At 41.9% G+C, this 57,671-nt stretch carries 50 protein-coding genes and 5 tRNA genes (2 of these 55 cut by a window edge); 14 read left to right on the forward strand and 41 right to left on the reverse strand.

Translation table 11 applies throughout. The annotated features are described in order from the left end of the window. The 5 genes from HYD28_14810 to HYD28_14830 all read right to left on the reverse strand — a co-directional run. Nucleotides 1–434: the start of an aspartate kinase gene (locus HYD28_14810; protein ID QLE10118.1), read on the reverse strand. The gene continues 784 nt to the left of window position 1, outside the view; 434 of the gene's 1,218 nt are visible here — the first part of the coding sequence; the start codon lies at nucleotides 432–434; its stop codon lies beyond the left edge, outside the window. A gap of 6 nt (nucleotides 435–440) precedes the next feature. Beyond that, nucleotides 441–3,041 (reverse strand): alanine--tRNA ligase, encoded by a 2,601-nt coding sequence (gene alaS, locus HYD28_14815; protein QLE10119.1) that lies wholly within the window; start codon nucleotides 3,039–3,041, stop codon nucleotides 441–443. 17 nt (nucleotides 3,042–3,058) lie between these two features. Further along, complete coding sequence (locus HYD28_14820; protein QLE10120.1) at nucleotides 3,059–3,511, reverse strand: regulatory protein RecX; 453 nt, start codon at nucleotides 3,509–3,511, stop codon at nucleotides 3,059–3,061. Continuing rightward, a complete protein-coding gene (locus HYD28_14825; GenBank protein QLE10121.1) occupies nucleotides 3,511–4,305 on the reverse strand; it encodes a hypothetical protein in 795 nt (264 codons plus the stop codon). The genes HYD28_14820 and HYD28_14825 overlap by 1 nt, the downstream gene beginning before the upstream one ends. 78 nt (nucleotides 4,306–4,383) lie before the next feature. Then, on the reverse strand, nucleotides 4,384–5,010 hold the full coding sequence (locus HYD28_14830) for a GTP cyclohydrolase II (GenBank protein QLE10122.1): 627 nt from the start codon (nucleotides 5,008–5,010) through the stop codon (nucleotides 4,384–4,386). Between the two features lie 544 nt (nucleotides 5,011–5,554). On the opposite strand from HYD28_14830, the gene HYD28_14835 reads away from it, so the two are divergent. Further along, complete coding sequence (locus HYD28_14835) at nucleotides 5,555–6,628, forward strand: energy transducer TonB (protein ID QLE10123.1); 1,074 nt, start codon at nucleotides 5,555–5,557, stop codon at nucleotides 6,626–6,628. Between the two features lie 190 nt (nucleotides 6,629–6,818). Here the strand turns inward: HYD28_14835 and HYD28_14840 are convergent, their stop codons facing one another. Together HYD28_14840 and HYD28_14845 are read right to left on the reverse strand one after the other, a co-directional pair. Beyond that, a complete protein-coding gene (locus HYD28_14840) occupies nucleotides 6,819–7,268 on the reverse strand; it encodes a low molecular weight phosphotyrosine protein phosphatase (GenBank protein ID QLE10124.1) in 450 nt (149 codons plus the stop codon). A gap of 9 nt (nucleotides 7,269–7,277) precedes the next feature. Then, entirely contained in the window at nucleotides 7,278–7,784 is a 507-nt protein-coding gene (locus HYD28_14845; protein ID QLE10125.1) for a DUF3087 domain-containing protein, read from the reverse strand. 117 nt (nucleotides 7,785–7,901) lie between these two features. Between HYD28_14845 and HYD28_14850 the strand changes: the two genes are divergently transcribed. The 4 genes from HYD28_14850 to HYD28_14865 all read left to right on the forward strand — a co-directional run bounded on the left by HYD28_14850 (nucleotide 7,902) and on the right by HYD28_14865 (nucleotide 11,213). Next, on the forward strand, nucleotides 7,902–8,549 hold the full coding sequence (locus HYD28_14850; GenBank protein ID QLE10126.1) for an energy transducer TonB: 648 nt from the start codon (nucleotides 7,902–7,904) through the stop codon (nucleotides 8,547–8,549). 6 nt (nucleotides 8,550–8,555) lie between these two features. After that, nucleotides 8,556–9,107 (forward strand): RNA polymerase sigma factor, encoded by a 552-nt coding sequence (locus tag HYD28_14855; GenBank protein ID QLE10127.1) that lies wholly within the window; start codon nucleotides 8,556–8,558, stop codon nucleotides 9,105–9,107. Beyond that, complete coding sequence (locus tag HYD28_14860) at nucleotides 9,097–9,696, forward strand: hypothetical protein (GenBank protein ID QLE10128.1); 600 nt, start codon at nucleotides 9,097–9,099, stop codon at nucleotides 9,694–9,696. The genes HYD28_14855 and HYD28_14860 overlap by 11 nt, the downstream gene beginning before the upstream one ends. A gap of 380 nt (nucleotides 9,697–10,076) precedes the next feature. Next, nucleotides 10,077–11,213 carry a PQQ-dependent sugar dehydrogenase gene (locus tag HYD28_14865; GenBank protein QLE10129.1) on the forward strand — a complete coding sequence of 379 codons (1,137 nt, stop codon included), beginning with the start codon at nucleotides 10,077–10,079 and terminating at the stop codon, nucleotides 11,211–11,213. A 293-nt stretch (nucleotides 11,214–11,506) separates the two neighbouring features. Here the strand turns inward: HYD28_14865 and HYD28_14870 are convergent, their stop codons facing one another. Then, entirely contained in the window at nucleotides 11,507–12,883 is a 1,377-nt protein-coding gene (locus HYD28_14870; GenBank protein QLE10130.1) for a sodium:proton antiporter, read from the reverse strand. A gap of 94 nt (nucleotides 12,884–12,977) precedes the next feature. Then, nucleotides 12,978–15,425 carry a penicillin binding protein PBP4B gene (gene pbp4b / locus HYD28_14875; GenBank protein ID QLE10131.1) on the reverse strand — a complete coding sequence of 816 codons (2,448 nt, stop codon included), beginning with the start codon at nucleotides 15,423–15,425 and terminating at the stop codon, nucleotides 12,978–12,980. A 337-nt stretch (nucleotides 15,426–15,762) separates the two neighbouring features. Between pbp4b and HYD28_14880 the strand changes: the two genes are divergently transcribed. Together HYD28_14880 and HYD28_14885 are read left to right on the forward strand one after the other, a co-directional pair. Beyond that, the gene (locus HYD28_14880) at nucleotides 15,763–16,608 is read left to right on the forward strand and encodes an SIS domain-containing protein (GenBank protein ID QLE10132.1); all 846 of its coding nucleotides are present in this window, start codon (nucleotides 15,763–15,765) and stop codon (nucleotides 16,606–16,608) included. Between the two features lie 377 nt (nucleotides 16,609–16,985). Next, nucleotides 16,986–20,006 carry a TonB-dependent receptor gene (locus tag HYD28_14885; GenBank protein QLE10133.1) on the forward strand — a complete coding sequence of 1,007 codons (3,021 nt, stop codon included), beginning with the start codon at nucleotides 16,986–16,988 and terminating at the stop codon, nucleotides 20,004–20,006. Nucleotides 20,007–20,075: 69 nt separating this feature from the next. Here the strand turns inward: HYD28_14885 and HYD28_14890 are convergent, their stop codons facing one another. The 21 genes from HYD28_14890 to xerD form a co-directional block, all read right to left on the reverse strand. Then, nucleotides 20,076–20,330 carry an energy transducer TonB gene (locus tag HYD28_14890; GenBank protein ID QLE10573.1) on the reverse strand — a complete coding sequence of 85 codons (255 nt, stop codon included), beginning with the start codon at nucleotides 20,328–20,330 and terminating at the stop codon, nucleotides 20,076–20,078. Continuing rightward, nucleotides 20,330–20,509, reverse strand: a complete 180-nt coding sequence (locus HYD28_14895) for a hypothetical protein (protein ID QLE10134.1) — start codon at nucleotides 20,507–20,509, stop codon at nucleotides 20,330–20,332. The genes HYD28_14890 and HYD28_14895 overlap by 1 nt, the downstream gene beginning before the upstream one ends. A 153-nt stretch (nucleotides 20,510–20,662) precedes the next feature. Beyond that, nucleotides 20,663–21,841, reverse strand: coding sequence for a DUF1343 domain-containing protein (locus HYD28_14900; GenBank protein ID QLE10135.1), 1,179 nt, complete (start codon nucleotides 21,839–21,841; stop codon nucleotides 20,663–20,665). After that, nucleotides 21,841–22,776: an N-acetylmuramic acid 6-phosphate etherase gene (murQ, locus tag HYD28_14905; GenBank protein QLE10136.1), complete on the reverse strand. Its 936-nt coding sequence runs from the start codon at nucleotides 22,774–22,776 to the stop codon at nucleotides 21,841–21,843. The genes HYD28_14900 and murQ overlap by 1 nt, the downstream gene beginning before the upstream one ends. Then, nucleotides 22,766–23,677 carry an ATPase gene (locus tag HYD28_14910; GenBank protein ID QLE10137.1) on the reverse strand — a complete coding sequence of 304 codons (912 nt, stop codon included), beginning with the start codon at nucleotides 23,675–23,677 and terminating at the stop codon, nucleotides 22,766–22,768. The genes murQ and HYD28_14910 overlap by 11 nt, the downstream gene beginning before the upstream one ends. Then, nucleotides 23,678–25,246, reverse strand: coding sequence for a sodium:solute symporter (locus tag HYD28_14915; GenBank protein ID QLE10138.1), 1,569 nt, complete (start codon nucleotides 25,244–25,246; stop codon nucleotides 23,678–23,680). A gap of 80 nt (nucleotides 25,247–25,326) precedes the next feature. After that, the gene (locus tag HYD28_14920) at nucleotides 25,327–26,076 is read right to left on the reverse strand and encodes a hypothetical protein (protein QLE10139.1); all 750 of its coding nucleotides are present in this window, start codon (nucleotides 26,074–26,076) and stop codon (nucleotides 25,327–25,329) included. After that, nucleotides 26,073–27,185 (reverse strand): dipeptide epimerase, encoded by a 1,113-nt coding sequence (locus HYD28_14925; protein QLE10140.1) that lies wholly within the window; start codon nucleotides 27,183–27,185, stop codon nucleotides 26,073–26,075. Before HYD28_14925 ends, HYD28_14920 begins: the two co-directional genes overlap by 4 nt. Nucleotides 27,186–27,193: 8 nt before the next feature. Next, nucleotides 27,194–28,570, reverse strand: a complete 1,377-nt coding sequence (locus tag HYD28_14930) for an SH3 domain-containing protein (GenBank protein QLE10141.1) — start codon at nucleotides 28,568–28,570, stop codon at nucleotides 27,194–27,196. A 16-nt stretch (nucleotides 28,571–28,586) separates the two neighbouring features. Continuing rightward, a complete protein-coding gene (locus tag HYD28_14935) occupies nucleotides 28,587–29,846 on the reverse strand; it encodes a hypothetical protein (protein ID QLE10142.1) in 1,260 nt (419 codons plus the stop codon). 476 nt (nucleotides 29,847–30,322) lie between these two features. After that, nucleotides 30,323–30,399, reverse strand: a tRNA-Arg gene (locus HYD28_14940). 111 nt (nucleotides 30,400–30,510) lie between these two features. Then, nucleotides 30,511–30,587, reverse strand: a tRNA-Arg gene (locus HYD28_14945). A 46-nt stretch (nucleotides 30,588–30,633) separates the two neighbouring features. Beyond that, nucleotides 30,634–30,710 (reverse strand) — tRNA-Arg (locus tag HYD28_14950). Between the two features lie 22 nt (nucleotides 30,711–30,732). Further along, nucleotides 30,733–30,809: transfer RNA gene (locus HYD28_14955), tRNA-Arg, on the reverse strand. 33 nt (nucleotides 30,810–30,842) lie between these two features. Beyond that, a tRNA-Ser gene (locus tag HYD28_14960) sits at nucleotides 30,843–30,935 on the reverse strand. Between the two features lie 112 nt (nucleotides 30,936–31,047). Next, nucleotides 31,048–31,245 carry a hypothetical protein gene (locus HYD28_14965; protein QLE10143.1) on the reverse strand — a complete coding sequence of 66 codons (198 nt, stop codon included), beginning with the start codon at nucleotides 31,243–31,245 and terminating at the stop codon, nucleotides 31,048–31,050. A 252-nt stretch (nucleotides 31,246–31,497) separates the two neighbouring features. Beyond that, entirely contained in the window at nucleotides 31,498–33,033 is a 1,536-nt protein-coding gene (gene lysS / locus HYD28_14970) for a lysine--tRNA ligase (GenBank protein QLE10144.1), read from the reverse strand. Between the two features lie 26 nt (nucleotides 33,034–33,059). Continuing rightward, nucleotides 33,060–34,158, reverse strand: a protein-coding gene (gene prfB, locus HYD28_14975; GenBank protein QLE10145.1) for a peptide chain release factor 2 whose coding sequence is annotated in 2 segments (ribosomal slippage) — nucleotides 33,060–34,082 and nucleotides 34,084–34,158 — 1,098 coding nt in all. Because the reading frame shifts where the segments join, the coding sequence is not laid out codon by codon here. Nucleotides 34,159–34,301: 143 nt separating this feature from the next. Continuing rightward, nucleotides 34,302–36,023, reverse strand: coding sequence for a single-stranded-DNA-specific exonuclease RecJ (recJ, locus tag HYD28_14980; GenBank protein QLE10146.1), 1,722 nt, complete (start codon nucleotides 36,021–36,023; stop codon nucleotides 34,302–34,304). A gap of 74 nt (nucleotides 36,024–36,097) precedes the next feature. Then, the gene (gene dsbC, locus HYD28_14985) at nucleotides 36,098–36,832 is read right to left on the reverse strand and encodes a bifunctional protein-disulfide isomerase/oxidoreductase DsbC (protein ID QLE10147.1); all 735 of its coding nucleotides are present in this window, start codon (nucleotides 36,830–36,832) and stop codon (nucleotides 36,098–36,100) included. A gap of 59 nt (nucleotides 36,833–36,891) precedes the next feature. Beyond that, complete coding sequence (xerD, locus tag HYD28_14990; GenBank protein ID QLE10148.1) at nucleotides 36,892–37,827, reverse strand: site-specific tyrosine recombinase XerD; 936 nt, start codon at nucleotides 37,825–37,827, stop codon at nucleotides 36,892–36,894. Between the two features lie 80 nt (nucleotides 37,828–37,907). Here xerD and fldB point away from each other — a divergent pair, with 80 nt between their 5' ends. After that, the gene (fldB, locus tag HYD28_14995; protein ID QLE10149.1) at nucleotides 37,908–38,429 is read left to right on the forward strand and encodes a flavodoxin FldB; all 522 of its coding nucleotides are present in this window, start codon (nucleotides 37,908–37,910) and stop codon (nucleotides 38,427–38,429) included. 47 nt (nucleotides 38,430–38,476) lie between these two features. On the opposite strand, the gene HYD28_15000 is transcribed toward fldB, so the two are convergent. Further along, nucleotides 38,477–38,905, reverse strand: coding sequence for a DUF2147 domain-containing protein (locus HYD28_15000; protein ID QLE10150.1), 429 nt, complete (start codon nucleotides 38,903–38,905; stop codon nucleotides 38,477–38,479). A 104-nt stretch (nucleotides 38,906–39,009) separates the two neighbouring features. Here HYD28_15000 and HYD28_15005 point away from each other — a divergent pair, with 104 nt between their 5' ends. Next, the gene (locus tag HYD28_15005; GenBank protein QLE10151.1) at nucleotides 39,010–39,447 is read left to right on the forward strand and encodes a hypothetical protein; all 438 of its coding nucleotides are present in this window, start codon (nucleotides 39,010–39,012) and stop codon (nucleotides 39,445–39,447) included. On the opposite strand, the gene HYD28_15010 is transcribed toward HYD28_15005, so the two are convergent. Then, the gene (locus HYD28_15010; GenBank protein ID QLE10152.1) at nucleotides 39,448–40,146 is read right to left on the reverse strand and encodes a methyltransferase; all 699 of its coding nucleotides are present in this window, start codon (nucleotides 40,144–40,146) and stop codon (nucleotides 39,448–39,450) included. It abuts the gene before it with no gap. A gap of 76 nt (nucleotides 40,147–40,222) precedes the next feature. Here HYD28_15010 and srmB point away from each other — a divergent pair, with 76 nt between their 5' ends. Together srmB and HYD28_15020 are read left to right on the forward strand one after the other, a co-directional pair. Further along, nucleotides 40,223–41,455, forward strand: a complete 1,233-nt coding sequence (gene srmB / locus HYD28_15015; GenBank protein QLE10153.1) for an ATP-dependent RNA helicase SrmB — start codon at nucleotides 40,223–40,225, stop codon at nucleotides 41,453–41,455. 215 nt (nucleotides 41,456–41,670) lie between these two features. Then, complete coding sequence (locus HYD28_15020; protein QLE10154.1) at nucleotides 41,671–42,009, forward strand: BON domain-containing protein; 339 nt, start codon at nucleotides 41,671–41,673, stop codon at nucleotides 42,007–42,009. 25 nt (nucleotides 42,010–42,034) lie between these two features. Here the strand turns inward: HYD28_15020 and HYD28_15025 are convergent, their stop codons facing one another. Next, nucleotides 42,035–42,967 (reverse strand): hypothetical protein, encoded by a 933-nt coding sequence (locus HYD28_15025; GenBank protein QLE10155.1) that lies wholly within the window; start codon nucleotides 42,965–42,967, stop codon nucleotides 42,035–42,037. Between the two features lie 50 nt (nucleotides 42,968–43,017). Further along, nucleotides 43,018–44,403: a DNA repair protein RadA gene (radA, locus tag HYD28_15030; protein ID QLE10156.1), complete on the reverse strand. Its 1,386-nt coding sequence runs from the start codon at nucleotides 44,401–44,403 to the stop codon at nucleotides 43,018–43,020. Nucleotides 44,404–44,754: 351 nt separating this feature from the next. Here radA and HYD28_15035 point away from each other — a divergent pair, with 351 nt between their 5' ends. Further along, nucleotides 44,755–47,235 carry a PilZ domain-containing protein gene (locus HYD28_15035; protein QLE10157.1) on the forward strand — a complete coding sequence of 827 codons (2,481 nt, stop codon included), beginning with the start codon at nucleotides 44,755–44,757 and terminating at the stop codon, nucleotides 47,233–47,235. Here the strand turns inward: HYD28_15035 and serB are convergent. After that, entirely contained in the window at nucleotides 47,218–48,237 is a 1,020-nt protein-coding gene (serB, locus tag HYD28_15040; protein ID QLE10158.1) for a phosphoserine phosphatase SerB, read from the reverse strand. The two genes, HYD28_15035 and serB, sit on opposite strands and share 18 nt — an antisense overlap. A gap of 125 nt (nucleotides 48,238–48,362) precedes the next feature. Here serB and HYD28_15045 point away from each other — a divergent pair, with 125 nt between their 5' ends. Beyond that, a complete protein-coding gene (locus HYD28_15045) occupies nucleotides 48,363–48,983 on the forward strand; it encodes a smp protein (protein ID QLE10159.1) in 621 nt (206 codons plus the stop codon). Here the strand turns inward: HYD28_15045 and HYD28_15050 are convergent. From HYD28_15050 to prfC, 4 genes are all read right to left on the reverse strand, one after another. Continuing rightward, nucleotides 48,950–49,723 (reverse strand): TatD family hydrolase, encoded by a 774-nt coding sequence (locus tag HYD28_15050; protein ID QLE10160.1) that lies wholly within the window; start codon nucleotides 49,721–49,723, stop codon nucleotides 48,950–48,952. The genes HYD28_15045 and HYD28_15050 overlap by 34 nt on opposite strands. Beyond that, nucleotides 49,724–50,362 carry a pyridoxamine 5'-phosphate oxidase gene (pdxH, locus tag HYD28_15055; protein ID QLE10161.1) on the reverse strand — a complete coding sequence of 213 codons (639 nt, stop codon included), beginning with the start codon at nucleotides 50,360–50,362 and terminating at the stop codon, nucleotides 49,724–49,726. Between the two features lie 464 nt (nucleotides 50,363–50,826). After that, on the reverse strand, nucleotides 50,827–52,569 hold the full coding sequence (gene argS, locus HYD28_15060; protein ID QLE10162.1) for an arginine--tRNA ligase: 1,743 nt from the start codon (nucleotides 52,567–52,569) through the stop codon (nucleotides 50,827–50,829). 61 nt (nucleotides 52,570–52,630) lie between these two features. Continuing rightward, nucleotides 52,631–54,214, reverse strand: coding sequence for a peptide chain release factor 3 (gene prfC / locus HYD28_15065; GenBank protein ID QLE10163.1), 1,584 nt, complete (start codon nucleotides 54,212–54,214; stop codon nucleotides 52,631–52,633). Between the two features lie 251 nt (nucleotides 54,215–54,465). Here prfC and HYD28_15070 point away from each other — a divergent pair, with 251 nt between their 5' ends. Next, nucleotides 54,466–57,120, forward strand: a complete 2,655-nt coding sequence (locus HYD28_15070; protein QLE10164.1) for a response regulator — start codon at nucleotides 54,466–54,468, stop codon at nucleotides 57,118–57,120. Here HYD28_15070 and rimI read toward each other — a convergent pair. Beyond that, on the reverse strand, nucleotides 57,117–57,563 hold the full coding sequence (gene rimI, locus HYD28_15075) for a ribosomal protein S18-alanine N-acetyltransferase (GenBank protein ID QLE10165.1): 447 nt from the start codon (nucleotides 57,561–57,563) through the stop codon (nucleotides 57,117–57,119). The genes HYD28_15070 and rimI overlap by 4 nt on opposite strands. Next, nucleotides 57,550–57,671: the end of a hypothetical protein gene (locus HYD28_15080; GenBank protein QLE10166.1), read on the reverse strand. Its footprint extends 181 nt past the window's final position; only the last 122 of its 303 coding nucleotides appear in the window; the start codon falls outside the window, past its right edge; it ends in the stop codon at nucleotides 57,550–57,552. Before HYD28_15080 ends, rimI begins: the two co-directional genes overlap by 14 nt.

Here is a 57,671-nt window from a genome sequence, read left to right on the forward strand (position 1 = left end):
ATATTACCTTCAATATCGCGCCCCTGAAAGCCTGCAATTATGGCAATACGGTTATGCTCAAGCTCATGCTTTAGACGAGTCGCAGCAACCTCTTCAATACGCGCTTTACCAAACATATTGTCGGTGCGAATATTAACCTGATCGGCAAGTAAGCTTACCGCTGAATGACCACGTTTAATGATAGCCATTGCCAATAAAGAGACTGAGACTTGCTCACCTGTGGTCAGCAATACATCAAGCTCACGAGCGCTAGGTCGAGAATCGATTTGTTTAGCGAGTTCAATAAGACGGTTAGTTTCTCCCGACATAGCCGAAAGCACTACCACAACTTGGTGGCCTTGTTGCTTAGTTTTTACAACAAGGTCGGCGACGGCCTCAATTCGCTCTATTGAGCCAACTGAGGTGCCACCGAATTTTTGGACGATAAGTGCCACTAGTGATTAAGAACGCTCAGTTAACCAGCCAGTTACACTTTCTAAGGCTGCAGTAAGGTTCTCTGGCTGAGTACCACCTGCTTGTGCCATATCAGGACGACCACCGCCCTTACCGCCTACTTGTGCAGCCATGTGATTTACAAGCTCACCAGCTTTCACTTTACCTGTTAGGTCTTTAGTTACACCCGCGATCAGGCTTACTTTATCGCCATTGGCTACACCAAGAGCAATTACACCTGAACCAATCTTAGTTTTCAGGTCATCAACCATGCCACGTAGTGCTTTAGATTCAGTACCAGCAACATCAGCGACCAGAAGTTTGATACCATTCACTTCAACTACAGAGTCAAGTAACGATGCCCCTGCCGCACTTGCTAGCTTGTCGTTAAGCTGGGCAATTTGCTTCTCAAGACCTTTTGACTTCTCAAGTAATGCTGTCACTTTTTCAAGTACACTGCTGCTATCACCTTTTACTAGCGCTGCAACATCATTTAGCTGTTGCTCTTGCTCACTAACATAGGCAACAGCTTCTGCACCTGTTACTGCTTCGATACGGCGAATACCTGCCGCGATACCACTTTCTGACACAATTTTGAATAAGCCGATATCACCAGCACGCTTAACGTGAGTACCACCACATAGTTCAATTGAGTAATCACCAATGGTTACTACGCGAACTTCGTCGTCGTATTTTTCACCGAATAATGCCATTGCACCTTTTGCTTTGGCATCTTCAATAGCCATTAGCTCAGTTTCAAGAGCAAAGTTACGACGGATCTCATCATTCACTGCGCGCTCGATTTGACGTAATTCGTCTTTTGTTACCGCTTCAAAGTGAGAGAAGTCAAAACGTAAACGCTCAGGGTCAACAAGTGAACCTTTTTGATTTACGTGCTCACCTAAAATTTGACGTAACGTCTCGTGCAATATGTGTGTTGCAGTGTGGTTTTTCTTGATGCTATCGCGACGTGCTGCATCAATTGTTGCCTCTGCTTTATCATTTGTACCAATGCGTCCTTGAACACGACCGTGGTGCGCAAATGCGTTACCAAGCTTAGTAGTGTTAGTGACTACGAACTCACCACCAGCGACTTTTAACACACCCGTGTCACCAACCTGGCCACCAGATTCAGCATAAAAAGGTGTACGGTCTAAGATTGCGATACCTTCTTGACCATCTTCAAGTACAGAAACTGATTGACCTTCAGAGAAAAGCTCAACCACAGTGCCAGTGTAATGCTCTGCATCGTAACCTTTAAAGTCAGTGTGTTTTTCTGACTTAAGTTGTTGGTTGTAATCAGCACCAAACTTACCAGCTTGCTGTGCTTGCTTACGCTGTACAGCCATACATTCTTGGAAGCCGTGTTCATCAATCGTCATGAAACGCTCACGCGCCACATCTGCTGTTAAGTCAGCAGGGAAACCGTAAGTGTCATAAAGCTTGAACACTAAGTCGCCAGGGATCACATCACCTTTGATGTCAGTTAGGCTTTCTTCTAAAATAGCCAGACCACGCTCAAGTGTTTTACCAAACTGCTCTTCTTCGATACGCAGTACTTTTTCAATAATTTCTTGTTGCTTAGCAAGCTCTGGGTACGCTTGACCCATTTGCTCAATTAGCGCAGCAACTAGCTTGTAGAAGAATGCACCTTTCGCGCCTAGCTTGTTACCGTGACGAACTGCACGACGAATAATACGACGTAACACATAGCCACGGCCTTCGTTTGATGGCATAACGCCATCAGATACTAAGAACGCACATGAACGAATGTGGTCAGCAACAACGCGTAGTGATTTATCATCTAAGTCTTGCGCGTTTGTTACTTTAGCCGCAGCGGCAATAAGTGCTTGGAATAAATCGATTTCGTAGTTTGAGTGAACGCCTTGTAAAATTGCAGAGATACGCTCAAGACCCATACCTGTATCAACAGACTGCTTAGGAAGAGGTTCCATTGTGCCGTCGGCATGGCGGTTATACTGCATAAATACTAGGTTCCAGATCTCGATGAAACGGTCACCGTCTTCTTCTGGAGAGCCAGGAGGACCACCCCAAATTTCTTCACCGTGATCGTAAAAGATTTCAGAACATGGACCACAAGGACCCGTATCACCCATTGACCAGAAGTTATCGCTAGTTGCAATGCGAATAATGCGATCTTCACTTAGACCCACTTCTTTATGCCAAATGTTGAAGGCTTCTTCATCATCGTGATAAATGGTTACTAGTAGCTTTTCTTGCGGTAGTTTTACAACATCAGTTAAAAACTCCCACGCAAACTTGATTGCGTCTTGCTTGAAGTAATCACCAAAGCTGAAGTTACCTAACATTTCAAAGAATGTATGGTGACGTGCAGTGTAACCTACGTTTTCTAGGTCGTTATGTTTACCACCTGCACGCACACAACGTTGTGAGCTGGTCGCACGTGAGTAAGGGCGGCTTTCGGCACCTAAAAATACATCTTTAAATTGCACCATACCGGCGTTATTAAATAATAACGTGGCATCGTTACCCGGGATCAGCGAGCTTGAAGGAACAATTTGGTGTTGTTTAGAGGCAAAAAAGTCTAAGAACTGTTGCCTGATCTGTGCGGTAGTCATATGCTGCATGTGAAAATCTCACCCGTTTATTGCTGTGCTTGCATTGCAAAATCAATTTGTTCGTAATTAAAGCCTCGATACATCAAGTAGCGTACACGTTTCGCTCTTTCTTTATGGTCGAGTTCTTTACCTGAATTTGAAAACTTCTTTAAATATGCGTCCTGCGCGAGTTCGAACCAATCGACTTCGAACTCCTCGAGCGTCTTATCTAATAATGCTCGGTCTATCCCTTTTGCCATTGCTTCGCTCTGAATGCGTTTTGCACCATGATACTTAGCTAAATGGCGGCGTACAAACCCTTCACAGTAGCGCTGTTCGTTGATAAAGTTGTGTGACTCACACCAGTCTAACAAGCGTTCTGTGAACTCCGGCGACGCCTCTTTTTGCAGTAACTTTCGTGTTAAATCTCGACGCGAATAATCTTGTCGAGACAGTAACCAAAGTACATAATTCTTTAACTTTTGTTCTTTATCATCCATTACGCGTCAAAGCGTCCTGATTGTGACTGTGCTTCAGGTGCTTTTGTTTGGTCATCACCTTTTGGCACAACCGGCATAAAAATAGCCTGAAAAGACACAAAGAAACTAATGTAACAAATTGGCATTAAAACCAATAGAGGAATAAATGATAAAGGAATACAGATTACCATTAAAACGGCGCAAATTAGACCATAAACACTCAGTGGTGCCATATTATGGTAAAACACCATGAATGAGGTTTTTAAAACCTGAAACATATTGCTTTGTTTTTGAAAGTAAACCAATGGCACTGCATAAGCAAAAGCTGTTAGATACACACAGATAGCCAATAGAAATACCGCAACTTGCCCCATTGAAATGGTTGCCAATAAATCTGTAATGTGTGTTTGGTTCTGCGGATCAAAAGTCTGGCTCGAAATAACTGCGTAGGCATCAGCAAAAATGAAATTAGAAAGTAAGGCTAATAAAATACCTGCCGCCATCTGATACACTGCAACGCGCACTAAACCTATACGGTTTCCTTTATTACTAAACGGCTTAAAGATATCAGCTTGGCTGATAGTCCCGCCTTGTTGTTTTGTTAATACAGCTTGATAAAAACCAGCCATCAAAAACGGGGTTACAAATGCACCAACAACTTGCAGTAAAGGTAGCAGCAATGCCAAAAAGCTAATTATCACGATTAGCAGGTGCATTAAAATAAAGGTAAACGGTTGCAGCTTAAAGATTTCCCATCCAGCTTTAAACCATTTAACGCCTGCACCTGCTTTAAAAATACGTACTTCGATCGACATAGTTTCTCATTCAATAACAACAAAACGCACCGAGTATAACTGGGTGCGCTACTTGTTTATAGTCACCTATAGTGAAAATTACTCAGGCTTTTTAATTTTTTTAATATCAAGCATGTGCGAGCCATGTTTGATTTTCGTTTCGAGGTAAGCTCGGTTACCTACCACACCCGCTTTGATGTGTGCATGAGTGCCAACCACCGACTCAACCTCAATGCCTGCATCACGCAGTGCTTTAAGCTTATTTGGGTTGTTTGTCATTAACTTAACGTGATTTAAGTTAAGCGCTTCTAACATTAACACTGCGTCTGAAAAGTCACGCAAATCGTCAGCAAAACCCAAGTGGTTATTCGCTTCGTAAGTATTCATGCCTTGTGACTGCAATACATACGCATCAATTTTATTGTATAAACCAATGCCACGGCCTTCTTGGCGTAAATATAATAAAATGCCACCTTGCTGGTGCATCATTTCGATACACTCATTTAATTGCTCACCACAATCACAACGAGACGAGTGAAATACATCTCCCGTTAAACATTCTGAATGCATACGAATTAATGGTACGTCTTGCTTTGTGTCGGCTTGATTAAAAACTAAAGCAACATGCTCTTGGCCATCTTTTAAGCCACTGAAAGATACGATTTCTGCAGGGATATCACTGTTTTTGCCAACATTCAGCTGGACTCTTGCTCTTACTTGCGCCACGACAAATCCAAATTAAAAAATAAATGCGATACTGCAAATGTGATTACAACAGCTTGAAGGTTGTAAGGATGCAACATACGACGAGTGATAACTAATATTGAGGCAGTTACCAGCAATTCAAGTATTATACACTCAAACCACCCCAAGATACGAGCTTTGCGCCTCGCTTTAGTGGCGCTAATAAAGTACCTTAAAAGCTCTACCCTCTACAGCTAGGCTATTGAATTAAAAAAATTACTTAATAAACCTTTGCAGATATTCGAAAAAATAGATTAGTTTAATCTCAATAAACCGCTAAGCCTTTTTTCAAACCATTAATAAAAACAACAATAATAGGGAATATTATGAAAAAAGCCTTCGTGCTAATTTGTAGCGCCCTGCGACTAAGCCTGCCAATCATCAGTTCAACGAATCATACTTCGTACCTTAAACCTTAACAGTGACACATCGAGTGTAATTTGCTACCTTGCACCTAATGATGATAATAATTATCATCAACAAGTATTAATCCCCCCCTTCTCTGGGCAAAATAATAAGGACTATTATGAAAAAAAGCTCACTTGCCTTATGCATTACACTACTGTTTAGCCAGCAAGGCATTGCCAATGAAACGACCACCCAAGAATTTAACGAGACCTACCGCGCTTATGTCGCCGCTGTAGAAAATAAGCAAGACAGTAGTGAGCTTGCCAAAAAAGCGTTTGAGCTTGGTAAAGAAATTTATGGAGAAAGCGCCGACAACACCGCTAATCTTGCTATTAACTATGCAAACAGCCTTGCTGAATACAAACAAGAACAACGCTTTGAGTTATATCGTACAGCCTACGAAATACTAGAACAAAACCATGGCAAGCTAAGTGTACAAGTGTATGACTCATTAATCGGCATGGCAGAATCAACTCCCTCAGCAAAGCGTGCTGATACATATCTTGATGATGTCATTGCTATTGCTGAAAAACAAAACTCAGCCAAGCTTGTTGCAGATGCAAAAATGACCGCCGCTCGTATCCTCGCTTACAAAGGTAGTGGCGAGCGCTATTACACAGCAAAGGAATATCTTGAAGAAGCCGATAAGTACTACCAAGAAAACTTACCAAATAACGCAGTTGATCGGATCAGTGCAGACTTTTTAGTTGCCGCATTTGCAGAAAATCAACGTAAATACAGCACCGCCATTGAACGTTTAAATCACGTAGTTAGTGTATTTGATCAAGAGTTAGACTTTGATCATCAAACCGAATTAAACGCCCATTCAAAGCTAGTTCACTTATACGAAAAAACAGGTAAAAGCGACGAAGCAACTAAACATTGCTTAGCGATAGCGAAAATGGTGCCATGGAAAGAGAGCCAAGAACAAGAACCATTATACCGCGTGCATCCTAAATATCCAAAATCAAAAGTTCAACGTATGGAAGATGGCAGTGTCGTAATGGAGTTTGAAGTAACCCCGTCTGGCTTTGTAGACAACATAACTGTGGTAGGTTCTGAGGGTGGCTCTGCATTTGAAAGAGAAGCGATTAAAGCAGTAAAACAATGGCGTTATGCCCCTAAGTTTGAAAACGGTCAAGCGATTGCTGCGACTTCTCGGGTGCAATTAGACTTTAAAATCAACAACTAAATAACAGGGTCGCAGTGCGACCCTTTTTTATACCAATTCGCTTTATTAAGTGATCTATTTTGAGGCAAGAAAACCTCGTTGATAGCAAGGCAAAAATTTCGTTATTTAGTTGTTCTAAATCAGAAATTTTTAACGTAGATAGCGACAGGTTTAATCCCTCAAAATGATTAAGTATTATTGCGGATTGGTATCATAGCTTTTTAAGCAGGTTATCGGCTGCGTCCTCAATTAAATCGAGTACTTTTTCAAAGCCTTGATCGCCACCATAATAGGGATCGGGGATTTCGCTCTCTCCTGCATCACCATGACTTAAAAACAGCGACAACTTATATTCTAAGTGCTCTGGGCACATGGCATGTAAATCAGCAAGATTTTGCTTGTCGGCTGCGAGAATTAAGTCAAACTCATGAAAATCAGCTTGAGCCACTGGTCGCGAATAAATCCCTTTAAAACTATAACCGCGCTTTTCAGCTGCTGCTTTTGAGCGTGAATCTGGAGGATTACCTTGGTGGTAACCAGTGGTGCCAGCAGAATCAACTTTGACATTGACACCCAGCGCCTTAGCACGACTTCTAAGTACCGCTTCAGCAGTAGGTGAACGGCAAATGTTGCCTAAGCAAACAATCAAAATCTTTTTCATTATTCGTCCTTAAAATTGCTTTAAGATTGACTCATCATAACGTTCTGCATCAAGAGTAAGATTGTATTTATCTGCAACATTATCAAGCTCTGCCTGCTTAATTGCCAGCTCATCCATGGTAATGGTGTTGTCATCGAGCTGCCATAACAAACGCGAACCAGCATAGCTGTATTGAATTGCTAATAAAGCATCTGCATTGCCTTCACGCCCTGCTGCTTTTAACTTAGGCATTTTACGGGTGATTTTATTAAGGGCTTTTTTAAGCTCCCACACATACACTATTTCAGTCATGTAATCATGATTGCGGTATTTATTAAGCACAAAGCCCACCAGCAAACTACACACAACAACACCTAATAGGTTCCAATGAAAATGACTACCGCTTGAGTCAGGGAATAACGCAATTAGCGTTTGTGAAATAGCTAAACTGCCAATGGCTAAAGCAATTACACAGGCAATAATCACTTGGTTTAAATGTTTACGGTAACGTGCTTTGTCTATTTGAATAAGTTTCATAACAACCTAAAAAGTCACACTAAAATTAGTGAAGAAATAAAAAGTGAAAAAATTTCACCCCTTTTTTATTTGCCAGCCGTTTTAGCTATGAAAGCAATTATCCAAAGAGGAACGGCTATGCATACTTTACCACTAAACTCAGCAAGCTTGAATAACAGCAAGGCGGCTTTAAAGACAACCGCAGCAATTATTGGCGGCGGTGTCATGACCTTTGCAGCATTTGCATTTATGCAGTACTTAATTTCTGCTGAGCAAAGAGCCGATGTAAAAACAGGCCCAGATATCACGGTTGAAATTTATGAAGTACCCAAAGACTCAAAAGTACAAGTAAAGCAAACACTGCCGCCACCACCAACTGCAAAAATGCCACCAAAAACGCCACCACGCCCAGCGATTGATAACCCTGATACAGTTGTGGTAGCAGATTTAACACCAACGATGACATTCGATAACATTGGCGACACGCTAAGCAAAAGCATTAATCAACCAACGGGAGATGCAACGCCAATTGTGCGCATAAACCCTAAGTACCCACCAGTAGCAGCTCGTGATGGCATTGAAGGCTGGGTGCAAATTAGCTTTAGCATTTCACCGACTGGTGAAGTGATTGACCCTGTTATTATTGATGCTGAGCCTAAGCGAGTATTTGACCGTGAAGCAATTCGCGCTATTAAACGTTGGAAATATCGCCCTAAAGTTGTTGAAGGTGTGGCACAATTACAAGCAAACCAAAGTGTTCAACTTGATTTTAAAATAGATGGATAACTGCCTATGCTAATGAGCATCAAGACATGGTTATTTGACAAGCCAAACACAGATTGTTTGGCGCAGTATGCCAAAACGGGCGACAACCGTTACCTTAACCAACTCGTTGCTCAATACGGGAACGATCTTTATCACTACCTAGTCACTCAGAGTGATAAAGATCTGGCCCTTGATATATGCCAGCAAACCTGGTTAAAAGTCATTGATAAACGCGACTTTTACAATGATCAGAACAACCCAAAAGCGTGGCTTTTCCGGTTAGCACGTAATTTATTAATTGATGAATTTCGTAAGCAACAAAAGTTCGTTGAGTTAGAAGACAACCAACTCTTTACTGAATCTCAGGATACAAGTTATCACTACGACTACGAAGCCTTTGATAAAGCACTTATGGGGCTTAGCTTTGTACAACGTGAAGCGCTGACCTTACAACAAGAAGGCTTTAGCCTCGAAGATATTGTTGCTATCACACAAAGTAACCCAGAGACCATTAAAACTCGGCTGCGATATGCCCGTCAAAACCTGAAACAACAACTAGGAGGCCATCATGAAGCGTAACGACGAGCAATTCGATGCTGATTTAAAAGCACATTTTCAAAAGCGTAAAGCACAGCACAGCTTAAGCAGCGACGAGCTTTCAAAAATGTCAAAGCCACAGTCAGCCACACCAACACCACAGCGCTTTTTAGGCCTACAAATGACCGGAGTTTTTGCTGCTTTAGCCATTCTTGGTTTTGTCATGCTGCAATACAACAACCGTGAGTTAACCGATGTTTATGCGGTAGATTTATCAGATTATCAATGGCTTGAGGTACACGAACTCGACGCCAAAGGCAGCTATGTGAGCAACCTTAAACAACAAAAACAAAACCTAGATACTAACTACCAACAAGCACTTGCAAATCACCAAGCCCGCACCAGCTTCACAGGGCGTTTAGTAAGCTTTGATAACGACTGGTATATCGCCGACTGCGAGCAAAATGTCCTTGTACAAATAAAACAATCACTCCTTAAAGAGCTACAAAAACACGGCACCCTCGATACCCACATTCACCAAGGTGATCTACTGGCTCTAGACCAAAACAAACAAGGCCAAATCATCGCACTCAAACAGTTAACCCATGAGGCGGAAAAGTGTAAAGCTTAAAAGCAGCGGTCAGCTCTCAGCCGTCAGCTATCAGATTTAAAACAAGTTAGCGAGTTACAAGGGAAAGAGTAAAGGAGTACCGTAGGCGTGAAATTTATTTCGCGCGATGGTTCAACGAGCCATCAGCTTTCAGCCGTCAGCTCTCAGATTTAAAACAAGTTAGCGGGCTACAAGAGTAAAGTCGCAAGTTTTTAAGTAGCAGCGGGTTTACCCCGCGTAGCGATGGTTCAACGAGCCATCAGCTTTCAGACTGACGGCTAAACCTCCGCTCTTTACCTCGCTTTTCCTACCAATAATCGCACATTGCTCTAATGTTAATAACACTTTAATGCTGAACCAGCTAGGCTAGTAACATCGTGTTTAAATATTATGGAGTTACCATGAAAAGGTCTTTGTTTAACAGTTTAATCATCGCCTCAATTAGCTTGTCGAGTTTGCAAGCCTGTGCCCAGCCGGAGCAAAAAATTCCTCTGGATGCTAGCGCTAATAACTACAAACTAGAATTAGTAAGCGAAGGAATTCAAATACCTTGGGGTATGGCTTGGCTTAACGAGCGCGACTTACTCGTTACCGACAGACGTGGTGAGCTTAGGTTAATTCGTGATGGCAAACTCGTTGAGCAAACAGTTAAAGGAACACCTAAAGTACATGATGAAGGTCAAGGGGGCTTATTAGACATAGAGCTTGATCCGAACTTTACCGAAAATGGCTGGATTTACTTTTCGTACTCGGGCTATGAAGGCGATGGTAAGGGTTACAATACCTCGATTATGCGCGCCCGCTTTAAAGATATGACGCTCGTCGATCAGCAATTATTGTTTGATGGCGAGCCAAATATTAAAACAACAAAACACTATGGTTCGCGTATTGAGTTCGACAAAGAAGGTTACTTGTACTTCTCTATTGGCGACCGTGGCAAAAGAGACGTTCACCCACAAAGCCTTGACTATGATGCAGGCAAAATTCACCGTATCAATAGCGATGGTTCTATCCCTAAATCAAACCCGTTTTATAACCATAAAACAACTCACAAAAGCATTTATTCATATGGACACCGTAACCCTCAAGGTATGGCAATGCACCCTGAAACGGGGGTTATATGGAGTCATGAACATGGCCCTCGTGGCGGCGATGAAATCAATATAGTTAAAGCAGGTGCAAACTATGGTTGGCCTGAGATCACTTATGGGATCAACTACGTTGGTACAAAAATTACCGACGAAACCAGTCGCGATGGAATGGAACAACCTGATTGGTATTGGGTGCCTTCAATTGCCCCATCAGGCATGGAGTTTATCACCAGTGATAAATACCCACAGTGGCAAGGTCAAATTGCCGTAGGCTCGATGAAGTTTGGTCATCTTGTTTTGGTGAAACTTGATGGTGACAAAGTAATAGGCCACAGCAAGGTATTTGAAGGTGTAGGTCGTGTGCGCAGCCTTGCCACCCATCCTAATGGTGATTTATATCTTGGTGTTGATGGTGTGGGTGTTTATAAGGTTGTACCGAAAATATAGCTTTCAGTTTTCAGCCGTCAGCTATCAGATTTAATACAAGGTAGCGAGTTACAAGAGTAAAGTCGCAAGCTTTTAGGTAACAGCGGGTTTACCCCTCGTAGGCGTGAAATTTATTTCGCACGATGGTTCAACGAGCCATCAGCTTTCAAACTGACGGCTGACGGCTGACGGCTGACGGCTGACGGCTATCAGACTTGAATATGCGAGCTATCGAAATTCAAGCAATAAAAAACCACAGACTCCCTCTGTGGTTTTTTACTTATAACTTAAGACTTACAGCTTAAAGCTATTACTTATAAAACAATAATACTTGTCACTAGGTAAGCGATGAAGGTTAACGCGCCGCCGAATAAGGCGTATGGCATTTGGGTTTTAACGTGAGTTAATAGATCACACCCAGATGCAATGGCCGACACCGCGCTGGTATCTGAGATTGGCGAGCAGTGATCGCCAAACACACCACCACCTAAAATAGCCGCAATGACCAATGAAGGTGGTAATCCTAAAGCTTGAATGAGCGGTACACCAATCGGAATAAGAATTGCGAAAGTGCCCCACGAGGTACCTGTGGTAAATGAAATCACCGCACCGGTTAAAAACAGTACTGGCACAACCAAGTATATCGGTAAGAAATCACCCACAAGGCCTGCTACAAACACACCTGTACCTAAATCTTTTAAGCTGGCGCCTAAGGTCAGCGATAACAATACAATAGCAACCAGTGGTAACAGCTCTCCCATACCTTTAAAGCCGATATCCACCAGCTTATGGTGAGTAAAGTCACGAGAGCTGATCATTAAGAAGTAAGCTACAACACACGCTAAAATAGTTGCATACAGCACTGATTTAGAACCACTGCCACTGGCAATATCACCATCGCCAGTCCAGAACATAAAGCCAACCATACTACCAATTAAAGTAATAAGCGGAACAAGCATATAACGCGCTTTTGAGCCTTTAACTTCTTCAGTCAGTTCGGTTTCTTGTTGTTCAATATTTTCTTCAGCTTGCTTTAATGGGCCATGTACCTTGTCAAAAGTAATAGTGTAAAACACGATGAGCAAAGTAATAATGGCGTAAAAGTTATAGCCAATACTGCCCCACAATACCGATACCGCCGACTCTTCCATTTCGTAATTGCCAAGTAGGCCCAGCACGTAAGCGCCCCAGCCATTTAGCAAGATTAAGATACACACAGGAGCGCTGGTACTGTCGATAATATAAGCAAGGCGTGCTCGGCTCATTTTGAATTTATCGAATAAACCACGCGATAAAATCCCCGAGGTTAATACACTTAAGTTCGATTCAATGAATACCGCAATACCTGAGAACATGGTTAAGTAACCCACTTGGCGCTTACTTTTGGCAACCCCTTTGTTCATCAGTAAATTAACTGTAGCAGCCACACCGCCAGATTCACGAATGTAAGCAAGTAAAGCACCAATTAGAATACTAAAGATAAGGATACGGCTATTACCAGGGGAGCTGGCAACTTCAATAACTCGCTCAATGGTATTGATAAAGGTGAAAAACAAGGTATTACCTTCACCATTCAGAGCAAGTAAAAACTCAGACGACGCAACCGCGACCAATAACGCCATGATCACTTCTTTGCGCCAAAACACAATTAAGATAGCAATCAAGGGTGGTAAAATTGAATACCAAGACATAAAAACCCTTTTAAATTAAGAACAACATTTTATTTTTATTATGCGAAAACTCGCTAAGCTTAATGGCTTTGCCACTAAACTCAACTTAATTCGACTAGTGATTTAATATACTCTCATAAATCAGTGAGATAATAGAGCCATACTTACCCGTTTCGAAACGTTTGCCAATAAACTCGTAATTTTCTTGCGAACCTTCAATAGGTGTATGACGAGCATTAGTTAGTAGTACGATGGCAAGGTCATACTCGGGATCTATTACGGTTACAGTGCCAGTCCAGCCTGTATGACCAAAAGCTCGCGGGCTGGCATAAGGGCCAAAATGCCATTTACGCGCTTGATGCCCCGCTCGTCGCCACCCTAAGCCATAGGTCTCATCACTCGCCTCTGGCTTTGTAAATTGTTCGAGTACTTGCGGTGTAAAAATCTGCTTGTTATCGTAGCCGCCACCATTAAGTAGTACTTGCATTAACACTGACAAGTCACTGGCGGTACTAAAAAGCCCTGCATGTCCTGCTACGCCACCCAAGGCATAAAACGCTTTTTCGTCATGTACTTCACCTTGTAGTACATCGGTACGAATATTTTCAAACTCGATGCGTCCACCTCGGGTGTTACCATTAATCTCAGTGGCGGCAATTTGTGAGGCTAGAAAACCTTTTTGCAGCGGGTTATAAACTGTATGCGTTAAACCAAGCGGCTGATAAATTTGGCTTTCAACATAAGTATCGAGCGCCATACCACTAATGCGTTCAACCAGTACACCTAGCAACATATAATCGATATCAGAATATAAGTGTTTTACGTTACGGCCAGCGACGAAAGGGACGCCAGTTAATAGCAGGTTTTTAGTACGCAGGCTGTTTTGCGAAAAAAAGCGCTCACCAAATTTATTATCTTTGCGATGAAAATCAACCACTGCAGGGTAACCCGCACTGTGTGTGAGTAAATCTTTTACTAAGCGCTGCTCACGCCCGCTGCCTCTAAATTCTGGCAGGTAATAAAATAAAGGTTTCTCTACGTCTAGTTTACCTTCGCTGGCAAGCTTCATGAGTGCAAAGTTAGTGGCAAACATTTTTGAGTTTGAAGCTATATCAAACAAGGTATCGTTTTGCATGGCTTGTGGGCTGTTAAGCTCACTGCCATCAGCATGATACTTCTTAGCCGCACCATAATGGCTTAATTTAATCAGTTTGCCATCTTTAACAACGGCAAGTACAGCGCCCGGAAAGCCCTCTTGAATCTCTTGATTTATTAATTCATCAACGGCAGTAAAGCGTTTTTGTGAGCTGCTTTTGTCCAGCTTTGGATAGGGAAAACGTAAGGTTAAGCTTGCCCCCTCAGGCAATACATTCTCTACTTTATAAGTGTTAATGCCATTATGGGTACGCTTAGCTAAACTGTATTGATATATTTTTTCAGCTGTTAATGGCGATGCTATATTAATTTTTTCGCCATTTATAAAAATGTCAGCACTGGTTGCATCCTGATTTTCAATGATGATCTCCCCGCGACCTTTATAAGCTGTAAATGTACCTCTGTCGTTAACAAGCGCGCGACTACTCGGATCAAGTGCTGGAATACGCACTACAACTTGTGCATTAGCCAGTGTTTTTGGCTCTGGCTCAACCGCTTGCTGTTGCTGCTGATATTCTTGAAATAACCGCTCACTCTTTTTAGGAAAGTATTTATCTAATAACGCAAAAAGCACAGCGGCACTTCTTGCATCATTATTACCGCTTACATGCCAAGGCAAAAAGTGCATTTGAAAAGCACTTAAGGCATCGAGCGTTTGCGAGTCAAGCTGACCCGTTGCAATCACCTCATAGCCGTAACTGCGCAATGCTTTTTGCATTAATTCAACAGAAGGCTTTGATGCACTAAATAGCTGCCAATATTTATCAACAGTGTCGCTTTCATACCACGCACCGATACCAGCTTTATACAGTTGATACCAAGGAAAACGCGGACCAGGGTCGTTCTTACGGCTTGGGGCAATATCAGAATGGCCAATCACTTGAGTTGGGCCAATATCAGGGTTACGAGCAAGAATATCTTTGCTTAGCTTTATTAGTAGTTCTATTTGCTTGGCGTCATAGTCTGGAAAAATACATAACTTGCTAGCGTCGTTTTCCATCGCAAGCTTAGTTTGCTCAGGAATATGACAGGTTGGTACATTCACTATTTCAATACCAATTGAATGGTCATTTAAATCTTCTCGGCCTTGCCAAAAACTGCGTCCGGCGTGCCATGCTCTGTCTTTTTCATCAACGAGCTGAATAATTTCTAAATCGTCTTTTGGATAACTTGGATCGCCTGACTCAGGTAATAAATAATGAGAGCTCAAGCCCCCTTCATCGACTAAAGCGTGCATTGATTTTTCGTAATCAATGGCGGTGTAATGCATTACTAAAAACTTAACACGGTGGCTATAATTAGCTGACTGTGTGTAGGTATATGGATTACTGGCACAGCTTACTAATAATGCCGCACTACTGAGATAACACAGCTGTTTAAGAAATGTTTTCAAAGGGGTAAAACTCATAACAGATTCATACCTGATGATTTAAGCGTTGACGATTCTCAGCAATACAGTAGCAACACCTACTTAACATGTAAAATATTTTATTTCACAAACAAAGAATAAAAAGCATATATTATCGATAAGCTACTAAAAATAGAGCTATCTCAATAATTAGTGTTGTATCTATTATGGAATAAAACTATATTATTCCATCTAAATTAAGAAAAATATTCCAAACTTAGGTTAGCTAAAACAAAAATAAGTCGTCATGTTAAGCAAACAATGCGCCCAAGCCCTGTGTTTATAATTGAACCATTGCTTTGCGTTTTGACTAAGTTAAGCAAACAAAGTGAGCCCTATGTCTACTTTTGTAAAAATAAAAGCCTTACGTCAATCTCTATCGAGCAGCGAAGCCAAGCTTGCTGACTTTACGTTAAATTCAGCGAATGCTATTCGTAATTTATCATCGGTTGAACTAGCAAAAGTGGTTGGTGTAAGCCAATCAAGTGTGGTGAAGTTTTCACAAAAATTAGGTTATAAAGGCTTTCCTGCTTTTAAGCTTGCGGTAATTGATGCCCTTAATGATGAAAGCAGCGAACCTAAGCTACATGGTAAAATCACCCTTAATGACTCGCTAGAGCAAATCGCCGAAAAGCTATTAAGCAGTAAACTGGCGGTATTAACCGAAACCAAGAACCTAAACGAAGCGCCGGCAGTTGAAAAAGCAGTAGAGCTATTAAAATCTGCAAAACGCATTCTAATTTGTGGTTTAGGTGGCTCGGCTCTGGTTGCAAAAGATTTTTCTTATAAATTACAAAAACTCGGTATGCCAGCAATTGCGGAGCCGGATGGGCACGCACAACTTGCGTATGTGGCGACGTTTTCAAAAGGTGATTTGGTCATTGCGATAAGTGAATCAGGTATGACTCGCGAAATTGCCGAAGTTGTAAAGCAAGCCAAGAAAAATTCAAGCTCGGTGATCTCAGTCACAAAATTTGGTAGTAGCCTTGTAGCCGACTCAGCAGATGTAAAGCTTTATTCGGTTGCTGAAGGCGAATCTGTGCGTTTATCATCAATTTTAGCGCGTACGGCACAAGATTTTGTAATCGACATTTTGTTTATCGCCCTAACGCAATCGAGCCGCCAAGGTCGCAAGTTACTAGAACATTCTAATGAAGTTGTTGGGGAATTTAAGAATAACTAATTTCTTATTTTCTACGATAAGAACACTAATAAGCAGCTCTGGCTGCTTTTTTAGTGCCTGAATTTTACCTTAAATTAACGACTCAACACTGCCTTCACCCCATATAATGCTTCTGTTAAGCCACTGACTAAGAAGTCATAATTTCTTACAAAATTGTACTAAGAATAAATTAGCACCCTGCTAAAGCAAGTCATTACTGAGCTTTACCTAAAATCGGTTATATATTTTATTCCTAAAAACCAACCTTTAAATGAAAAAATATTCTTGACCAACTTAGATAACACCTGTTTAATATGTGGGCAACATAATTTTAAAGTTCATAAGTCTCAATTGGGTAAGTAGTCCAGCAAAGCATATAAATATAAGGACGGGAAACAATGAAACAACATGCATCCACACTCGCAATGAGCTATATAGCAAAAGCGACAAGCAATGCACTTCGCGCAAAGAAAACAGCCTTCACCGGTGTTGTTATGGCCGCAGCTCTAGCCAGCGCGCCAGCCTTTGCAAATCTAACCGGCGGGATCAAAGGTAAAGTATCATCACCTAAAGCGCAGCAGTCACTGGCGGGGATCACAGTTACAGCAAAAAGTAATGTGATGCCAAAACCACGTACAGTCGTTACGCGAGAAGATGGCAGCTACGACTTACCGCAATTAAAACCAGGTACTTATGAACTGACTTTCACTGATAAAAACGGTGTAACTCAAACCATGACTGTCGACGTTTTACTTGAGCAAACATCAAGCTTAAATGTCACTATGGGCGGTGCTAACGAAAACGTTGAAGTCATTACAGTTACTGGCAGTAAATTATTCCGCCAAGGTAAGTCTGCACTGACTAACTCATTAGGCGAAGAAGCAATCAACAGCGTGCCAGTTGGTCAAGATTACCGTGACCTACTAAAACTTGTTCCGGGTGTTGAGCTATCAGAAAATGCAACGCTTGGTCCATCAGCAGGTGGTTCGGGTGTTGATAACTCTTACGGCTTTGACGGCGTAGATGTTTCACTCCCAATGTTTGGTAACTTAGCATCTGAGCCATCAACCCATGACGTTGCTTACGTTACTATGGACCGCGGTGGTGCAAAAGCCGTTGGCTTTAACCGCTCAGGTGGTTTCTCAATTAACACCGTATCAAAATCAGGTACTGACGAATTCCACGGCAATGTTGAATACAAAGTTCAACCTAAGAGTTTAGTGGCAACACCAACAGGCCAAGAAAGCTATGAGCTTGATAAAAGCTGGTTAACAGCAAGTTTAGGCGGCCCACTCATTGAAGATACGTTGTATTTTTATACTTCTTATTACCGCCCAGAAGAAAAGCGTACCAATAAAGATACTGCCTATGGTGCTGTAAAAGACTTTAAAAGTGTTCGTGATGAGTATTTTGGTAAATTAACTTGGGCACCTACTGACGATATTTTACTTAATATTTCACAGCGTACCTCAGAAAAAACCATTGAAGGCCGTTCAATTGGCGCTTACGAAACTGACAGTGTATCTGCTGGTGATGAAGCCAACCAAGATATCTTTACTTTAGATGGTTCGTGGATTTTAGGCGATGCAACAACTCTTTCATTCCAATACAGTAAATTAGAGATAGAAACAGCAGGTAAGCCAGATACTGAATTATCAGTAGTACCTTCATTAACGAGCCAGCTTGACTTAAATAATCTAACTGAAATGGGTTACTTCAGTGTCCCTAGCTTATTAGATGCTGATGATAACTACACTGCGGAACAAATTGCTGCATATAATGCAGGCGCAGCACCACTAATTGCACAATACGGTTATACCGAAGATGGTCAAATGCGAGGCGGCGGCGGTGTTGGTGCGTATTACCGATACGATAATATCGACTTCTACCGTGATAGCTTTGAGTTAAATCTAGAACATGAATTTACTTGGGGCGATAGCTACCATACATTACATTTAGGTGGCGAGTGGAAAGAAGGTAAAGAAGTACTGTCTCGTCTTTCAAATGGTTGGGGTAGCATCTCTTATGTTGGCGGCCTAGATGAAAGCTTAGAAGAAGGCAGCTCTGCGCCGGTTATTTACCGTGCTCGCGTGCAACAAATGAGCTTAGTAGCAGGTGGTGATGCCGTTTCTGCTATTAACTCAGAAATGGAAACCCTTAACTTCGAAATCAACGACACCATTGAAGTAGGTGATTGGACTTACAATGTGGGTGTGTTAGTGAGCCGCGATACTTGGTATGGCCAAGGCCTTAAATCGGCATCTGGCACGATCTCAGGTTATGAGTTAGCCCCAGGCGAAAAATACAAAATGTACCAAACAGATTGGTCAGATATGATCCAACCGCGTTTAGGTGTGAATTGGAACTATGCAGATCAAGACGCTATATTTGCTAACTTCTCAATGTATAACCCAGAAGCAAGCTCACTTGCACGTGCCGCCTCTTGGGACCGTAATACCCGTGCCGAAATCGAAGTTGAATTTGATGCAGACGGCAACGTAATTTATGCAGAGCCGCGTCAAGGTTCATCTGGTAAAGTATTTGCTGATAACTTAAAACCTCGTCAAATCAAAGAGTTTACGCTTGGTACTACTAAATATGTGGGCTCTGATTTAGTATTACGTGCTCATGTTCGTCACCGTAAGGCATCGCATTTCTGGGAAGATATGCCAAACAATGCCCGCTTAACTGACTACTCTGGCGTTGATGCTGATGGCGTACCACAACATATTGCAGACAAAGGCCTTTATGTCGATAACCTCGCTGAAATCCGCGATGAAATTGGTGGTTCATCTTATGTTATTGCCGAAGTAGATGGTGGCGAGACTAAATATTGGGAAGCAAGCATCGAAGCTGAATACCTAGGTGAAAACAGCTATATCAATGCTTCTTATGTTTGGAGTCATTACTACGGTAACTTCGACCAAGATAACACCACAGCAACAACAGATGCGAATACCTTCATTGGTTCATCAAACTATGGTGATGGCCGTGGTCGTTACCCTTGGGATTACAAATACGGCACATTATCAGGTGATAAACCGCATAAAGTAAAAGTCTATGGTTACTATACAGTGCCATGGGATGCAAACATTGGTGCATACTTTGTATTCCAGTCGGGTAAACCTTGGGAAGCATGGGATGGTTCAATCTACGGTTACTCAAGTGGCACAACGCGTTACAGCGAGCCTGCAGGCAGTCGTCGTAGTCCAAGCCATTGGCAACTTGACTTAAACTACACCCAAGACTTTAAGTTCTCAGGTGACATGGAACTACAATTCCGTGCTGATATTTTCAATGTATTTGACCGTCAAACAGGTTACAACAATAACCCATATGTCTCGTCAGAAAACTTTGGTGAATATCGTAACTACTACAGCCCACGTCGCGTGCAGCTGTCGTTTAACTTCAAGTTCTAAGTTAATTTATCCTGTTGGGGCCGCTATTGCGGCCCTTTTTTATGCCTGAAAAAAGTAAAAGCCAAAAGCTTAAATTGTACAAAATGCTTTTGCCGCAGCTAAATTAGTCGCTTCTTTCATAAAGTAGTCGAGCTGCACAGTTCGAATAATCGCTCGCGACTCGTTGTTACTTGTACTTGCCTGCCATTGCCAATTTTTAAGCGACTCTCGTGACACATCTACAAACAGCCCTTCTGGGAAGCTCTCCAAAAAACGAATATCGGTGGTATTACCCTGATTATCAATGGTAATTACAAAGCGCGCACAGCCCGTCTGCTTAGATATTAAAGCTGCTTTTGGGTAGTTTTAGGCTTTGTTGCATTTTTAAGTGTCCACAACTGCTCTGCTGCATTTTTATCATCACGAAGGTCGAGTACATCGGTTGAGTTACTTTTTGAAGTGTTAGGGAGTTGTGAGCAGCCAGCTAGTAAAGCAAGTACGGCAATGCTTAAATAAGCTTTCATGGTATATCCTTAATGATACCAACTCGTAATAATACATAATTGAATTAAGCAAACTGGTATGAAAACAAGTTCCTGAATATACCACAATTAATTTTTAGAGATATTAAAAAACGAGGCAAGCGCCTCGTTCTTTTTTATCTAGTTATCTAGCTATTATTGATACAGCAAATATGGGGCTCGCTTGCGTTTAAAAGCACTTAAATCGGCTTGCCAGCTTTGCTTTATTTGCTGCTCAGTTTGGCCTGCTTCAATGGCTAAACGCAATTTATCAGTGCCTGCAAGTTTGTCCATAAAGACAGCGCGTTCAAAAAATTCTTGATCATTCGCGCTCAGCTGTTGGTATGCCGAAATAAACACACTTAAATCTAAGCCATGAATATCAGCATCTCGTAAGTCTTGACCAAATACTTCAACGCCTTTGAATTTAGGGTTCATTGAAGCGCCTTTAATCGCCCTTGGCGTGAAACTAAATTCACCCAATTTTACTGGTGAATAGCCCACCACTTGGAACGGAAAGTCAGTGCCACGACCAATAGTCACGGGTGTTGCTTCAAAGAAACATAGTGATGGATAAAGCGCAATTGACTGTGCATTCGGTAAGTTAGGGCTAGGCTTTATTGGTAACTCATAAGCCATAGTACGGTCATAATTCGCAACGGGCACAACGCTTAGTTCAAGCTTATTAGCATCATTTATCCAGCCTTCACCTTTGATCATTTGAGCAAGTTCCGCCACTGTCATACCGTGCAAAACAGGAATTTCGTGCATGCCAACAAACGAACGAAATTGTGGGTCAAGGATAGGTCCATCAACATAGGCAATATTCGGGTTTGGTCTGTCTAGAACCACAACCTCTTTACTATTTTCAGCAGCGGCTTCCATCACGTAGTGCATTGAGCTGATGTAAGTGTAAAAACGCACACCGACATCTTGAATATCAAAAATAATGACATCTAAATCTGCAAGCATCTCAGGGCTTGGTTTTTTGTTACTGCCATAAATCGACACAACATCGATGCCAGTTTTAGCATCTACTGTGCTTTTAACATGAGCTCCAGCGTCATGATCGCCGCGAAAGCCATGCTCAGGGGCAAATATTTTGCTAACGACAACGCCTTTATCTAGTAATGCATCAACCAAATGTTGACCATTAACTACTGATGTTTGATTAACCACTAACCCGACACGTTTACCTTTTAGTGCTGGAACGTAGGCTTGAAAATTAGCAGCCCCTACTTGCAAAGGCTGGGTTTTCTCAGGTGCTTGTACAGGCGTTTCTTGGCAACCTAAAAGCGCGAAACAACTAACGAGTAAAACAGCTAAAAAACGCATTATTCTTCAACCGCCTTACGTAAAAAGCCGCCGGCTTTTGAAAGTAACTGTTTTGCTTCAGGCGCAGGTTTTCCTGTTAGCACAATTAAAATAGCAAGTTTAGCACTTTGATCTGCTTGCTTTAATGCATCAACAGCTTGCTGCTGAGTACAGTCTGTTGCTTGCATAACAATACGAATAGCACGAGCATATAGTTTTTCATTACTAGCATTCACATCAACCATCAGGTTTTTATACACCTTGCCAGTGCGGATCATGCTAGCTGTACTTAGCATATTAAGTACGAGTTTCTGCGCAGTGCCCGATTTCATTCGTGTTGAGCCAGTTACGGCTTCAGCTCCAACAACAGGACAAATGCCGATTTGAGGTAAAAGCATCACCGCTGAATTTGGATTACATGTGACACCCACAGTCACACAACCGAGTGATTTAGCGTATTCAATTGCCGAGCAAACATAAGGAGTACGGCCACTGGCAGCAATGCCAACCACCACGTCTTTACTGTTTAAATTAACATTTTTTAAGTCTTCAACGGCAAGTGTCGTACTATCTTCAGCACCTTCAACAGCCTTCTTAACAGCAGTGTCACCACCGGCAATAATACCCAACACTTGCTGATCGCTCACGCTATAGGTAGGAGCACATTCAACCGCATCCAAAATCCCTAAACGACCACTAGTGCCTGCCCCAATGTAAATCAACCTACCGCCATTTTGAAAGGCTTCGACTACGTGGTCTACCGCTTCACTAATTTGCGGGATAACTAATTTAACCGCCTCAGCCACTTTGTGATCTTCATTATTGATTTTAGTGAGGATCTCAGTGGAGCTGAGCAGATCGATATCCAAAGTGTCTGGGTTTTGTCCTTCGGAGACAATGCCGTTTAACTCTTCGAGTAACTCACGCTGTTGCTTAAATACGTGCTCAGGGCTCATTGGGTTGTCCTTTTTCAATAATGTCATGGTAATGCTCTGCTGCTAAAATCGCAGCACCAGTTAATGAATCTCCCTTGCAAGGAGATAATTCGTTTTGTAAAGCAAGTGGCAATAATGGTTGGCTAACTTTCGCCAAACCACCAATTAAAATCACTGGTAATAGTGAGTTTCCTCGGCTTTTATTAATTAACTGAACTACCGATTGAGTGTGCTCTGTTAATACACTATTTGCCGCTTTACAGTCATTTTTCAAGCTAAACACTAAAGGACTAAATGCTGCATAGTCCGCAGGTTTTGCTTGCTTAAGCCAACTACTAATTGCTTGTCGAGTGCATCCTAGCTGCTCACTCAAACGAATCGTTAATCGGCTTTTTGGTAAATCATAAATATCTATATCGTTTAATAATTGCTGCACAGCCATAAGACCTATACGGGCACCACCGCCAAAATCATCAACAGTAAAGCCCCAGCCACTAACCAACTTTGTTTGCTTTTGAGCATTTAATCTTGCTCCGACAGCACCTGTGCCAAGTGCAATAACTACACATGGCTCGCCAAGGTTTGCACCATATAATGAAGTAATTGCATCACTGGTGATTTGCAAACTGGCAAATTCAATTTCGTACACCAGTTTAAGCATCACTTTTAATTGCTCAGCAAGGCTTACCGATGAGCCACCAGCCACCCCCATAACGGTGACGATTTCACTTGGCTCTGCGCCACTTTGCTGGCATACATCGCGGGTCACTTTAACAATATTTTCTAACGCTAAATCAAGATCATTCGAAATTGACGCCGAACCGGCCTGAGCATGAAAAACAGCATCACTTGCCAGCTCCTTAAGCTCAGCTAACACTTTAGTGCCGCCACCATCAATGGCTAGAATATAGCGAACTGCCATTTATGCACTCTTCTCGTTCGATGATTTACCAAAGCAACACACAAGTGTCGCAAGCAAAGTGCCTATACACAGTTGCCAAGTAAATCCTAGGTAAAAACGCATTGTCTCAGGTAGTAACCAGTCAATCATGTATGGCTGCATTAATAAGGTCACCATAAAACCTGCTATCAGCGCAGCTAGCACTGAGCCTTCACTGCCACGTTTGGTGAACAACGTCGTAAAGTACACACCTAACAAGCCACTGTAAGAGAACACCATCACACTTAAAGCAAATTTTAATAATGGCATATCACTGTATTGCTGCCAGAAATAACAAAGAATAGCCATTAGCGCTAAGGCAAGGCTCACCACTGCCATACCGACACGACCTGCTTTGACAAAGTGATGATCACTAACTTGTTTATTATGTTTTTCTAAATACGGACGATAGATATCTTGTACGATGACTGAAGACATCGAACTAAGCCCTGAGTTCAACGTAGAAATAGCGGCAGCAATAATACCAACGCTCACCAAACCTTTAACTCCTGCTGGTACTTCGTTCAATACGTAGTACATAAAGATTGTGATTTTTTCGCCATTAAACTCTTGTACAACGGCTTGGCCTGCCTCGCTGTTCATCAATGCAGGTTGCTGATAAACAATATAAAGCAGAAAACCTATAAAGATAAAAATAGCCATAACGGGAATCACCATCACTACAGATAGTAATAACGCCTTACTGCCTTCTTTAGGGCTTTTACAGGTTAATAAACGCTGCGTCATATCTTGGTCTAATCCAAATGCAGCGATGTTTAAAAGTACAAAACCTGTTAAAACAGAGGCCATGTTAAACACCCCAGACGGGCCAAAATCTAAATCAAATTTAAACAGTGCTAGTTTAGAATCTGCACCTGGGCTTGGCTCATTGAGTGTTGCGATAATAGTCGAAAAATCAGCAGGAATAACGGCAAGTAAGCTCCATATGACCGCTATAGCAGCACTCACGTAAACAATACTTTGCAACACGTCTGAGTAAATAACACTGCGAATCCCCCCCAAAAAGGTATAAAGCAAGCCAGCAAGTGCTAACACCAGAGTAGCTATAACCACACTGTCTGCATCTATATTTCCGTATAAAATCATCGCCACGGCAATGGCCGCCATGTACAAACGCGCACCACTGGCAAACACACGGCCAAATAAATACATCAAGCCACTGCGACGCTTTGCCTTTGGACCGATGCGTTTTTCTAGTAGCTCATAAACCGTAAATACTTTTTGCTGATAGAACTTTGGAATTAAAAATGCCGATACGACAAAGGCGGCAATAAACGCACCGATATTAGTGGCTATGTAGGAAAAGTCACCTTGATAGCCTTGATCTGGCCCACCGATAAAGGTTGCTGCAGATTGTGAGGTAGCTAAAACAGAAATAGCCACCATCCAAGTTGGCATACTATTTCCGCCTAGAAAAAAATCTTGGCTTGAGTTAGCGCGTTTGCGATTAAACCACCAGCCACTTAGCAATAAAATTGCACCGTAACTTGCGAATACTAGCCAATCAAGTAAAGCGTAATTTGCACTCATTTATTATCCTAACCCAAACCTCAATGGAATATATTATTCCATCATTATGACAGAATTAAAATACTTTTATTTTATTATTTTTATTCAGCTAAGTTAGGTAATTGCCACTGACTTTGCTTTTGTTGATATTGCGCCTTGGTCAAGCTGACTAATAAAGGCTTTTTACGTTCATCTAACCAAGCAAGCAAAGCGTCCATATTGCGTTCTGTCATTGCTGTACAACCAGCTGTAGGCTTGCTAGGCGCACGCCATAAATGCATAAAGATACAACTACCCGCGCCATTGATATTGCTTGGATTATGCTTAACAACAATGCCTTTTTTATACAAATTATCTTGGCTGTATATATCACGGCGCATCCATTCTGAAGAGTCTTTTACTGCGTCTTCGCCTACTTGTGCTTTGTCGACCAGTTGATTGTAAAAAGGCGAGCCTTTCACATCAATGCAGTAATCGTTTGCAGTCATTGCTTGATAACTTAGGTTCGTTTGTAATGAATCTAAATACCCAAATGCAGTACCTAGCTCAAAAATACCAGCAGGCGCTTTACCATCCCCTTCTTGTTTTTGCTGACCTGGTTGTGCAGGGTGCAGCCCCACTCCCCAAGCAAGACCGGTACGACCAAGTACTACCGCATGTTGTTCGCCTTGTTGTTGCCATTTACCGGCGTCTTTTTCAAAGCGATACAGCGTGGCATCAATAGCATCACTGTCATTAGCGACCACCACCACGAGTTGCTGATGACTGTTATCAATAACAGGTTTAGGTGACTCTTTGCTTGCACAAGCCGTTAAACTCACAGCTGCAATAAGACTAACTAGTTTTTTCATGCTGGCCATACTCCGTTTGTTATTAGTTCAAGCCCTTTTATTGATTCAATACCAAGACCTGGTTTATCCGATAAGCTTATTTGAGGGCCGATAAACTCAACCCCACCTTGTACAGGGTCATACTGACCAAGAGCTGGGCCATCTAGGTCAATTTTACTGATTTGTTGTGCTTTGGCAGAAGCTAAATGTGCAGCCCCTGCGACAGCAATACTGCCCTCTAGCATACAACCAATCATACATTCAGCTTGATATTGGGCTGTGATGTTAGCAATCTCAATTGCCCGGCTTAAACCGCCCGTTTTCATTAACTTGATGTTGATAATATCAACCGCTCCCAACTCTAAAAGCTGGATTACTTGCTTAGGTGAAAAGGCGCTTTCATCAGCCATAATCGGTGTATTCACCCGCTCAGTAATATATTTGAGGCCTTGAAAGTCACTGCTTTTTACTGGTTGCTCAACTAACTCTAACACCACGCCAGCTTGCTCAAGTTGTTGTAATGCAAACACAGTTTGTTTGGCATTCCAACCTTGGTTTACATCTAAACGTAATTGCGCCTTAGCAGCAAAGCCCGCGTGGATTGCTTTGACACGTTCAATATCTTGATTAAGGTTATTGCCAATTTTTATTTTTAATACGTCAAAGCCTTGCTCAACGGCTAGCTGACAGTCACTGAGCATTTTATCAATGTTATCGACGCTAATAGTAATATCCGTTTTAAGTTCTGACTTACCGCCGCCAAGTAACTTATATAAAGGTGCTTGATAGAGCTTACCCCACAAGTCGTACACAGCCAGTTCTAGGGCGGCTTTTGCGCTACTGTTGCCAACCACGGTTGATTGAATAATTTGAGTGAGCTGGTTGATGTTTTCAATTTCTTGCCCCACCAACTTAGGCGCAATAAACTGCTTAATGACCGCTATCATCCCTTGATGGGTATCACCAGTGATAACCGGTGTTGAGGCCGCTGAGCCATAGCCAATTTGACCACATTCGGTGTCGATTAAAACCACTAAGTCTTCGATAAAACTCACTTCTCTCAGTGCTGTTTTAAATGGGGTAACTAACGGCACTTTGAGCTTTGCAAAGCGAACAGCTTTAATTTTCATATCGGCCTCTAGCGAATACGCTTAATGTTATAAACACGGTCTAAATAACTGGTTTCTTGAGATAATCTTAATGGCAACAAAGGTGTCACAGACACCCCATTCAAGGCACTACTATAAAAGCTGCCATCGCCTTTGTTGTAACCTAATCCTTTGACATCATGAATAACATACGGCTCGCCGTGATGCTCCCCTAAGTACATCATCACGTGACCAGGAATATAGATCAGATCGCCAATCGCCATATTTTTAACCGTTGGTATCTTGGCATCCGCAGCGGTATTCTTATCAAAACGATTATTTTGCCCGTATTCACTACTGCCTTGCTGCCCTGAATTACGCGGCATTAATAGGCCAAAGCTTTTATAAATTTCACCAACAAACCCGGTGCAGTCGCGGCCATTGTAATCATGCCCCCAACCATAACGCTCACCTAAAAACTTAAAGCCTTGTTTAATTAGATTTTGCTCGTTGTAGTCTAAGTAACCTAAATTTACATCGGCAGTTTTGCTGATCATCGCTGGTTTAATTACAAGTTGACCTTGCTCATCACGAGTAGGTAACTGTACAACATGGCTGGCATAGCTATTTTGGCCGTTTAGCAAATAAGGTACTTTCTCACTATCAACTAAGGGTAAGCGTACCCCCATATCTAGTTGCACTTCTGAGCGGCTTTCATCGTTTGGCACATAAGCAGTATTTACTTTTGCACCTGTCACAACCAAGAAGTTATCTTGTTCACGATAAGCTTTTATTTTATCCGCATCAGCAAAGGCAAGATCTTCGGCAGGTGCCCATGCTAAGTAGTTGTAAGCACGTACTAACAACCACTTTTTATCTGCGCTTTGATGTAATACAGCCACAGCCTCACCCGGGAACATGCCACTTTCTTGGAAGCGATCTAAGTCTTGATCAAGGCCACTATTTAAAACCCGATCCCAAGTTGGAAATGTACGTAATGCAGTACGTTTAACTACCACTGCAAAACGCACCTTATTAGTATCTGCGACTTTGTTAAGATTTAAGTTAGCCTGATATTTAGCAAAATCTTTCGCAGTGAGTTGTCGGCCGTCGGTAAAAAAACGCGGGCTTTTTGGAATTGCACTTGCCGAGTGAATGGCACTTGTTAGCTCGTCTTTACTAAGCGATTTTTGGAAAGACAGTGGATCAACAATGTATTTATTATCTTTAATAAGTTTTTCGTTGAAGGCAGCAATTTGAGCCTCCGTCATAATCATTTTTGCCGATGCCCCTTGCGCTAACCAGTAGCTAGGAGAAAGCTGTGACTGCGTGACCCCGATAACATCTGATTGCCAACCTTCGGCATGCATGGGTGCACTAAAGGCAACACCTAAAGTAATTGATAAAGCGATAATTGAACGACGCATAGCTGTACCTTAATTCTTATTGAAAGCGTGAATCTAATAATTTTGTAAAAGCATGCTGCAATTTTTGCTGCATTTGCTTACCGACTGTCGGCAAATTGGCTTCGTCAGCCCCCTGAGTTGACTGCTGTACACTAAATGTAAACTCACGCCCACCTTGATAATTTCCTAGACACACATGTGCCAGCATCACGGCTTCTGTGGTGGAGCGCGTTTCACTTGGTCCCCAACCAATTTTTTGCCATACACGCCACTGCCCATTGGTTGTGCTATCGAGCACCTCTTTTGCAGAGCGACTATCATTTGGCGCAATAACATCTGCCAACGCATTTGTAACAATTTGACTGATACCTACCATCATGCCGCCTACTTGAGCCTGTTCGTAGGTATGACCTGTGCCGTTAAGTAGCACATCAACATCACTTGCTTGTAAATAAGGCATTTGTGTACTTGGCTCACGCTGGTGACTAACCAAGCGCTTTAACCATTCAGCTTGAGCAAGTGTAGTCATTGCTTTGTTGCCCGTTAAGCCACAACTGTCGCAACGATATCCTAAATAGCCGGGATCATCACTGCTTGTTATATAATGAACGACTTTTGCATCAAGCTCATTATTTGCAGGGTTATGCCAATACTCGTCTGATGGCATAAACTGCTCTGAGCCATATGCGCCGTTAAATAACAAACGCTCATCCTGTAGTTTGAGCCAGCCATCATTAAAAAGTCCACGTAAGTACTCTCGCCCTGCCACATTCACAAAATAACTGGCAATAGCATTTGAGTTGCCATCGGCTTTACCAAATGCTTCATAGCTATTAATACTGCTGATCAAATCTGCCAGCGCTGTATCACCTGCATAGAGCGTTGCACCAAGCTCTGGGTGGGTTTGTCTTACTTTAGATAGCGCACCGCTAAATGCTTGAATTTTTGATGAGCTCCAAGGCTCATACAATTCATTATGGCTGCCATCACTTAAATAGCGATAGGCTAGCTGCCCAGCCTGTACTTGATAATCTATTAATAGAAATTTACCTGGCTGCTCAGAGGCTAAGAAATACTGCCAATCGGCCGCCACTCTGTTTTGCCAACCTGCCTGTTGATAATTAACCTCAGTTGCTGATTTATAGCCTGGCTGCTGACTTTCACCTTCCAGTGATAAGCAACCAGTATTTTTTAAATCTTTTGGCAAAATAGCGGGAGCTAACATTACCTGCTCAAAGTATTGTTGGTCTGTTAATGGGGTTTTTTCTGTGTTCGCTTCACAACCAGTCAAAAGCATCAAGCCGCAACTTATAGCCAGCCGTTTTTGATATGCACCTTTCGCATACATAAAATAAAATTCCCACTTGTTATTTTTTTTGGAATATTTTATTAAATCTAACACAATTTCTTCATGAAGCAAATTAACTCGGTTTTATTGCCTATAAGACGCTGGCTTAAAAAATAATTTAACGATTAAAGTCTATCGTCTCGAAGGGGTATTGTTCATCGTCTGGAGCGACATTATCTTAATGCGCGATGCGCGCGAAACAAGTTTCACGCCTACTGGGTGTATTTTTTGTATTTTGAGTTGGGGTTTAATTTGTGGAGTGGAAGCGTGATGTTCACGACTGAAGTCGCTGCTACGAATATTACGATAATAAACGCGATATAAATTCGCTGCTACAGGTTTATATCGAGCTTTCAAGCTCCTACGCGAATTTCAGGCACAAAAAAACCGACTTTCGTCGGTTTATGTCACTTTCCAGAAGAAAGTGGCGGACGCGGGAGGATTCGAACCTCCGACCGCCTGGTTCGTAGCCAGGTACTCTATCCAGCTGAGCTACGCGTCCGCAATGGTTCTGCTTATTTACGTCTTGCAATGACGGTGTTATTAAAACACAAAAAAACCGACATTTAGTCGGTTTGCACTTTCGAACATTGCAGTATGAATGTATAGAAAGTGGTGGGCGCAGGAGGATTCGAACCTCCGACCGCCTGGTTCGTAGCCAGGTACTCTATCCAGCTGAGCTATGCGCCCACATTCTATTTTAGTTAGTTTAAGTCTCACTAAGACTTTTCAAAAGTGGTGGGCGCAGGAGGATTCGAACCTCCGACCGCCTGGTTCGTAGCCAGGTACTCTATCCAGCTGAGCTATGCGCCCACATTTTGATTTTAGTAAAGGATGGTGGGCGCAGGAGGATTCGAACCTCCGACCGCCTGGTTCGTAGCCAGGTACTCTATCCAGCTGAGCTATGCGCCCATTCTTTACTTTACAAGAAAACCATTTAAAAAATGGTGGAGAAGGAGGGATTCGAACCCTCGATAGAGCTACAAACCCTATACTCCCTTAGCAGGGGAGCGCCTTCGGCCACTCGGCCACCTCTCCGTCTTGTGGGGCGTATAATAAAGATTTCAGGAAATATGTCAAACACTTTTCAAGGAAAATCGTATAGATGGTTATAGATTGTCCATAACGAGCTAAAACAACTTATTTTTGTTTATCCTTTCGCCACTTTTTCTTTATCACTCAACGGCTCAAGACCCGTCAATGGGATCAGCTCATCGGTTAATTCAGCGAGGTATTGATCTTGGTAACCTAATTGTTGAAATTCAGCTATACAAGCACGATAAAAATCTTCACGTTGATGCTCGTTTTTATTTGTATCTGTTGGCAACTGCGAAGGCTTTTTTGTCATTAGAATTAAGTCCATTTATGCGTTGAACGAATATGGCGCAATGATGTCATATCTTGGCTAAAAAAAACACTATCCAACTTTAGGTTTGTATAAAAAATTTACAATCTAGTAACTTTATTTGAAGGCTAATTCGGTATTTCTTTTTAGATCAGCTAATTACAATTTAGTAGTAAATTTGTGAGTAATAAAAATCAGAAATTTCTGATAAAAAAACGCCGCTAAAAAGCGGCGTTTTTAAAGACTTTTAGCTGATTAGTCAGCTTGAGGACGCATGTGTGGGAATAGGATCACGTCTTTAATCGTTGGTGAGTCTGTAAATAACATCACCAGACGGTCGATACCAATACCCTCACCCGCTGTTGGAGGTAAACCATACTCTAATGCGCGGATGTAGTCTTCATCGAAGTGCATTGCTTCATCATCACCCGCATCTTTCTCTTCAACTTGACGCGTAAAGCGCTCAGCTTGGTCTTGTGCATCATTAAGCTCAGAGAAACCATTCGCTAACTCGCGGCCACCAACGAAGAATTCGAAACGGTCAGTCACAAATGGGTTTTCATCGTTACGACGTGCAAGTGGTGACACTTCCCACGGGTAAGCGGTAATGAAAGTAGGTTGAATTAACTTATGCTCAGCAGTCTCTTCGAAGATTTCACATAAGAACTTACCAGGGCCCCATACACAGTTTTCAGGGATCTTAACGTGTACTTGCTTCGCATATGCTTTAAGTTCTTCAAAATGATTTTCTGGGTCATTAAATACCGCTGCATCGAAGTCAGGGTTGTACTTAAGAATAGCTTCGCTCATAGTTAGACGAGCAAAAGGCTGACCAAAATCGTACTCTACCGAATCAACCACTTCACCGTTTTCATCTTTAGTTGTGTTTACAACAATTGGTGAACCAAGTACGTCTGTAGCAACAGTACGTAACATGTCTTCAGTAATGTTCATCAGGTCAATGTAATCAGCGTAAGCCTGGTAGAATTCGATCATCGTGAATTCTGGGTTATGACGTGTAGATAAACCTTCGTTACGGAAGTTACGGTTGATTTCGAATACACGCTCAAAACCACCAACGACTAAACGTTTTAGGTAAAGCTCAGGTGCGATTCGTAAATACATATCGATATCAAGTGCATTATGGTGTGTTACGAATGGACGTGCAGACGCACCACCTGGGATAACTTGTAGCATCGGCGTTTCAACTTCCATGAAATCACGCTCAGCTAAGAAACGACGAATACCTTCAACAACTTTTGAACGAATACGGAACGTTTCACGTGTCGCATCATTAGTAATTAAATCAACATAACGTTGACGGTACTTTGTTTCTTGGTCAGATAAACCGTGGAACTTTTCAGGTAACGGACGTAATGACTTAGTCAGTAACTCGTACTCAGTCATTTCTACGTATAGGTCACCTTTACCAGACTTATTTAGTGCGCCTTTAACACCGATGATGTCACCAATATCTAGTTGACCGTATTTAGCTTTTAATTCTTTTTGTACATCTTTTGACGCATACGCTTGAATTTGGCCTTTCATATCTTGTAATGCTAGGAAAGGACCACGTTTAGCAAGGATACGACCAGCAACTGATACAACGTGTTGTTCAGCAACTAATTCTTCTTTCGATTTATCACCAAACTCAGCTTGCAAATCAGCCGTGTAATGTTCACGACGGAATTGGTTTGGATGACCGTTGGCTGGGCAATTTTCGCGGATTGCGTCTAATTTGCCACGACGCTCAGCGATTAACTTATTTTCGTCTTGGATTTGATCAGTCATTTTTTAGCTCTTTTTTAGCTTGGTGGTTATAGGCCAGATTTAAGGCTGGCTTCAATAAATTTATCTAAGTCGCCGTCAAGAACCGCTTGTGTATTACGGTTTTCAACGCCTGTACGTAAGTCTTTAATGCGAGAGTCATCAAGTACGTATGAACGAATTTGACTACCCCAGCCAATATCAGATTTAGCATCTTCTTGACTTTGCTTCTCTGCATTCTGCTTTTGAATTTCAAGTTCAAACAACTTCGCTTTTAGCTGTTTCATTGCTTGGTCTTTATTCTTATGCTGTGAACGCTCATTTTGGCACTGTACAACAGTATTGGTTGGTATGTGAGTAATACGAACCGCAGATTCTGTCGTATTTACGTGCTGACCACCGGCACCTGATGCGCGGTAAACGTCAATACGTAAGTCAGCCGGATTAATATCAATTTCGATATTATCGTCGATTTCTGGATATACGAATGCTGATGCAAACGAAGTATGGCGACGACCACTCGAGTCAAATGGGCTCTTACGTACTAGACGGTGAACACCTGTTTCTGTTCGCAGCCAACCGTATGCATATTCGCCAACAAAGCGCACTGTTGCACCCTTAATACCAGCCACATCACCATCAGTTGCTTCAACTAGCTCAACTTTAAAGCCTTTTGCTTCACCCCAGCGTAAGTACATACGCAACAGCATGTTACACCAGTCTTGAGCTTCAGTACCGCCAGAACCTGATTGCAAATCAAGGTAAGCATCGTTTTGGTCATGATCGCCTGAGAACATTCGACGGAACTCTAGCTTTTCAAGTTGTGCGTTTAAATCGCCCAATTCAGCTTCTGCTTCAGCAAAGGTTTCTTCATCTTCAGCTTCAACTGCAAGCTCTACTAAACCTTCAACATCTTCGGTACCTGCCACTAGATTATCAATGGTCTCTACGATAGCTTCGAGTGCCGACTTTTCACGGCCAAGGGCTTGAGCTCGTTCTGGCTCATTCCACACGGCTGAATCTTCAAGTTCTGCGTTAACTTCTTCTAACCGCTCTTTCTTAAGAGGGTAGTCAAAGGTACCCCCGAAGCAGTTCAGTACGTTCGCGAATTTCCTTGATTTGATTAATCACAGGATTCACTTCAAACATGTACATTACTCCAAAATGGCTGATTTACCGTGCACCGATATCGACGATAATTACGGTAAATTATCTACAAATATTAAAAACGCCCGATTTTAACAAAAAACCGAGCGTTTTATTAGCCTTTTATGTCGATTATAACGATATTTTTATGTCGCTTTTTGTAGCTCTCGAATAATCAACTGTAAGGTAAATTTACCACGGAATTCATTTATATCGAGTTGGTAAGCTGCTTTTACATAACGCACTTCGGTATCTGGCCATGCACGCACATCCACGCCAAATGCAATCCCATCAACTAACCGCCCAGACTGATGTTTTAAAACTAGTTTTAGGTGTTTTTCGCCAACAATTCGCTGCTGTATTACTTCGAATACATGTTCGAACACTGGCTCAGGAAATTGCTGCCCCCAAGGACCTGCATTTTTTAGTTGATTGGCAAACTCCATCGAAAAGCAATCATTTGGCAGCTCACCATCGGTAAGTAAGATGCTTTGCTTATGCTCTTCAGTAAGAGTATCTGCCACCATTTGCTCAAACACGGTTTTAAACTCATTAAAACAGTGTTCATTGATACTCAGCCCCGCCGCCATAGCATGACCACCAAATTTACTGATCAAATGCGGATAGAGAGTATTTACTCGCTCTAGCAAATCACGCATATGCAGCCCTTCAATAGAACGACAAGAACCTTTTATTTCGCCGTTATCGCCAGCTGCAAAAATAATCGTAGGACGGTGATACTTTTCTTTTAAACGACCAGCCAAAATACCAATCACACCTTGATGCCAATCAGCTTGGTATAGACAAATGGCATCAGGCACGGACTCGGTTTTGAATGCTAAACGGTCAAGCACGGCTTGTGCTTCAGTTTGCATGCCCTGCTCTATTTCACGGCGCTCGTGATTAAGGCTGTCGAGCTCACTGGCAATACGGCGTGCTTGATTTATATCGCTAGATAACAAACAGGCTATACCTAAACTCATATCATCTAAACGCCCTGCTGCATTTAAGCGTGGCGCTAATGAAAAACCAAAGTCACTGGCACTTAAACGCCCTGCATTGCGATTTGCCACTTCAATAAGTGCACTAATTCCGGGCCGTGTTTTACCACTGCGAATGCGTGCTAAACCTTGATGAACTAAGGTACGGTTATTGGCATCAAGAGCGACCACATCGGCAACGGTACCAAGGGCTACAATATCAAGTAACTCAGCCAAATTTGGCATTGGCTGATGCTGAAAATACCCTTGCTCACGTAAGTGGCTTCGTAAAGCAATAAGCAAATAAAAAGCAACCCCAACGCCTGCTATCGACTTCGATGGAAACTGACAGTCATGACGATTCGGATTCACAATGGCATCAGCATCTGGCAGGGATTCACCTTGCAAGTGATGATCAGTCACCAGCACTTTAATACCAGCTTTCTTTACTATAGCAATACCATCAATACATGAAATACCGTTATCAACGGTGATCACAAGCTCAGGCTGCATGGAAACGATTTGCTCTGCAAGTGCAGGGCTTAGGCCATAACCAAGGCTGAATCTGTCTGGTACTAAATAATCAAGATTCTTTAAGCCAAACATAGCAAGACCTTGCATCAAAGTTGCAGTGCTGGTTGCACCGTCAGCATCAAAGTCTCCTACAATTAAAACGCGGCTTTGTGCGGCAATTGCTTCTTGCAATAACGCAACAGCTTTGTCGATGTCTTTAAACAGCTTAAAGTCATGTAATGTCGCAGCGCTATTATCGAGTTCAGTAGCATTTTGCACCTGTCTAGTCGCGTAAATCTGCTTGATAACAGGGTGTAAATGGTGCGGTAAGTGTGAATCATCAACACGTGGACGAGCTTGAATTATTTTTTCCATGTCGGAAACGGTACTTCTTAAGAAAGGCAAGTAAAAAGGCCTACAACAAATAGGCCTTTTCGTTTAAAAAACAGTTATGAAGATGTTTTTGGTAAAGCATCAAGTGCTTGGCTGATTTGCACAGCTGATTGATAACCTGGGATCATCGTGCCATCTTCTAAAATAATTGCTGGTGTCCCCGACATACCAAAACTTTGACCAAGTTGGTAATGCTCTGCAATTGGTGCGTTACAACCAGGCACCGCTGCTACTTCTGCACCCGCTTTTGCTTCTGTTAACGCTTCAGCTGGATCTTTAGCACACCATACATTCATTAAATCTTGATACCCTTTACCACGTAAACCACCACGTGGGAAAGCAAGGTATTTAACTGTGATACCCGCTTCTAAGAAATCATCAAGTTCACGGTGTAACTTACGGCAATAACCACAGCTAATGTCAGTAAACACCGTGATTGAATGCTTTTCGTTTTTCGCTTTGTAAACGATCATCGAATCTTCGTATTCAGCTATACCTTCTTTACGTACATCGCTCAGTGCATGCTCTGTTAGGTTAACTCGGTTATTAAGGTCAATCAGTGTTCCTTGCATAAGAAATTGACCGTCAGGGCTTGCATACAGCACGCCTTTGTCAGTAATTAGTTCTTTAAGGCCTGCCACTGGGCTTGGATTGATTTGCTTAACGGTTACGCCTAATTCGGCAAACTTAGCAATAATTGGGGCATCAGCAGCGTCTGTTGTTGATACGCCATTGGCAAACACATTTAAGCTTGTGCCTAGTAGTGCTGTGGCTAAAACTAACTTTTTCATAAATATCCTATATCCTGATCATTTTTTATATAGACCGGTACATCTTTAAAAATCTTGCACTAAGCTCGTGGATGATGTTGCTCGTGTACCGACTTCAATCTTTCATTCGCTACATGGGTATAAATTTGTGTTGTTGATAAGTCACTGTGACCTAACATCATTTGCACGACTCTAAGGTCCGCCCCATGATTAAGCAAATGCGTTGCAAACGCGTGTCTGAGCGTATGCGGTGATAACGGCGATTCAACTGATGCCAAAATAGCATAGTGTTTGATGCGATGCCAAAAAGTTTGTCGCGTCATACCAATCCCACGCTTAGATGGGAACACAAAGTCAGTGGCATGCTTTATCATTTGCGAACGGCCCACTTTTAAGAATTGCTCAAGCCAATACATTGCTTCTTCACCCAAGGGAACTAAGCGCTCCTTATTACCCTTACCTTTTACAAAAACCACAGCTTGGCGCAAATTAATTTGCTCCATTCTGAGCCCCACCAGCTCAGTAACACGAAGCCCTGTAGCATATAAAAGCTCAAGCATGGCTTTATCGCGAAGTCCCATAGGGTCTTCTATGTCTGGGGCTGCAAGCAATGCTTCTACTTCGGCTTCGGATAGGGTTTTCGGTAATGATTGCCCAGCTTTTGGTTGAGCAATGTTTACCATGGGTGAATCTGCAATCACTTTTTCGCGCACAAAATACTGATAGAAACGTTTCAGTGCACTAATGCTACGTGCGGTGCTGCGCGACTTCAGTCCTAGATCGACGCGGTAAGCTAAATACGCTTCGATATCATCTGAGCTAACGGCAAGAAGGTCTTTATCTTTTATAAATTGGCAAAACTTTTCAAGGTCACTGCGATAGGCCGCCAATGTATTTTCGCTGACGCCTTGCTCAAGATACAGAGTATCTAAAAATAACTCTAAATGTTCGGCGTTATTTGCTGTCATTACACCTTTTTGTGCTTGTGAATTATTATCAGCCACGCGTACTCTCATCCTTATCAAGGTATCAATTGATTATACCTTACGGTAAACTTAGGCCTATCATATCAGGCAAATACACAGTGATAAATACGATGCAGATTGGTTTATTTTATGGTTCTACAACCTGCTACACAGAAATAGCGGCAGAGAAAATTCGCGATATTATTGGCCACGACATAGTGAGCCTTCACAATATCAAAGATGAGCCATTAAAAAATGCAGAGCAATTTGATTTCGTTATCTTCGGCATCTCAACTTGGGACTTTGGTGAGCTGCAAGAAGATTGGGAATCAATCTGGGACGACATTAAAGATGTTAACTTAAACGGCAAAACCGTGGCTCTGTTTGGAATGGGTGATCAACAAGGTTATGGTCAATGGTTCCAAGATGCACTTGGCATGTTACACGATGAGATTTGTGATCAGAGTATTACCTTGCTCGGTAAATGGCCTAACGATACAAGTTATGAATTCGAAGCCTCAAAAGCGCTCACAGAAGATGGTAAACAGTTTGTAGGCTTAGCCCTTGATGAAGACAGCCAATACGAGCTGAGCGATGACCGCATTGCAACCTGGGTTGAGCAAGTAATGACTGAATACAGCGAAAGCTTGTAACATCCTGTTATTTATAAAAAGCCAAGCATTGCTTGGCTTTTTAATTTTTATTCAACACGTTGCCAATATTGATTACGGTAGAAAAAAGCAATATAGCCGCGCACTTCAAGTACCTTACCCTGTTCTTTTGGAGTCAATTTTAGGGTATAAGTTTTACCATTGTTTGGGTCCAGAATTTCACCATCTTGCCAGCTACCATCCCCAGCATCTTTAGCACCTTCAATAATTTGTAACCCAAGAATAGGCTGATTTTTCTTATCACCTTTACACTTTTCGCATATTGCATCTTGCTTGGCTGGGTTAAGTATTTTTTCTACACTGCCAATCAGCACGCCATCTTGCTCACTAATACGCACTAAAGATTTCGCTTCATTGGTTTCTTCGTCAATGGTTTTCCAAAGACCCACGGGTGTCAAAGCAGCAAAGCACAGCTTAGAAAATAATAAGGCAAATAAAACAATTGATAAACGGATCATAAAAAACTCGTATAAAACTTAAGACTTTGGCACTATATCAGGACTTAGTAAAACACACCATTTTGCTATTTTCAGAAATAGACAACACATTGCGAGGGAACACAATGAGTCAATTTACATTACTTACCGGTGATATTGTCAGTTATGACAGTAATCAGGTTACCAAAATTAACGCAGCAGGAGATATAATAATAAATCGCTTTGCTGAGCCATTGTTTATCCCTGAAAGCGCTAAAGCCGCTCTTGAACTGGGTCGGCTTGACGATAACTTATTCAATTTAAATAAGTTAATGCGCTCAGGCTATGCCGATCCCTGCCCAACTACCCGCGTTCTTATCGAAACCACAAAACCTTTACCTGAAATTAAAGGCCTGTTGATCAAACGCCGCTTTAATATTATTGATTTTTGCAGCGCTGAAATAGAAAAATCACACAGTAAGTCGGTGTTAGATGCCTTATTAAAGCTTGAGTATGTTCAGCAAATTCAACTTGATGAGGTTATGCAATTACAGCCACCTTCCATGCAAAAACCACAGGTATAATTACATTTTTAGGTAATAAGCTTTACATAGCTCTTTGTAATCTTGGCTGTAGCTACCATCAGCTGCGTGTATCGTTAACGACGTTGTTTCACATTCACACTTGCTTTGGCTGAATAACAAAAGGCTACGACTTGGTTGCTTTTCCTCGGTAGTGCGTACCAAGCAATGACGTGTTAAGTACCAGTCTGCTTGCTCTGCCACAGCAATAAATTGTTGCGCTTCGACGCAAGGCAAAATTACATTCAATACAGTTTTGCCGTGGCTAAGCCGAGTACAAGCCGCAATTAAATCACTAAAGCTAAGACCATCTGTGTGGCGAGCAGTATTGCGAGCATCGTTATCACCTTTTAAGCTCGCATTAAAATACGGCGGGTTGCTAATGATTGCATCAAAAGGCTTTACTGCACTGAACGACTGCACCGCACCTTGAAAAAGACTAATATCAGGCCAAGGGCTATTGGCGAAATTTTCTCGAGCATCACTGCAAGCACCAGAATCAATTTCGATGGCACTGATATTTGCTTCAGGTGATCTTTGCTTTGCCATCAAAGCCAGTAGTCCTGTGCCAGTGCCTATATCTAAGATGCGTTCAGCCCTTTTCAGATTAGCCCACGCACCTAATAAAATACCGTCGGTTGAGACTTTCATCGCAGTGCGTGTTTGCGTTACTGTAAATTGTTTAAACACAAAGCCTGACATTTTTTCACCTTTTCATTCACCACAGCCGCGTTAACGCGTATAATTAGGCTTAATTGTCCTCTATTTATGTCACTCTATGCAATTTTCTGAATTTGATATTGATAACAAGCTGTTAAATGCCATTAATAAAATGGGTTTTGATACGCCAACCAGTATTCAACAACAAGCGATCCCTGAAGCACTTCAAGGTCGTGATATTTTGGCATCTGCCCCTACTGGTACGGGTAAAACAGCCGCGTTTTTGATCCCTGCAATTCAATACTTGCTCGATTTCCCGCGTCGTGAACCTGGTTTTGCACGTGTCTTGATCATGACACCAACCCGTGAGCTTGCGTATCAAATTCATGAGCAATGTGAATTACTTGCAGCACAAACTCATCTTAAAATTGGCGTTGTGACTGGAGGTATAAACTACGGGACCCACAAAGAAATTTTCGAAAGCAATAACGACATTCTAATTGCGACGCCGGGACGCTTAATGGAGTATCTCGAGACAGAGAACTTTCATGCCGAAAACGTTGAAGTGCTGATCCTTGATGAAGCAGACCGCATGTTAGACATGGGCTTTCGTAAAGAAATGCTTCGCATTTGTGATGAGGCGCGAAACCGCCGCCAATGTTTCTTATTTTCAGCTACCCTTGAAGGTGACAGCGTTGAGTTATTTGCAGAGCGTATCTTAAATGATCCTGCACTACTTGAAGCTGAATCATCACGAAAAGAGAAAGGCAAAATTCACCAGTGGGTTCACCTTGCAGATGACTACAACCACAAGCTGAAAATGCTAGTTGAAACGTTAAATGGTGATGACATTCAGAAAGCTATTGTGTTTGTTAAAACTCGTGAGCGCCTAGAAACACTGATTGGTGAATTAAACAACGAAGGCATTCGTGTTGCTTGGTTACGCGGTGAAATGCCGCAAGACAAACGAATGAAGACAATGGAGAACTTCCACTCTGGGCGAAATAATATATTAGTTGCAACGGATGTTGCCGCACGTGGTATTGATGTTGCTGATATCAGTCACGTTATCAACTTTGATATGCCACGCACCGCAGATGTATATGTTCACCGTATTGGTCGTACCGCTCGCGCTGGCAAAAAAGGCATCGCGATTTCATTTGTTGAAGCCCATGACGTAGCAATTGTTGGTAAAGTTGAACGTTATATCGAACAAAAACTCAAACGCCGAGTTATCAAAGGGCTCGAGCCACAGCATAAAGAAGCTAAGCTCCCATCCAAAAAGAAGAAAGATCCAGAAAAAATGAAGGCAAAGAAAAAAGCCAAGTCTAAAACTAAGAAGAAAAAATAGTTTTACTGACACTGTTATAAAAATGCCGAGTTTGTCTCGGCATTTTTATGCCCTACCTTTTTTACTTATTAAGTGTGTAATTAGTTCACACTTTCTTACCCTCACATACTCAACACAAAAATAAAAGCATAAAAATCAATTAGTTAAATTTTGGAATAATAATTGTAACAGGTTCAGCAATAGTTCACAGCAGACTAGATTAACGAGGGAATTGTATGAGCCGCTTCAAATTAACCATAGCACTTACTTTATTAAGTTGTTTGTTTTTACTTGCTTGCGCAACTACTGTAAGCGCCAATACCAGCGTACTAACAACCAGCACATCGGCACAACCACGTCTACAGCAAATGGCATTGCAAAAATTAACGAGCAATCCAAATTTTCAAATTGAAAACCTACAAGTAATTGTTGATGGTGATACTGTTGAACTAAAAGGCATTACAGAAACAGGGTTTCAGCGAGCTTTGGCACAAAAGTTTTTAGAGCACAGCCAAGGTGTGATGCAGATAAAAAACAACCTTAAAGTGAGCAAGCTTAATCACTCATCACTTTAAGGCTAAGTTTACAAGTGGTGTGAGATTATTCGCCGCTTGCTTGTAAGTTAATAAATTTAGCAAGCTCTTCTGGTTGACCCATCAGCATTTGAATTTGCTGATTAATCTCCATCATGGTTTTACCTTCAGGTAATTTAGCAGACACAGAAAAAGACGATAAACCACTCACAAAATTGCTAATCGCTGTTGCAAGTTCTTCACTCACAGGCACTTGTTGTAACTGCATGGTAACGACTTGCTTAAATTGCTCATGAGTCATTCCTTGTGCAGTTAAAAAGCTTTCAAATACTGCTTTAAGCTCACCTTCGTCAGCAATCGACATATTTATGCTACGCGGTTCTAACTGAGTTAATGCTGCCATCATTTTCGATTGCTGTTGTAACTGCTGCTCTAATGTTAATTGACCGTCAGCTGCTTCATTTTGCATCTGGCTAACAGCCAAAGATGCTTCCATCAGTGCTGTGGTTTTAGCCAAGCCTAGATTAAAATTAACATCAGCCACCTCATTCGCAGTGACTTTAAGTGCAAAATCACTATCGCCTGAATCTTTATTGTAATCAAGAGATGAGTCAACGTTATAACTTGTTGATGCTAGCTTGTTATTTGAATTTTCAGGAAGCTGTGCCAAAAACTCATCGCTAAAACGAAAGTTTTTCATCACAAAACCTGTGTGCGGCGGTACAGCATCAACTTCGTAACCCGACACATCAATACTATCAATTGTCGCAACTTGCTCATTACTCAGGCTGTTCGAAACAGTGATTTCTGTTAACTGCATACTACTATCAAAAATACTGGCTGAGATATCGCTGTATTTAATATCTACACCGCTTTGTGTTGATAATGCACTGATTTGCTTATCAACCACCTTTTTCACTTCCTGTGTAGCTGCGTAATTTGCGTAAGCTACGCCACCGACAGCCGCAGCAACAACCGCTGCAATAATTAACTTCTTCATTATATTTCCTTTAATTGGTGTAAATTTTTTATCAGTGTATCAAATTGTATTTAGTTTATTAACGACAGTAATTCATGCACTGTTTTCACTGGCGTGATCTTAGCTCCAAGTCCTTCCATTGATTTATGGTAATTGCGATGCGGAATAAAAATTTCAGTAAAGCCGTGTTGGGCAGCTTCTTTAACTCTGGGTACTCCGCTGTCTATTGGTCTAACATCGCCATTAAGACTTAGCTCGCCCATAATACAAGTTGTGCGAGGCACAACAAACTCGTTCAAACTGCTTAATAACGCTGTTACTAATGCTAAATCGATACAGGTTTCTGATTCATCGATTTTTAAACCACCAACAATGTTAAAAAAGGTGTCATGAAAGATTTTTGTTTTTGTATGTTTGCGTAAAATTCCCGTAAGCATCTTGATACGGTTCATGTTTAAACCAACACACACCCGCTGCGGAAACTCAGCTTCTGTTTCTGTAGTTAAGCACTGGATTTCGAGAAGTAAATTACGGTTACCTTTACGAATACAAGTAATAGCAGATCCCGGAGACTCGGTACTAGAACCAGATAAAAAGATTTCACTCGGGTTATCAACACTCAGCATTCCGCGCTCACACATTCTGAAAATACCCACAGTGTCGATATCACCAAAACGGTTTTTATTAGCTCGTAGCGTTCTGATTTGCCCATCGTTAGTATCGATATGTAATAAAGCATCGACGATATGTACTAACGTTTGCGGCCCGGCAATTTCATTATTTTTGTTTACATGGGCAATGATGAACATAGTTACATCATTTTGCTTACAGTATTGCGTTAATGCTTGGGCTGCACTTTTTACCTGTGAAGGTGAACCTGGACTACCATTTGCCGTTTCTGTTACTACAGCCTGAATTGAGTCTATCACCGCAAACTTAATTTTATTTTTATCAAGCTCTTCAATAATAGCTTCAACGCTGGTTTCAGAAAGCAAATACAACTCTTCTTCGTTGTAATCTAAACGTAGGCGATTCACACGGTTTTTAAACTGCGATAAAGACTCTTCGGCTGTACAGTACAAAGACGGCATGAGCTTTGACATACGTGCAACCAAGTCTGACAACAAGGTGGTTTTACCTGCACCTGGGTCACCAGAAATAATATTGACTGAACCTGTGGTTACGCCACCACTTAATACTCTATCTAGCTCACCAATTTCAGTGAGACGTTTTTCAGCCTCAGCTGTGGCTACTTCATTTATTTTCTTTGAACCACCGCTTACGACACCGGCATAACCTGCCACAGCGGCGCGGCTTGCTGCTTGTTTTGATTGCCCTGCTGAGGGTTTAAACTCTGCGAGCGTATTCCACGCTCCACACTTACACTGTCCTTGCCAGCGTTGATAGTTCATGCCGCACTCAGTGCAGACAAATTCGATTTTTGCTGATTTTGCCATTCGGCCTTACCTATTTTGGTAGCTGATTTGTGACTATTTCTGTATTTTCAAGCATATAATAGCTAAAGTAAAACATACGACTCAGGCGATTTAATTAGAGCCAATTTATAGTCACAAATGATAACATGCTGTAACCTGCCCCTAAAAAGTACTTAATTTAGCTAAGCACTTAATTAAGAAATAGTTAAGGGCACAGTTTTTGCTTACAAATAAAACTTTACAGTGCTTGCCATTTAATTGGCGAATACATATAACAATAACTAATAAAATAAAGAAGTAGTCACACTGTTTTGGCTTTAAATAGCCCGCTAGTATACCTACTTTTTTAGATAGACGGTGATGGTTTTATAAATGGCTGAAGACATTCTGCTTAAATATGAAAGCCTAGTTGATGAACTAAAGGCACATTTAGGCACTCCCCAGTTCGATAAACTGTTTAAATCAAAGACAGCTAGCTTAACAAAGCCAGAGCAGTTTCTGATCAAAATGGAAATGTCGCGCTTATCTCAGCCTGTAGCTCGCTTTATTGATTTACGTGGTCAAGTAACCGGCCAAGTGAAACCTTACGAATATGACGGCAAGCAACACTTTATGGACGATACCGCCATTGAAGTGTTTGAAGATGCCATAAAACGCCACGGTGGTTACACGCTTGCCGTTTACGAAGCGGTGATGAACACTGAAAATAATCACCGAGTAATGCAAAAAAAGGCTGCAGAACAAGCTTTAACCGACGATAGTACAGCTGCAGAGCAGCCAGCCAAGGTCATTAAATTTGCATCTTACGAGAGTCGCCGCGAAGAGCGGATGAACTATTCAATTAAAATCACCGTTGAGCTTGATAAAGACCGCAAAGTTGCTGCATCAACCTCAGATATTTCTTTAAGCGGTGCCAAAATTAAGCTGGGGCCTCGTTACTCAGTTAAAAAAGGTCAATTAATTGGTTTACGTCTGGTTGGCCTAGAGCAAGACTTCGAACTGGGCCTAAAAAACGGTATTCAATACGAAGTGGTTGCGGTAGAAAAGGTCTCTCGTGAATACAATCATGTACGCTTAAAACGCACCTTTATTGAGAATAATGAAAAATTTGATGAGTTTTTAGAAAGCTTTATCCACGGCAACAAACGCCGCTATAAAGTTAATTTAGACAATACGCTAGATGCTGTTGTCTCTAAAGGCTACGAGCAATACTATATTCCACGCGTTACCTCGTTTTATGCTTTTTTAAGCTTACAAGGCGACAAACTTTACCCTAGCCTTGCATTAACCACTGAGAATAATATTTTTATTCAGCGCTATTTTTGTGATGAACGTAAGTTGTCATGTTTATACAGTATTATTAATCAGCAGCGTTTGGGTCACTTACTTAGCTCACCTGATGCAGTAAAAGAAGAATACCTTTATACTTTCACGCATACGGCTGCGGGCAAAATTTATTATTATTCCGCTACAAAAACTGAGCTTGAAAGCCAACCACACCTAAGAGATTTATTCCTCGGGTTTGGCAGCCAAAAAGACAGCTGGCAGTGCTTTAAGCTACAGTTGATGCCAAGCCATCCGGAAGACTCTTACATTCCATTGTCACTGCCAAGCAGTGCTGGCAAAAATATCGAAAAACTAAATAAACCACCTACACCACGAGTGCAGGGGTTGATCAAAGATGTTAAATATCTACTAATTTTAACTTCGGTTGGTACAAAGTTTGAACAACGAACATATCAACAACTTGATTACAGTAAAGATGCAGTAAACCAGCTCAAGCTTTTCGGTCACAGTAAGCACAAAACGCCCCCTCATTTAGAGCCTGTGGCGCTCGAATATGTAAACCTTAGAGCTCATAAACGCTACTTATACAAAACAGCTGTCAGCATTGAACACCATGAGCAAACTATTACAGGGCATACCCGAGACTTATCAGTGATGGGATTGCAAATTGAATGCGACCAACCAGTTGAGTTCAAAAAAGGCGATATCATTAAGTTAAACTTGCCTGATTTGCAAAAAATTACCAAAAAGCATGATTTGACGAATCTTGCCTATGAAGTGATGGCTGTGAGTAAATCACTGACAACAGTAAACTTAAAAGTCCATCGGATTGGTGACCTACCACATATGGCAATTAAGTTTTTCACTGTTTTAATCGATAACAACAAAGACAAATTACGTGTCTGCGAAGAAACGCCTAAGATTCCGGGGTTATCGACCGCACTCAGAAACATGGTGACCAAAAGTGTATGCCAATTTCCGTTTTATTTACATAAAGAAGCAGCTCACTTTAAAGCTGGCGCAATTGGTCAAGGTTTATATCCAAGCCCACTACATGTGTTACTGCAAAACTTTGCGTTATTAAATGAGACGACCAGCATCGATGGTTTCTTATCGACGGATCAAATTACAGAGGTGATCACCCCGTTAATAAAAGATCGTAGTCGCCAAGATCCGCCATTACCATTTACTTTATTTTTACGCTTTGATCCGCGCCAAGCCGAAATTAGCGATGCAATTACTAGTCGCTGTATCAGTGAAGATGACTACAAACCACAAACATTATTTGTGAAAAAAGCGCTGAAAAACGATTTAGTATTTGTGTTTCGTTTATATGTTTCACGTACTGGTCGACCTGATATTGATTACTTAGCGAATGAGCTTAAATATATTAGTCAGTACGCATTGCACAAAGCAAAAGATTTAGAAGAAGCGCTGTGGGCAGTAGCCGGTGTAGGTGATTTAATTGATATAACCGAAGAAGCGCTTACCCATTTTGATATTGACCAAAAGCTGATCACGGAAATGAGTAAACGCAAAGCGACTTGGTTAAAGCGAGTAATCTAACGGTAGAGAGAGTAAGTAAGCAACTTGCAGTAATGAACCTTCATTAATTGCAGTTTGTGCTTGCTCAACTACTTTAGGTTTACCATGCACAGCAACGCCAAGCCCTGCCGCAGCCATCATTTTCAAATCGTTAGCACCATCACCCATGGCAACTGTTTGACGATTATTTAAAGTCAGCTTTTGTTCGATTCGTTTAAGTACACGAGCCTTTTCTTCAGCATCAACAATAGTGCCAATGACTTTACCCGTTAAGCGATTATCTTTGAATTCAAGAGTATTGGCATGCACCTCATCTAAACCAAGCAGTGACTGCACTTGCTCTGCAAAAGGCACAAAGCCACCCGATGCGATTGCTAAATGCCAGTTATGCCCTTTTAGGTATTGGCATAATTCACTCACGCCCGGCATAAGCGGTAAACGCGCTTTTAGGCCCTCAATTAAGTCTACATCAATACCTTCCAGTTTAGCTACGCGCTGTTTTAAACTTTGCGTAAAGTCTAATTGACCGGCCATTGCTTGCGCGGTGACAGCGGCAACTTCGTCATACACATCAGCAAGACGCGCGATTTCGTCGATACACTCAATAGTAATAGCTGTTGAGTCCATATCCATCAACAATAAGCCTGGTTCATTCACCGTGGGTGGATTCGTTAATTGCACCAGTTGAATACCTAACTGTTTGGCAAACTCAACTAATACGAGTGGGCTCAGTAAAATTGTAGCATCGCTATGAAAGCTCCATGCCACAGGTATATCTGTAATTGGTTGATAACAACAAAGCGATAAATTACTTAACCCATGTGACGCTAAAAAATCACTAATAGTAAGCAGTTTCTCTGCATTAAGCTCATTACCAAAGGCAACACTAAACACACCTTGGTTTGCTTTTGGCGTAAAGTCTGTTGTAATAAGGTGTTTGTTTTCAATTTTATACCAACAATTTAGACTGATTTGTTCTGCTAAATTTGCTGAAGGTGTAGCAGCTAAGCTAAGCTGTGACATAGTGGCTCCACATTAGACTTATGTCTGTCCTTGGTCGTGCATTTGGTACTCGCACTCAAGGGGCTGTTAAAGTTATCATGTTGTACCATCAAAATTAAAAGCTGTCAGTAACGTATACGGTGACTATGAAAAATAACCAACTTAAAATTCCCTTTTCAGCCACTTATCGCCAGCGCTTTGTGCGCTTGAGTTTGGCTACAGCCTGCTTTGTGCTGTTAAGTTGGGTTGCCATGAATAGTAGCTTCCAAAGTCACCAATTACTTTACGATAGTGCTGATAGCACAGCAATAAGCTTAACCAAGTTTATGGCATTAAATGCAAAGACCCCACTGCAAGAGAAAAACAAACCAGAGTTAAATGAACTATGTAATCATATTGCTGAAGATGAGTATGTGTTAGCGGCAACGATTTACGATCAGCAGGGTATTCAAATTGCGGCCAGCGATAATTGGCAAAGCCACCACACTTTTGGTTTATTACCCGATTCAACGCCGGGTATCAGCAAGCTTAAAACCCCATTTGTTGAGCCGGTGATAAGTGATGATGAAAGACCTATTGGTTTTGTATCAATTACCTATTTAACACAGGCTTCCATTGCGACCAGCCACAGTAGTTTTCATGATTTAGGTCGCCAAGTGTTATTAATGTTAGTGATCACCTGTATTTTTACTTGGCAGCTAGGTCGCGGGTTAAAACTCTGGCAAATCAACCGTTACATCAAAAAAAGCGCAGAGCAAGAATCGTAAAGTTCAGCAGCGAGTTGCTGCTGTGCATCACCTGTCACACCTTTGAGCTCACATAAATGAGCGAATACGTTGCGCACTTTAAGTGGCGTATTAACCTGCCCTTGAAAGCCTGCCAGCGGCATTGACGGCGAGTCGGTTTCTAACACTAAATGTTGTGGTTCAATTGCGCTTATAACTTTACGAGTTTTAGCAGCACGCGGATAACTGATAACGCCCCCCACTCCGAGCTTAAAATTTTGTTTTATATAACTTTGAGCTTGTTGTTCAGAGCCTGAGAAAGCATGGATAACACCACCAAACTTTGGCTTGCAGCGCTTAAATGAGCGAGCAATTAAATCATGGCTTTGTCTGTGATGCACAATCAGTGGTAGAGCGAGTTGATTGGCAAGCTCTATTTGCCCTTCAAAAAGCCATGTTTGTTTATCGAGGTTGTCGATACTGCGATCAAGTCCGCACTCGCCGATGGCAATAAACTGCCCTGAATGGGTTTTCGCTAATTGCTCCAGTTCAGCGAGATGATGAGTTTGGTGATCAGATAAAAAATAAGGATGTAAGCCTAAAGCAATTGAGATACTAGGCTCTGATTTAGCAAAAGAGAATAGTTTTGTAGATTGTACCAAGCTCACACCCGGCACAATAAAATGTTCGATCCCTACTTGCTTGCACTCTTTGATGAGCTCTGAACGAGTCTCATCAAACTCACTAAAATCAAGATGGCAGTGAGAATCGATGAAGTGCATTTACGGATTTAAACGACCAAACAGCCAACTGCCATCGGCATGGCGTTGATACATAAACCGGTCATGTAAGCGGTGTGCACCACCTTGCCAAAACTCAATTTTAGTAGGCTCAACGCAATAGCCCCCCCAAAAATCAGGCAATGGAATTTCACCATCAGAAAACTTTTGCTTCATTTTCGCAAATGTTTCCATTAATACCTTACGTGATGACACTGGACGGCTTTGCTGAGATGCCCAAGCTGCTAATTGGCTTTCTTTTGGACGCGATAAAAAGTACTTAGCCACAGCGGTTGTTGGTAATGGTTTTGCCTCACCATACACAATGACTTGTCGCTCCATATGATGCCAAGGAAAGTGCAAGGAAATTTTGTTATTACCTTTAAGTTCTTGCGCCTTGCGCGAGCCAGTATTAGTAAAAAACACAAAGCCATTTTCATCAAGATGCTTTAACAGCACGATACGCTGTGAAGGTTGGCCATGTTCATCAACCGTAGCAACCACCATCGCCGTAGGATCAGGTAAGTTAGTTGCAACAGCTTGTTCTAGCCATTTTTCAAACTGCTTAATTGGAGACGCATCAAGCATGTCTTCAGATAAACCATCCTGTAAATATTCACGGCGAATATCTTCAAGTTTCATAAAATTCCCTCTACGCTATCGGCTAAAGATTAATCAAGGTTATTGAGCTATCAATTTTGTTGGGTTTCGCTACGCTCTACCCAACCTACGAAGCTAGGTTCTAGGTTCTAGGTTCTAGGTTCTAGGTTCTACAAGCTACTCCCCTAGCGCCTAGAGTCTAGGGCCTGCTATTTATGTTGGGTTTCGCTGCGCTCTACCCAACCTACAAAGCTATGAGTTCTTAAACGTTCTGCAAGTGTAGGAGTGCTTTCAAAGCGAACTACACCAAGCAGAGTTCACCTAAGTAGTTTAGCCTAAGACAAGGCGGAAAACCGACTTATCCCTATGAGTTCTTAAACTTTCTGCAAGTGAAGGAGTGCTAGCAAGGCAATGAGTTTATTTATGCCAAGGAGCATACGTGTTTTGTATGTGACTTAGGCTAAATAAACTCATTAACGCAGCTAAAGCGAACTACACGAAGCAGATTACATTTGCTCCATGACTTCGATACCTAAAAGATCCAATCCTGATTTCAGGGTCTTCGCAACCAAATTACATAACACTAAACGGCTGTCACGTACATTTGGCTCTACGCCTTCTTTTAGGACTGGGCACGCCTCATAGAACGTCATGTATAGGCTTGCTAGTTCATATAGGTATCCACATAATACGTGCGGTGTTGCTTCGCTGATCATTAGATCAAGTACTTCTTCTAATTGTAGAAGTTTAAGAGCGAGTGCTTTTTCTTGTGGCTCGTTGATTGCAACGTCTGCTGTTAATGACGCAGCATCAATACCTGATTTACGGAAGATACTGCGAACGCGGGTGTATGCGTATTGAAGATAAGGCGCTGTAGCACCTTCAAAGCTCAGCATACTATCCCAGTTGAAGATATAGTCGCTAGTGCGGTGTTTAGAAAGATCCGCATATTTCACTGCGCCAATACCGACTTTACGGGCTATTTCGCTACGCTCTTCGTCGCTTAAGTCTGACTCACGCTCAGCAAGTTTAGCTGCAGCACGAGTGATTGACTCTTCTAGCAAGTCTGCAAGTTTAACTGTACCGCCAGTACGAGTTTTGAATGGCTTACCGTCGGCCCCCATCATGGTACCAAATGGGCAGAATTCATAACTTGTTTCATCACGTAATAAACCAGCTTTACGTGCTGTTAGCTCAACTTGATTGAAGTGCAAGCTTTGACGCGCATCAACGAAGATTAGGATACGATCCGCACCCAGTTTGTTTGAACGGTAATCACAGGCTGCTAGGTCAGTTGTGGCATATAAGAAACCACCACCTGATTTCTGTACGATAAATACTGAAGGCTCACCGTCTTTATTAGCAAGCTCATCTAAGAACACCACTTGTGCACCATTAGATTCAACCGCAATTTCTTTGCCTTTTAATAGCGCAATAATGTTTGCAAGTTCACTGTTATAAGCACTTTCAGCCATGATGTCATCGGATGTAAGCGTTACGTTTAGACGCTTATAAACTTCTTCAGAATGCTTCACAGAAGTCGCAATGAATAGCTTCCATAGTTTTTCACAGTGTGCGTCGCCACCTTGTAATTTAACAACGTAATCACGCGCTTTATCAGCAAAACCTTCTTCATCATCAAAGCGTTTTTTCGCATCACGATAGAAGGTCTCTAAATCAGCTAGTGCAACTTTGTCTAGATCAACACCTTGGTTGATTTGATCTTCTAAGTGCGCGATTAGCATACCAAACTGAGTACCCCAGTCACCCATGTGGTTTTGACGGATAACTTCATCGCCACGGAACTCAAGGGCACGAACAACCGCATCACCAATGATAGTCGAACGTAAATGACCTACATGCATTTCTTTAGCAAGGTTAGGTGATGAGTAATCAACAACCACTTTTTGCGCCGTTGCATGCGGTGCAACAGCCAGCTTTTCATCTTCATTTGCCGCTTTTAAGCTAGCTGATAAAAACGCAGGCTTTAAGTGAATATTGATAAAACCAGGGCCTGCAATTTCAGTTTTTTCTGCGATATCAGCAAGATCTAGGTTATCGATAATTTTTTGTGCTAGCTCACGCGGGTTCGATTTTAGTTTTTTTGCAGCCCCCATCGCGCCATTGATTTGGTAATCACCAAATTGCGGGCGTGTGCTTTGCGTTACCGCTGGGTTTGTGTCTTCTGGTAACCCTGCTGCAACCATCGCAGCAATTGCTTTTTCGATTAAAAGAGTACGAATATTCATTGTAATTTTTACCTTTATGGCCCGTAGTACGGGCCCTTAAATTTGAAGCAGTCTTAGCGTATTAGTTTTCGCGCGTGTGGTTAAACTTGATATCTGGATAGCGTTCCATCGACAAGTTTAGGTTTACACGGCTTGGCGCGATATAAGTAAGGTTATCGCCACCATCAAGCGCTAAGTTGCTTTCGCACTTACGCTTAAACTCTTCAAGCTTTTTGTTATCGTCTGAGCTTACCCAACGTGCAGTATTAACACTGACACCTTCGTAAATCGCATCAACGTTGTATTCAGCTTTTAAGCGAGCAACAACCACATCAAACTGTAGTACACCTACCGCACCAACGATAAGGTCGTTATTTATAAGCGGTCTAAATACTTGCACAGCACCTTCTTCAGATAACTGAACTAAGCCTTTTAGCAATTGCTTTTGTTTTAATGGATCTTTTAAGCGAATACGGCGGAATAATTCTGGTGCGAAGTTAGGAATACCACCAAACTTCATTTTTTCACCTTGCGTAAAAGTATCACCTATTTGAATTGTACCGTGGTTGTGTAAACCAATGATGTCACCCGCATAAGCATCTTGCGCTCGCTCACGGTCACCTGCCATGAAGGTTACCGCATCAGAAATACTCACTTGCTTACCAATACGCACATGGTTCATCTTCATACCTTGGCTGTATTTGCCCGATACAATTCGCATAAAGGCAATACGGTCACGGTGTTTAGGGTCCATGTTTGCTTGAATTTTAAATACGAAGCCAGAGAAGTTATCTTCAGTTGCAGCTACTTGGCGGTCTTCTGTTTCACGAGGTAGTGGCGCCGGAGCCCATTCAGTTAAGCCATCAAGAACATGGTCAACACCAAAGTTACCAAGTGCCGTACCAAAATACACAGGCGATAGCTCACCCGCTAAGAACAGATCTAAATCAAATTCGTGTGATGCACCAATCACAAGCTCTAGCTCTTCACGAAGCTGCTCTGCAAGTTCGCTACCAATTGCATCATCAAGTTCTGGGTTATCTAAACCTTTAATAACACGTACTTCTTGAATCGTGTGACCTTGGCCTGTGCTATACAAAATCGTTTCTTCACGGTGAATGTGATACACACCTTTGAATTCTTTACCACACCCAATCGGCCAAGTAACAGGCGCACAGGCGATGTTAAGCTCAGTCTCAACTTCGTCTAATAACTCCATTGGGTCACGAATATCACGGTCACACTTATTCATGAAAGTTACGATAGGTGTAGTACGTAAGCGTGTTACTTCCATTAATTTACGAGTACGATCCTCAACACCTTTCGCCGCGTCGATTACCATTAGACACGAGTCAACCGCAGTCAATGTACGATAGGTATCTTCAGAGAAGTCTTCGTGTCCTGGAGTATCAAGTAAGTTAACTAGACGCTCATTGTAAGGAAATTGCATAACAGACGTGGTTACCGAGATACCACGTTCTTTTTCCATTTCCATCCAGTCTGATTTTGCGTGCTGGTTTGAGCCACGACCCTTTACGGTACCCGCTTTTTGAATAGCTTGTCCGAATAACAGAACTTTTTCTGTAATGGTGGTTTTACCCGCATCCGGGTGCGAGATGATCGCAAAGGTGCGTCGTTTATTAATTTCGGTAGTTAAATTAGACATGTAAGCTGCTTTTAGTCATAACAAAGCGCACTTGGCTGCCCTATAAATTATAAAGCTCGGTGCGCACTGTAAAAATAAAATAGAATTGCCGACTATTATACCTTGTTTGTCTTAGCCAAAAAAGCAACGATTGTAAGTAATTATTCACCATAGGCTGGGTATATGGGTTGTTCACTTTTTTGCTAAGCTTGTGTAATCAAGTTGTAACGCATACTATTGATAAATTGCACGGAGGGATATCAATTTAGGTCATGAAAACCAGTAAGCTCAGTATTCGATTATTATGGTATATCACACCTTTAGTGATCTTACCTTTGTTGTTTTTAGGTGGCTTTACGTTAACCAATGTGACCAATTCAACAAAAAAACAAGCAGAGCTTATTGTCAGTCGCTTTGTTGAGCAACAGCAACAAAAAATCTTCAATTACATTGACTCATTTCATTCGATTACCCGGTTACTTTCGACTTCTCCAGTATTGGCGGACTTTTTAGCCCGTGAACCCGAATCAAAAAACCAATACATTGAACGCCTTGGCGAGTTAATGAATGTATTTGCAAGTTATTCAGAAGCTTACCCTGATATAGTCAGCATTAACTATGTTGCCCCAGACGGCAAAAGTGATGCATTTTATTCAAGCCAATTAACCCCTGCGCCTAAAAGCTACCCGTTTTTTGATCAAGTACTGCAATCAAATTTGCGCCAGCAGCAATTTATGATCCCCAAAGAAGATGGCTCCACCAGTTTGTACTTTGTGCACCCTATTTACAATATCGATTACTACTTAAAACAGCCGCAACAGTTAGGATTTATTGTTGTACATGTAGAACCATCGATATTAAATGCCAGCATTTTAGAAGCGCCTTTTAATAACACCCTAAATTTGTTTTTGACAACTAAAGGACAAATTTTATTTAGCTCAGACTATGACTTACGGGGCAGCTACTTAAGTGAATACGAGCTTGAACAAATTAAGCATTTGGCCGATTACGGAAAACTAGCCAGCATTGAGCTTTCGAGTATCGATAAAGAAGAGCGTATCATCTATGCGGTGCAAATGACCGACGGCGATTACTTCATCTCGACCACCCCCAAAGATTTACTGTATCAGTCAGGTAAAGCCATCAGTTTAATTACTGCGTTAATTGTAATTATCTCTGTGATTTCACTACCTATTCTTATTTACATTGTGGTGCGTAATTTACTACTCACCCCAGTCGAGTTATTAGGCGCTGCAAGCCATCGCGTTGGTGATGGTGATTTATCTGTGTATTTGCCCGCCCATACAAACGATGAAGTAGGCGTACTTTTTAACGACTTTAACCACATGGTGAACCAAATTCGTCATTACCAAGACGAACTCGAAGAATATAAGCATCACCTAGAAGAAAAGGTTGAAAGCCGTACTAAAGCGCTCGAAGCAATGAATAGCAAGCTAGAAGTGGCAATCGCGCAAGCCGAACAAGCCAACCAACTAAAAAGCCGCTTTTTAGCAAATATGAGTCATGAAATTCGCACCCCACTTACCGCAATTATGGGTTTTACAGAGCAACTTCTGCACAACAAAGATGCGGTGAATGATGAACAACATTTAAGCACCATTTTACGTAACTCTAAGCACTTGCTTGAGCTCATCAATAACATTCTTGATTTATCAAAAATTGAAGCTGAAAAACTCGCTGTTGAGCGTGGGCCATGTAATGTAGTGCAGCTTATTCATGATATTGATTCGATTATTCGCCCACTGGCTAATGAGAAGCAACTGGCGTTTAATATCAACTACAAGCTACCAATCCCCAAAACCATTAATAGCGATACCACACGTTTAAAACAAATCTTGATCAATATTGCCAGTAATGCGGTTAAATTCACTGAGAAAGGCAGTATCTCGATTGATATTAGCTACAACAGCGAAAAACAAAATTTACAATTTGCGATTCAAGACACAGGTATTGGTATGTCAGAGCGCGAAGTTGAACGGGTATTTAAACCGTTTGAACAAGCTGATGCGACGACAACTCGCCGCTTTGGTGGTACAGGTCTTGGCTTGTGTATTTCGAAGAACTTAGCCCAGTTATTGGGTGGTGATGTGCAACTTATCAGTGAACCTGGAAACGGCAGTTGTTTTACCGTGCAAGTTGCAGCTCACTTAAATGCCGAGCAGCTTAAGTATGAGGCCTTTATTCATAACTATGAGCAGCTCTCGCCGAGTAAAGACGTACAGCTTTCATTCGCTGCTAATAGCTTTGATGCCAATATACTGGTGGCCGAAGATAACCCAGATAACCAGTTGCTGATCAAACTACTGTTACAAACTTGGGGACTTGAGCCTGACATCGCAAAAAATGGTGCTGAAGCGGTAGAAATGGCATTGGTTAATGATTATCAGTTGATCATCATGGATATGCAGATGCCTGTAATGGGTGGCTTAGAAGCGACGCAAATGTTACGTCATGCAGCCTACGATGGACCTATTATCGCGCTTACAGCCAATGTGATGAAAACCGATGTCGATACTTACATAGAAGCGGGCTGTGATGAAGCCCTTGCAAAACCAATCGATAAAGACGCATTAGAGCAAGTTCTCGTAAGCTACTTACACATTGAAAAAGATAGCCAAAACAAATGGGAAAATTTACTGAAAAGTGAAAAATTCCAACAAATTAACGACAACTATCGTTCAAAGCTGCCTGATTACTTAAGCCAGGTCGTGCAGTTGTATCGCACTAAAGAGTGGGAAGCGCTGCGCTCAGTAGCGCATAGCCTAAAAGGCAGTGCTGGGTGTTTTAGTTTTGAAGCAATTCATAAGACCGCTGGACAACTTGAAAATGCCTTACGTAGTAATCAAACTGAACAAATCGAGCAATGCTACAACGCGCTTATAAGCGCCCTTGAAGAGGCATCTTAAAGGCTAAAGCTCATGCCCATTAAAATAGCGTCTTCATTCCCTGTTGCGGTTGGGTAGTAGTTCTTGCGCACTGACATATGTGAAAAGCCAGCACTTTCGTACAAGCCAATAGCAGGTGCATTAGACTCACGCACTTCTAAGAAGAGGTTTTCAGCTTGGTGCTGTTCACCATGCTCAATAAAAGCATTTAACAACTGCTTAGCAATGCCCTGCCCTTGGTGCTTTGGCGCAACACAAATATCCATCAGGGTGTAATCTGGGCCCGCTTGCTCACCGATATAAAAACCTAGCATATCATCGCCATGAAAAGCAGCCAGGTTAAAGTAACGGCCCGCTAAACACGAAAGCATGGTTTTCTCTGTCCACGGGTGACTATGGCAGGCATTTTCAATAGCCATTAACTGGCTGATATAAGTTGCATCTACAGATTTAAAGCTTATCAAGTTGTTCACCGATTAAAGACCAAAGTTGTTTTTTCTGTTTACTATTAAGCTTATCGCTCGGTAAACCCAAGCACCCCTCTTGCCAGCTAATACTTGTTGTTTTAACGA

It is taken from the genome of Pseudoalteromonas shioyasakiensis, from assembly GCA_013391845.1.
Taxonomy (GTDB): Bacteria; Pseudomonadota; Gammaproteobacteria; order Enterobacterales; family Alteromonadaceae; genus Pseudoalteromonas; species Pseudoalteromonas apostichopi.

Excerpts from the sequence above, each read along its gene's own strand:
- prfC (QLE10163.1), bottom strand. The coding sequence starts at position 54,214 with ATGTCTAATTTAACTACCGAAATTAATAAACGACGCACCTTTGCGATC.
- HYD28_15035 (QLE10157.1), top strand. The coding sequence starts at position 44,755 with ATGGCTGAAGACATTCTGCTTAAATATGAAAGCCTAGTTGATGAACTA.
- HYD28_14965 (QLE10143.1), bottom strand. The coding sequence starts at position 31,245 with ATGACAAAAAAGCCTTCGCAGTTGCCAACAGATACAAATAAAAACGAG.
- HYD28_14910 (QLE10137.1), bottom strand. The coding sequence starts at position 23,677 with ATGGCAGTTCGCTATATTCTAGCCATTGATGGTGGCGGCACTAAAGTG.
- HYD28_15045 (QLE10159.1), top strand. The coding sequence starts at position 48,363 with ATGAAAAATAACCAACTTAAAATTCCCTTTTCAGCCACTTATCGCCAG.
- HYD28_15010 (QLE10152.1), bottom strand. The coding sequence starts at position 40,146 with ATGTCAGGCTTTGTGTTTAAACAATTTACAGTAACGCAAACACGCACT.
- pbp4b (QLE10131.1), bottom strand. The coding sequence starts at position 15,425 with ATGAGTTTTACCCCTTTGAAAACATTTCTTAAACAGCTGTGTTATCTC.
- dsbC (QLE10147.1), bottom strand. The coding sequence starts at position 36,832 with ATGAAAAAGTTAGTTTTAGCCACAGCACTACTAGGCACAAGCTTAAAT.
- HYD28_15005 (QLE10151.1), top strand. The coding sequence starts at position 39,010 with ATGAGTCAATTTACATTACTTACCGGTGATATTGTCAGTTATGACAGT.
- HYD28_15070 (QLE10164.1), top strand. The coding sequence starts at position 54,466 with ATGAAAACCAGTAAGCTCAGTATTCGATTATTATGGTATATCACACCT.
- HYD28_15050 (QLE10160.1), bottom strand. The coding sequence starts at position 49,723 with ATGCACTTCATCGATTCTCACTGCCATCTTGATTTTAGTGAGTTTGAT.
- HYD28_14855 (QLE10127.1), top strand. The coding sequence starts at position 8,556 with ATGCTAATGAGCATCAAGACATGGTTATTTGACAAGCCAAACACAGAT.
- HYD28_14920 (QLE10139.1), bottom strand. The coding sequence starts at position 26,076 with ATGAAAAAACTAGTTAGTCTTATTGCAGCTGTGAGTTTAACGGCTTGT.
- fldB (QLE10149.1), top strand. The coding sequence starts at position 37,908 with ATGCAGATTGGTTTATTTTATGGTTCTACAACCTGCTACACAGAAATA.
- murQ (QLE10136.1), bottom strand. The coding sequence starts at position 22,776 with ATGAGCCCTGAGCACGTATTTAAGCAACAGCGTGAGTTACTCGAAGAG.
- HYD28_14925 (QLE10140.1), bottom strand. The coding sequence starts at position 27,185 with ATGAAAATTAAAGCTGTTCGCTTTGCAAAGCTCAAAGTGCCGTTAGTT.
- HYD28_14915 (QLE10138.1), bottom strand. The coding sequence starts at position 25,246 with ATGAGTGCAAATTACGCTTTACTTGATTGGCTAGTATTCGCAAGTTAC.
- HYD28_15025 (QLE10155.1), bottom strand. The coding sequence starts at position 42,967 with ATGAAGAAGTTAATTATTGCAGCGGTTGTTGCTGCGGCTGTCGGTGGC.
- HYD28_14860 (QLE10128.1), top strand. The coding sequence starts at position 9,097 with ATGAAGCGTAACGACGAGCAATTCGATGCTGATTTAAAAGCACATTTT.
- xerD (QLE10148.1), bottom strand. The coding sequence starts at position 37,827 with ATGAGAGTACGCGTGGCTGATAATAATTCACAAGCACAAAAAGGTGTA.
- HYD28_14865 (QLE10129.1), top strand. The coding sequence starts at position 10,077 with ATGAAAAGGTCTTTGTTTAACAGTTTAATCATCGCCTCAATTAGCTTG.
- HYD28_14885 (QLE10133.1), top strand. The coding sequence starts at position 16,986 with ATGAAACAACATGCATCCACACTCGCAATGAGCTATATAGCAAAAGCG.
- HYD28_14850 (QLE10126.1), top strand. The coding sequence starts at position 7,902 with ATGCATACTTTACCACTAAACTCAGCAAGCTTGAATAACAGCAAGGCG.
- serB (QLE10158.1), bottom strand. The coding sequence starts at position 48,237 with ATGTCACAGCTTAGCTTAGCTGCTACACCTTCAGCAAATTTAGCAGAA.
- recJ (QLE10146.1), bottom strand. The coding sequence starts at position 36,023 with ATGGAAAAAATAATTCAAGCTCGTCCACGTGTTGATGATTCACACTTA.
- HYD28_15000 (QLE10150.1), bottom strand. The coding sequence starts at position 38,905 with ATGATCCGTTTATCAATTGTTTTATTTGCCTTATTATTTTCTAAGCTG.
- HYD28_14825 (QLE10121.1), bottom strand. The coding sequence starts at position 4,305 with ATGTCGATCGAAGTACGTATTTTTAAAGCAGGTGCAGGCGTTAAATGG.
- lysS (QLE10144.1), bottom strand. The coding sequence starts at position 33,033 with ATGACTGATCAAATCCAAGACGAAAATAAGTTAATCGCTGAGCGTCGT.
- HYD28_14935 (QLE10142.1), bottom strand. The coding sequence starts at position 29,846 with ATGCTTTTGACTGGTTGTGAAGCGAACACAGAAAAAACCCCATTAACA.
- HYD28_14840 (QLE10124.1), bottom strand. The coding sequence starts at position 7,268 with ATGAAAAAGATTTTGATTGTTTGCTTAGGCAACATTTGCCGTTCACCT.
- srmB (QLE10153.1), top strand. The coding sequence starts at position 40,223 with ATGCAATTTTCTGAATTTGATATTGATAACAAGCTGTTAAATGCCATT.
- HYD28_14835 (QLE10123.1), top strand. The coding sequence starts at position 5,555 with ATGAAAAAAAGCTCACTTGCCTTATGCATTACACTACTGTTTAGCCAG.
- HYD28_14900 (QLE10135.1), bottom strand. The coding sequence starts at position 21,841 with ATGCGTTTTTTAGCTGTTTTACTCGTTAGTTGTTTCGCGCTTTTAGGT.
- HYD28_14895 (QLE10134.1), bottom strand. The coding sequence starts at position 20,509 with ATGAAAGCTTATTTAAGCATTGCCGTACTTGCTTTACTAGCTGGCTGC.
- alaS (QLE10119.1), bottom strand. The coding sequence starts at position 3,041 with ATGCAGCATATGACTACCGCACAGATCAGGCAACAGTTCTTAGACTTT.
- HYD28_15020 (QLE10154.1), top strand. The coding sequence starts at position 41,671 with ATGAGCCGCTTCAAATTAACCATAGCACTTACTTTATTAAGTTGTTTG.
- pdxH (QLE10161.1), bottom strand. The coding sequence starts at position 50,362 with ATGAAACTTGAAGATATTCGCCGTGAATATTTACAGGATGGTTTATCT.
- HYD28_14820 (QLE10120.1), bottom strand. The coding sequence starts at position 3,511 with ATGGATGATAAAGAACAAAAGTTAAAGAATTATGTACTTTGGTTACTG.
- HYD28_14880 (QLE10132.1), top strand. The coding sequence starts at position 15,763 with ATGTCTACTTTTGTAAAAATAAAAGCCTTACGTCAATCTCTATCGAGC.
- argS (QLE10162.1), bottom strand. The coding sequence starts at position 52,569 with ATGAATATTCGTACTCTTTTAATCGAAAAAGCAATTGCTGCGATGGTT.
- HYD28_14870 (QLE10130.1), bottom strand. The coding sequence starts at position 12,883 with ATGTCTTGGTATTCAATTTTACCACCCTTGATTGCTATCTTAATTGTG.
- HYD28_14845 (QLE10125.1), bottom strand. The coding sequence starts at position 7,784 with ATGAAACTTATTCAAATAGACAAAGCACGTTACCGTAAACATTTAAAC.
- radA (QLE10156.1), bottom strand. The coding sequence starts at position 44,403 with ATGGCAAAATCAGCAAAAATCGAATTTGTCTGCACTGAGTGCGGCATG.
- HYD28_14930 (QLE10141.1), bottom strand. The coding sequence starts at position 28,570 with ATGCGTCGTTCAATTATCGCTTTATCAATTACTTTAGGTGTTGCCTTT.